Here is a 57671-nt window from a genome sequence, read left to right as displayed (position 1 = left end):
GTTTAGAAAACTGATAAGTGATTTAGCAGAAACTAGCGCAGTTATTTTAAGCTCCCATCTGGTTGAAGATGTGCGATTTCTCGCCCAGAAAATAACAATTCTTGAAGCCGGTCAGAACTGTTTTACAGGCACCCCAGCAGAGCTTGAAGCACAGGCGCAAACCGATCTGTTAGATGCAACATTACGCAACGCAGAAATAACTCCGCTTGAGAAGGGATATCTGAAAGTAATTTCCAAAGATAGAGGGGAGACAAATGTTATCCCTTGAACTGCGCACATCACCGTTTAAATATGGTGCCTTCGTTATTTATGCGGTTGCAGTAGTGTTTGCGGTTTCTAACTCGTATAAGTGGTTAGCGACTTGGACTAGCGTCACCACTGAAATGCTTGCGGCGCAGGCCTATATTGCTCCGCTTATTTGCTGTTTAGCCGCTTGGAGTGGTTTGCGCAGCAAAAGACAAAAAATGCATGAAACAGAAGCTGCAGCCGTGCGTTCGGTGGCGGCAGTAAGAGCGTTACAGATATTGGCTGATGCGTTCTGGCTTCTAGTAGCTTCGATGGTGGCCTTTTTAGTTTTATTACTGCGTGGTGTGTCTCTATCTTTAAGGGGTACACCAGTGTGGCCGGCGGTGTTGATGGCGCTGTTTGTCTGCCTGCTTTATTTAGCTATAGGGCATACAGTTGCTGCTCTAATTTCACACTGGGCTGCGATACCGTTGGCCGGCGCAGTTGCATTGGCTATATATGTATCTCGAAACTATTTTTGGCAAATCAGGTCTTTATTGTGGCTGAGCCCGATGAACTATCAGGATGGTTTTGCGGTAACAGTACCTAACCCGCTGTTTTATAGTGGCCAGTTGCTTATAGTGGGCGGTTACATTTTAGCCTTGCTCGTGGTTTATTACCTTGTGCGAGGGTCGCGCAAAACTCTGCGGCTCACAACCTTTGCGCTACTTGCCGTGCCGGTTTTGATTGTTGGTTTTGCAACGGTAAAAACTAACAATAGTCCGATGCTAGCCAATCAGCCGAAAATGGTAACTGTTACTGATCCGCGAACAGGGTTTAAACTAACGCTCATTGAAGAATATGAACCCTTAGGTGCTGAGATTGCTGCCGGGTGGGGAAGAATCTCAGAGTTGTTTTCGGAATCAGATTTGCGATTCGACTCACTGCGTCAGCTGACCGATGATGATTTTGATTATTCGGATTTGCCTAAAGGTACCGTTCCGCTAAGCATAGCTTCAAGACCCATGTTTGAGGACTCGGTGGACGTTATTTGGCTGAATCAAATAACTAATTGTGAGCCATTCTCTGGTGAGTTAGGGCTTGCTGGTGATGTAGTAGTTGCTGCTTGGCTTGCTGATCTTAGACAGTTGCCATCTAATGTTGGAGGTGCGAGTAAGGCCGAGATCGATCGTTTAAACTGGCTGCATTCATTGCCGATTAAGGACGCTAAAAAATGGGTTGCTGAGCATACATATAATATGCAAAACTGCGCCTGGAATAAATCAGATTTTGGATCGCTATGAAGCTGTTTTTGCGCAGCAGGAGCTTTTGGCTGATAGCGGTAACTGTTTTTCTGTTAGAGTTTTCACTGATTTACTGGGGCAGACCAGCGTTTGTTATGCATCGCGACCATTCAGCTATCGCTCTGCCTTTAAGCGTTTTTGCACAGTCGCTTGTGGGTTTCGCTAGCGCTATCACTCTGACTTCGCAAAATGCTTGGCTTGAGATCTTCACTGCGAGAAGACTGGGGTTTAACCGCGTAATTCAGTTCCTCATGCTGAGCGGCTGTGTTGGTGTAGCGCTTCTGTTGGTCGCTTGGCTATTGGGTGCTCAGGGGTCACTAGACGCCTTTGCGCCGTTGCGTGCAGCGCTTGGCATAATGAGTATTGCGGTGATTGCTACAGTTCTTATGGACTACTGGATTGCTGCAAGCTGTGGAATTATTTTTATTTTTATTCCTCTGATTATTAACCCTAAATCTAATCTTTTGTATGCGGTTATCGCTTTTGTGGGCGCTGATGCCCAGTATGCCTGGTGGACGGTGGGTGTTTTATTTGCTGCAGCTGTCATCGTTTTACAAACCGGCATTTGTTGCCGGGTTAAAGAGTGATGGTCAGTAAAAAATATGGTGCGACCAAATCACCCCTGGCCGCACCATATTCGTAAAGCAGTTTTTACTGTTTGTTCGCGAGTAGGTCGCGTATCTGCTTTAAGAGCTCTTCCTGTGTTGGCCCCGCCTCACCTTCGGGCTCGACAACACCCTTCTTTGCAGCTAGACGATCATTTACCTTATTCATCGGGGTGATCACGAGGAAGTAGATCACAGCGGCAACAATAAGGAAGTTTACGATGGCGGTGAGAATGGTGCCCGGCATAATCTCGGCACCGTTTATGGTGAAGGCGCCCAGCGAGTCGAAGTTCGGTGCGCCAAAAATGGCCCCGATCAGGTTTAGCAGCTGAGTCGTGAAGTTCTCAACGATCGGGCCAAACGCGCCAGCAATAATCACCGCAACAGCAAGCTCTACAACATTGCCGCGCAAAATAAAGTCTTTGAAGCCCTTAAGCATAATTATTTAATTCCTTTCACAGTTTGCTAACCTGACCATAGCCGAGTATAGCTAGCAGTATCAATGTGTGGTTAGCGTTCGCCAAGCCTGTTGAAGTCTTCCATATTGCGCACCTTGCGTTGCGACCTGCGCCACGGTTCGCGCTCTATGCGCGCACGGTGACGCACACGCCCGCTCTCTTCACTGCGCAGCGTGTGGAGTGCGGCTACCACCGCGACTTTTTCGTGCACTGAAAGATTTCGAGTAACAAACTCAAACTCTGCGGCGTGCACGGCGTCATCAACCGAGAGTTCGGAGCGCTTCGCCGCATCACGGTCGGCAGCGCTCGGCGGGAGATGCTCAAAACTAAATTCGCTCATCGTAATCTGACACCCTACAGCGGAATATTGCCGTGCTTCTTTTTCGGCATATGTGCGCGCTTACCGCGCAGGCCGCGTAAGGCTTTCAGCACCGCAAGTCTTGTGCCAGCAGGCTCGAGCACATTGTCTATCTCGCCACGCTCGGCGGCTAAGAATGGGCTGGTCACCTCAGCGGTGTATTTTGCCGTAAGTTCAGTGCGCAGCGCCTCGACATCTTCGCCAGCGTCCTGAGCCGCCTTAAGCTCTTTGCGATAGAGAATATTCACAGCGCCAGCACCACCCATTACCGCGATTTCAGCTGTCGGCCAGGCAATGTTGAAGTCTGCGCCCATCTGCTTTGAACCCATCACAATGTAGGCTCCGCCGTAAGCTTTTCGAGTAATGATGGTAACCAGAGGGACTGTCGCCTCAGCATACGCGTAAAGCAGTTTCGCGCCGCGCCGGATCACACCGTTGTATTCCTGATCGGTGCCCGGCAGGTATCCGGGCACATCAACCAGGGTCAGAATCGGAATAGAGAATGCGTCACAGAAGCGTACAAATCGTGCGGCTTTTTCAGATGCATCGATGTTCAGTGTGCCTGCCATCTGATTTGGTTGGTTTGCCACAATGCCAACAGTGCGACCTTCGATCCGCCCAAAACCGATAACCATGTTCGGTGCAAACAGCGGCTGCACTTCTAAGAAGTCGCCTCCGTCGAGCACCGACTCGATAACCACCTTCATATCGTAGGGTTGATTCGGGCTGTCGGGGATCAGATTGTTTAGTCGACGATCCGCCTCAGTGATTTGATATGCGGTGTCTGTGTCATAGATAGGAGCCTCTGCCAGATTGTTATCTGGCAGATAACTCACAAGAGTGCGTGCGTAATCGAGCGCGTCTTGTTCGTCTGCTGCCAGATAGTGTGAGACTCCGGAGGTCTGGTTGTGGGTGGCAGCCCCGCCGAGCTCTTCAAAACCGACATCCTCACCGGTTACGGTTTTAATCACGTCAGGCCCGGTGACGAACATGTGGCTGGATTTGTCGACCATAATTACAAAGTCGGTGAGAGCGGGAGAATAGACGGCGCCGCCTGCAGAAGGCCCCATCACAATCGAAATTTGCGGAATCACACCCGAACACATCGTGTTCCGTTTAAAAATTTGGGCATACTTCGATAGTGAGACAACGCCCTCTTGAATACGTGCGCCGCCAGAATCCAAGAGACCAATGATCGGCACACCGGTTTTCAGTGCGAACTCCATCGCCTTCACGATTTTCTCACCCGCAACCTCACCGAGCGAGCCACCAAAGGTTGTGAAATCTTGAGAATACACAACCACCTGACGGCCGTGAATCTCACCAGCGCCGGTGATCACAGAATCACCGAAGGGGCGATTCTTTTCCATCCCAAATGCGGTCGTGCGGTGACGCACATACTTATCAAACTCAACAAATGAGCCAGGATCGAGCAGCTCATTGATGCGCTCACGCGCCGTTAACTTGCCGCGGGCGTGCTGCTTTTCAGCGGCAGCGGCATCACGGTCGCCCACCGCCTGCTGATACTTAATGCGGTGATCCGCAATGCGGCCAGCGGTCGTAGTTAGATCTGGAGTTGCATTTGCCTCAGTCACGTTTTCGATCCTACCTGCATAATCCTCTTACGACTTAAACTATTTGTTGTGGAATTACTACAAACATCGCAGTTAATTGATACCCACTTTCTTCCAGCGGCCGCTTCAACCAACGATGTTGCAAAAGAAATCAGCGCGACGCAAGCAGCTCCGTCACCGTTTCTGGTGGTCACTACTAATCAAACAGCGGGCAGGGGCAGGCGGGATCGAGTGTGGCAGACTCCGCCAGGTGTTGCGTTAGCCACTTCTGTCTACACGCCTAATTGGCAGGCTGTCGCGACTCCGGTTAGTTGGGCTCCGCTGCTTGCCGGATACGCAATCTCGCAGGCGCTCGCAAAATGGTTGCAGGTTTTTGTTAAATGGCCAAACGATGTGCTTGTGTCTCTGCCTGCAGAGCAGACAGATGAGTTAGCGGAACGTCGTGGGGGTGCCAAACTGTGTGGCGTGCTTTGCGAAACAACCGGCAACGGAGGAATAATTTTTGGCGCCGGTGTTAACGTTTTTACCGCACCAGCGCAGACTGCTGAAGGCGGTGTCAGTATAAAAACTGCGCTTGAGGCGCTCGGCAAAAATCCACTCTCTGCGACGAGTTTTGAGACTCCAGAGGGCCATGCACTGGCTGATGAGCTGCTGCAGCGTTATGTTGCAGAGCTGCTCTCAGGCATCGAATTGGCCGGTGCCGATCCGCAAACATTTCAACGGCGGATCGCTCAAAACCTCGCCTCAGTAAAACGCCGGGTGCGAGCACTGCTGCCGGGCGGTAAAACCCTGAGTGGGTATGCAGTCGGTCTCGGAGCAGCTGGAGAGCTGCTAGTGCGTGATGAGCGCGGCCGCACAGTAGCTGTCGCATCTGCGGATGTTGAGCATTTGCGTTTAGACTAGGAGGGCTATGGCTTATGAATCAACAGAGTATATTGACGAGCCGGAGCGCATTATCGTGCGTTTTCGCCGTCACGGTGCGGTGCTAGCCGGCCCGCTCTTAGTGCTGTTGATTTGTGCGGTGCTGGCCGGGGCTTTTATCGGAAAATTTGCTGCTGCCTGGGCTAATTTGTTGGTTGCCAGCGGAATAGCACTGCTTTTAATCGTTGGGTTTGTCGTGCCATTTTTTAAGTGGTTTGCGGGGCGCACAACCATCACCACCAGACGCGTTATTGTGCGCGGCGGTGTCTTTACGCGCACACGTGAAGAAATCAGTATTGTGCAGGTGCGCACTGTGGCATCACGGCGGCGCCCGCTGCAGCGCCTCGTTGGCGCCGGTGATATCGACCTAACAGTAACCGATTCGGATGCAATGCGTCTTATTAATGTGCCCGGTATCGCAGCCATCTCTGAGGTTTTACAAGAACAGATCGAGAAGCACTATAACGCGCAGGCTCGCACCAAGACGGGGTATTATGCCGGCGGTGTGCCGCAGCCGAGTGTGCCGCAGGCGGGTGCTGGCAGCAGTTTTGTTGCCAGGCGTCGCAGCTAGCCTGCGTGCGGTGACTTAGCCGGAGTGCGCGTAGCTGTGGCTATCGTGCTGTCACAGCTCTATCTGCGCTGTTCGTCAGCGAGTTCGTGGAGACGCTCGATCAACTCATCCGCCAGCTGCACAAGATCTTTGATGGCGCGCTCATTGCGCTCAACCCACATCCATTGCGGATGATCTGAGACCGGAATGAAGTTACTGTGCTGCTCCCACACAAAGAGCGTGCGTTCGGCTTCGAGCACGTGCTGCTGCCAGTAAATCTGCCGCAGATAGTTGCGGGGCACGCCTTTAAACGGCTTATTTGTTGTTTTAATCTCTGACAGCTCGATAATGCCGTTATGCTCACGAATCCCGTCGGGTGTCGCCAGGTGACGACGATTGTTGGGAGCATGATACAACGCCTGGCTCGGATGAATACCGAAATTGGTTTCAACCCAGGCGGCGATGACTGGTTCGCGCTCTATGCCGTGTTGGGTGTAGGCGTTCCCAAACCCACCACCGGAGACACCTTTAAGAAGTTTATTGCGAGCGGTAGATTCGATAGAGGTGCGGCTAGCGAGCTTTGCAACATCACTTGCGGTGATACCGGCATACCGCGCCTGTAGCCACTCGGCATGATTGCTGCCGTCAGTAACTAAACGCTCTAGAAAACTCACTCAAATATTCTGCCAGTGGCTGTGCCTTTGCACTCTGGGCGTGGCGGAGTTTCGTATTTTGGGGGATGCGCAGGCTGACCGCAGGTCGGTCATAGATAATTCATAGGAATATTGTAAATAATGGAGTCTATGGCCCCACAACTTACTCGCTCAGGCGGTGCCGCACTGCGCGCACTCGTGGTAGACGATGAAGAATCAATTCGCTCACTGGTGGCGATGGCCCTCCGCTACGGCGGATGGGAGGTTGAGCTCGCCGAGAATGGCGCTGTCGCGATAGAAAAGGTGCGCACCTTTGACCCTGATGTGCTGGTGCTGGATATTATGATGCCAGAAATAGACGGTTTGGGCGTGCTCTCAAAAATCCGCAGCGAAGGATACTTGGTGCCCGTGCTCTTTCTCACCGCGAAAGACTCTGTTGAGGATCGGGTGCAGGGGCTGACGGCCGGTGGTGATGATTACGTTGTGAAGCCGTTCAGCCTAGAAGAACTGATAGCGCGGCTGCGCGGCCTTGTGCGACGCTCACAGCTTGCAGCCCCACAAGAACCGGACGCTATTTTACGTGTCGGGAATCTCAGCCTCAACGAAGACAGCTATGAAGTTTCGCGCGGCGGGACGAATATCGAGCTCACATCAACAGAGTTTGACCTTTTGCGCTACCTGATGAGCAACCCGGGGCGGGTGCTCTCAAAGGCGCAAATTCTTGACCGCGTGTGGTCCTATGACTATCAGGGCAAAGACACTGTGGTTGAGCTTTATATCTCCTATCTGCGGAAGAAGATAGATGTGCTCGGCGATAAAATGATCCATACTGTGCGCGGTGCGGGCTACATGATCAAACCTTAAGCCCCGCGGGTGATGGATTTCGGGATCGCCTGCTTGCGCGGATCCGCACACATCAGGTATATTAGATATCTGGCCAAAGACCGCCGGTAAGAGAATATTCTCTCGTAACGGGCCTCGAAAGAGAGCCGACCTGCGCAGGTACGAGTTTTTACTCCTTGAGAGTCTGCTCTGTGCGTGCGCACGGAGCTTTTTTAGTTTTACTGGGAAAGCAAGGTGTGCGGCCCCCGACAGCAACCGCTGCCGGGTCTAGAAAAGTTAGGGAGCGCCATGGCGACGAAGGATGCTGCGGTTGTTGATCTTCAGAAGAAGTTTGAAGAGTCAAACGCCGTCTTGCTGACCGAGTACCGCGGTCTGACTGTTGGTGAGATGCGCGAGTTGCGCAACTCATTTCGTGCAGACGCGTCGTACGCCGTGGCGAAGAACACACTGGTCAAGATTGCCGCAAACAATGCGGGCATCACCGAACTCGACGATCTGCTGAGCGGCCCAACCGCTGTTGCTTTCGTTACCGGTGACACCGTAAATGTGGCAAAAGGCCTGCGTGACTTCGCTAAGGCACACCCTCAGCTCGTAATTAAGGGCGGCATCTTTGATGGCAACGCTCTTGACGCTGCTGAGGTGAACAAGCTCGCTGATCTCGAGAGCCGCGAGGTGCTGCTTGCAAAGGCAGCCGGCGCAATGAAGGCATCTCTGTCCAGCGCAGCTGTTCTGTTCAACGCCCCAATGGCCGGGTTTGCCCGTGCCGCAGGTGCGTTGCGCGACAAGCAAGAGGCATAACAAACCGAGATCGGTTTACCAAAAAACTAAATTGCTCGTAACGCACGGGCGACAATGTTCACAGTAGTGAGCGATAAATTCAAGGAGAAATAAAATGGCTAAGCTTTCAACCGAAGAGCTTATTGAGCAGTTCAAGGAGCTCACCCTCATCGAGCTCTCAGAGTTCGTAAAAGCATTCGAAGAGACCTTCGAGGTTTCAGCTGCAGCTCCAGTAGCAGTTGCTGCTGCACCTGCTGCAGGTGGCGACGCTCCTGCAGCTGAAGAGAAGACCGAGTTTGACGTTGTACTCGAGTCAGACGGCGGCTCAAAGGTTCCAGTTATTAAGGTTGTGCGTGAGCTCACCAGCCTCGGCCTCGGTGAGGCAAAGGCACTCGTAGAGTCAGCTCCAGCAACTGTTCTCGAAGGTGTTAAGAAGGAAGCAGCTGAGGAAGCAAAGACCAAGCTCGAAGAAGCTGGTGCTACCGTTAAGCTTGCTTAAGTTCTGTGTTAGTCACGCGCTCGTCGCGTAACTAACGACGCCCCGGGTTTCCTGTGTGTTGCCCGGGGCGTTTTGTATTGTTTCGGGTAGACTAAATACCGGCTCCTCGTGCGACGTTATCTTGGTTAACTCCCCCAGGGCAGAAATGCAGCAAGGGTACCTGAGCTCTGACGGGTGTGCGAGGGCCGTTTTGTTTCTGTGGAGCTCTTTCTAGAGCACCGCCGTTTATAGGTTTTCGAGACTCACAGATGAACCTGCCAGGGTGAATGCCTGCCTAGCGATTGCGAGCTCTTCATCGGTGGGGATTACTAAAATTTCAACCTGAGAATCAGCAGCGCTGATACGCCGCGCGCCAGTATTAGGAGCAGCGTTTAATTCAGGATCCAGCTTTAACCCAAAGTTTTCTAACCCGGCGCAAATCAGCTCGCGTGGCAGGCTTGCATTTTCTCCAACGCCAGCGGTGAATACGAGCGTATCCAAGCGACCAAGATCAAGCATATAGGCGCCTATATATTTGCGGACCCGGCGGGCATAGACATTAAGCGCCAAATTTGCTGCTTCATCTCCGGCAGCTGCGCGCCTAGTGACATCACGCATGTCAGCATCACCTGTCATGCCCAACAGACCACTGCGTTTATTAAGAATATTGTCAATTTCATCGACGCTGAACCCAGCTACTCGATTGAGATAAAAAATTATTGAGGGATCGAGGTCACCGGAGCGTGACCCCATAACAAGCCCTTCAAGCGGCGTCATTCCCATCGAGGTGTTGACAGATTTGCCGCCTTTTACTGCGCAGACACTAGCGCCGTTGCCGAGGTGCAGCACAATTTGGTTTAGGTCAGCAAGCGGCCGTTTCAGAAAATCAGCTGCCGCCTGCGACACAAACTGGTGACTTGTGCCATGAAAACCGTATCGGCGCACACTGTATTTTTCACTAATTTCCGCATCAATCGCGTAGCTGTATGCATCTTGAGGCATACTCTGATGAAATGCGGTATCAAACACCGCAACGTGCGGAGTGTTCGGAAACAGTGCGCGTGCCGCCTGTATGCCCGCGTGCTGGCCGGGATTGTGCAGTGGTGCAAGTGGTGCGAGCGCTAAAATACGTGCAGCAACCCGATCATCGATTAGCGTTGGCGCGATAAACTCTGCGCCACCCTGCACTACACGGTGCCCCACGACCGTTAGCTCGAGATCACCCAGCGGGGCGCCGGTCGCATCGAATGCCTCGCTCATCGCGGCGAATGCCTGTTCGTGATCCGCAATGGGGAGAGTGCTGTTGTAGGTTTGCGCCCCAGCCCTGTGATTGAGAGAGGCTGTAGGCTCACCGATCCGCTCTATTAGACCGCTTGCGATGCGTGTTTCAGTGGTGGCATCGATTAGCTGATACTTGAGTGAGGAAGAGCCGCTATTGACGACAAGAACCGTGCTCATTCCGTCTCCCCATTACCGGTTGTAGCTAATCCCGCCTGCACCGCGGTAATCGCGATAGTGTTCACAATATCGACAGTGGTTGCACCACGAGACAGATCATTAACCGGCTTGTTTAACCCTTGCAAAACCGGGCCGACTGCGATTGCAGCAGCCGAGCGTTGCACCGCTTTATAGGTGTTGTTACCGGTGTTGAGATCAGGAAAAATAAACACAGTTGCTCGCCCCGCAACCTCAGACCCTGGCAGTTTTGCTGCGCCGGTTGCGGGATCGCTAGCCGCATCGTATTGGATCGGTCCTTCGATAAGCAGGTCTGGGCGGCGTTCCTTAGCTAGCTTGGTGGCCGCCCGCACTTTATCAACATCAGCTCCATAACCCGACTCGCCGGTTGAGTAGGAGAGCATCGCGATACGCGGCTCAACTCCAAACTGTGCGGCTGTGTCTGCAGACGAGATTGCAATATCAGCAAGTTGTGCAGCAGTCGGATCGGGGTTAACCGCACAGTCCCCGTAAACCAACACCCGATCTGCAAGGGCCATGAAGAAAACGCTCGAAACAACAGAGGTGCCCGGTTTTGTTTTAATAATTTCGAAGCTTGGTTTAATTGTGTGGGCGGTTGTGTGCGCAGCGCCAGAGACCATTCCGTCTGCCAAACCCATATGCACCATCATCGTGCCGAAGTAGCTGACATCGGTGACGCGCTCGCGGGCGGTTTCTAGCGTGACGCCTTTGTGCGCACGCAGACGAGCGTATTCAGCAGCAAACTCTTCAACTAGGTCACTATTTTCGGGGTTGATGATCGCCACCTTAGACAGGTCTAGACCGAGCTCTCCAGCACGCCGACGCACCTCGGTTTCATCACCAAGAATTGTGAGCTGCGCAATGCCGCGAGACAGCGCAGTGCTCGCTGCGCGCAGCACCCGGTCATCGTTGCCCTCAGGAAGCACTATGTGGCTGCTCGTCGCAGACGCCCGCTCAAATAGGTCGTAGGCAAACATCAGCGGGGTGCGGACGTTTGAAGTATCCACCGCCAGCAAACGCTGCAGCTCGTCAACGTCAACGTGTGAGGTGAACAGCTCATAAACCGTGTCGAATTTACGCTGTGCGGTCTCTGAGAGAAGACCTCGAGCGCGGACGATAGCCTGCACTGTATCGAAGGTGCCGCTGTTTACACGGATAATCGGCAGGCTTGATTTGATGCCGTCGAGGAGCCGTTCAACATCGGGCACAAGCGGAAAATCACCGTTCATAACCACAGCAGCGATCGTGGGGAAAGTGGTTGCTTCGTGCGCCATAACTACCGCTAAGAGGGTTTCACTGCGATCTGCCGGCACAACGATGACGGCGCCCTCTGTGAGACGCCCGAGCACGTGCTCCATGTGCATACCGGCGATAACAATGCCGCGAATTTCTCGGTCAAGCAGCTCTGCGTCGCCGCGCACCAGAGTGCCACCAATCGAATTGAGCACTGTTGCAACACTTGGAGCAACAAGCAGTTCGTTTTCGGGGATTGCCCACACAGGAGAATTCGGCACCTCTTTTTGAACCGTGCTGATGATCTCGTCTAAGGTATTAGCGTCTGCCCGGTTAATAACTGTCGCAATATGGCGGGCGTGCGCCTCTTTTAGTTGCGTTAACGCGGAATCCACGGTTGAAGCCAGCTCGCGTGGGGTGCGCGCCGGTAGCTGCCCAAGGGTTTCTAGACCGCTTGCATCGCGCCCTCCGATAACCAGCAGCACCGGAGCGTCCAGATTTGCAGCAATTTTTGCGTTGAAAGCAAACTCCGTCGGAGCGGGAATATCTGTATAGTCGGATCCAACAATTACGACCGCGTCACACTTCGACTCAAGTTTCTTATAGCGTGAGACGATTTCCGACAGCGCTTGCTCAGGGTCATTGTGTGCTGCTTCGTAGGTGACGCCGATGCTCTCCTCATAGCTCAAATCGCTGTGCGCGGCAGCGATGAGCAGCTGTAACACCCGATCCTTAGTTTCGCCAGAGCGGATCAGCGGACGGAAAATACCCACCCGCGGTGTTTGTTTCAGCAGAGAATAGACAACTCCGAGTGCAACAGCGCTTTTTCCTGATCTGCCATCAACAGCGGTGAGATAAATTCGTGCGGTCACGCTTTAAGGGTAGCCGAGGTGTCATTAAAAATCATCGTAAATTTGCCTGTTAACAGCTTCCTTCCGGCCTTAGAAAGTCACAGTTGCGGCCGGTACGATAGATGACATGGCTACCGCACTATACCGACGCTACCGTCCCGAAAATTTCGCTGAGATGATCGGGCAACAGCATGTTACGGAGCCGCTGATGGCGGCTTTACGTAACGGTAAAGTGGGTCACGCCTACCTCTTTAGCGGGCCGCGCGGGTGCGGTAAAACAACTTCAGCCAGAGTGTTAGCGCGCTGCTTGAACTGCGCTGAGGGGCCGACAGATATGCCGTGCGGTAAGTGTCAGAGCTGTGTTGAGCTCAGCCGCACCGGGGGCGGCTCGATTGACGTAGTTGAGATAGACGCTGCAAGCCACGGTGGTGTTGATGACGCCCGCGATTTGCGTGAGCGTGCAACCTATGCGCCAGCACGCGACCGCTACAAAATATTCATCATCGATGAAGCTCACATGGTGACATCAGCGGGCTTTAACGCACTGCTAAAAATCGTGGAAGAGCCACCAGAGTATTTAAAGTTTATTTTTGCAACCACCGAACCTGAAAAGGTTTTGGGGACGATCCGCTCACGCACGCACCACTATCCGTTTCGGCTTATCGCGCCGGGCACACTCGGTGATTATGTGGAACAAATATGCCAGGCTGAGGGCGTAAATTTAGAGCCCGGAGTGCTTTCGCTATTAGTTCGTGCAGGCGGCGGATCTGCGCGCGATACCCTCTCAATTCTCGATCAGTTAATCGCCGGTAGTGACGGTGATACGGTTTCTGTGCAGCGTGCAACAGCGCTGCTCGGCTACACGAGCGCAGAGTTGATTAATGAAACAGTTTCAGCGCTCGCAGCGCGCGATGCGGCAGCCGCATTCAAGGTGATCGAGCGGGTTATTCAAACCGGGCAAGATCCGCGCCGCTTCACCGAAGATCTGCTCAACCGGATGCGCGACCTTATTGTCATCGCCGCAACGAGTGTGGAGGGCGCAGACAGTGTGTTTCGAGGCGAGTCGCAAGACACACTCACCGCCATGTTCACGCAGGCGCAGGCTTTTGCGCCAGCGGAGCTCTCTAACATTGCTGATACGGTGAGTGCGGGCCTTGACAGTATGGGTGGCGCAACCGCGCCGCGACTGCAGCTTGAGCTGTTAATTGCGCGCGCGCTCGCGGTGCCATCCGGCGGGGCAACCGGGGCTCTTCCCGCCGGTAGCGCTAGCATTCCCGCAGGCACTGCTGCGCGACAAGATACGCAGGCAGCAGCAGCGACTGCGCCCCTCCAAACCGGCACACCTTTTCCTGCTGCACAGCCTCCGCAGCAGGAAAAGCAGGCGACGCCACACTCTGGTGCGTCATCCGCAGGAGAGAGCCTTAATGCGCTCGCCGCTACCCGCGCTTTCTTGGCAGAGAGCGAGCCGGGCCGCACTGCAGAGCTTGCTCCCGAAGCCCAAACAGCAGCGGTATCGTCAGAGAATGCCGCAGATGTGCGCGCAAATCTCAAAGCTCAGATGCAGCGAATTGAACAGGCCCCACCCTCAACTGAGTTTTTGCGTGATACCGCAACAGCACAACCCGAGACAGCCGGCGCAGACCTTGAAGGCGACGCACTCTATGCGGTCTGGGGCGAAGTGCTTGAAGAACTAGCAGTGGGGGATGAAACCGTTTTTCGTGCCGCAAATCTTGCGGTGCCACTGCGCCTCAAAGAGGAGAAATTTACCGTCGGTTTTCGTAGCCCCCACGATCTGCAAACCTTTAGGAGCACGGCTGCAACAGCGGTGCGAGACATTCTTGAGGGTGCTCTGGGGTTTACGGTTGGTTTTGTTCCGCAGCCGATTGCTGCAGATCATCCAGCGCCACCGATTCCGGGTATTCGTGACAGCTCCGAGCCTGAGGAGCCTTCTCCCGCGGGTAATTTGGTTACCGCAGAAGCATTGGTTAAAGCAGCGCTTAACGCGCCCTCAGCTAATGCTGGCAAGATACAGGCAGAGCCCGCTGAGTCTGCTGATCCCGCTGAGCAGATAGCTGCACCTCAACCACCCGCCACTGACCGCTCACCCGCGATACAGCCCCAACCAGCACAGCAAGAGCAGGCGCAGCACGAGCAGACCCAGCAGCGAGTAGTGACTGAGAACGAATCTGACGACACGACAGAGAAGGCCAACGCTCTCCCAGATATCGAGCGGTACGGTGAAGCTGTTGTGCGTCAGATCCTGAACCCGACAGTGCTCGACTAACCCCCGCGTGAAGGTGAAACCAATTTATGTATGACGGCATTATTCAAGAACTTATTGATGAATTCGGTAAGTTGCCCGGTATCGGGCCAAAATCTGCGCAGCGCATAACCTTCCACGTTGTGCAAACAGAAAGCTACAATCCCAAACGGCTTGGTGAGTTGCTTGCGCAAGTGCGGGATAAGGTCAAGTTTTGCCGTGTTTGCAAAAACGTCACCGAGGCGGAAGTGTGCAGTATTTGTCTCGATGAACGCCGCGATCCAACCCTAATCTGCGTTGTGGAAGAGCCGAAAGACGTTGTGGCGATTGAGCGCACGCGGCAGTTCCGCGGTCGCTATCACGTGTTGGGTGGTGCTATCAGCCCGATCGACGGTATCGGCCCGGACGATTTGAGCATCGCAGAACTGATGCAGCGACTCGCAAGCGGAGAAGTGCAGGAAGTTATTATTGCCACCGACCCGAACCTTGAGGGGGAAGCTACTGCCGCCTATCTCTCGCGGATGCTGAACTCAATGCAGATACCTGTGTCACGTCTCGCATCCGGTCTGCCAGTCGGCGGAGACCTTGAGTTTGCCGATGAAGTAACGCTCGGGCGCGCATTTGAGGGGCGCACAAAACTGTCCTAACAATACACAGTAAATACAGATAAACTGAGTAAGTTAGTCCTCATACTCGCTAGCAAGGAGTTGCAGTGGCACTTGTTGTGCAGAAGTTCGGTGGTTCGTCAGTTGCTGACGCCGAGAGCATTAAGCGTGTCGCTAAACGCATTGTAGACACTCGACGCGCTGGCAATGATGTGGTTGTCGCGGTGAGTGCGATGGGGGACACAACCGACGAGCTACTCGATTTAGCCAATGAGGTGACGCCGATACAAGATCCGCGCGAGCTCGATATGCTGCTCACCGCCGGAGAACGCATCTCCATGGCGCTGTTGGCGATGGCGATTAAGGCGCAGGGCTTAAACGCAGTATCATTTACCGGCAGCCAGGCTGGCATGCTGACCGACGGAAAATACGGGGCGGCAAAGATCGTTAGCGTCACCCCAGGCAGAGTGCAGAAGGCGCTCGAGCAGGGTGCGATTGCGATTGTTGCGGGCTTCCAAGGGTTTAATCAGGGCACCGGCGATGTCACCACCCTCGGGCGGGGCGGATCAGACACAACCGCGGTTGCTTTGGCTGCTGCTCTAAAAGCAGACGTTTGTGAAATTTACACCGATGTTGACGGTGTGTTTACAGCGGATCCACGCGTTGTGCCACTGGCGCGCAAACTTGATGCAATAACCAGCGAAGAAATGCTTGAGCTTGCCGCAGCGGGTGCGAAGGTGCTCCACTTGCGTGCTGTGGAGTTCGCGCGCCGGCACGGTGTGACCTTGCACGTCCGATCATCATTCGCAGGCCACCAAGGCACTTTTGTTTACGACCCAGAGCAGGGTATCCCGGAAGGAATCACCATGGAAGAGCCAATTATCGCCGGTGTCGCAGCTGAAAAAAATGACGCAAAAATTACCGTCGTCGGTGTTCCCGATGCACCGGGACTGGCCGCACAGATCTTTACAATCGTCGCTAAGACTAACGCCAACGTTGATATGATCGTGCAAAATGTTTCACACGCCGCTGAGGTGCCGCGCACGGATATCAGCTTTACTGTGCCAGTAGAGCAGGGGCGCACAGTTGTTAACGCACTGCAGGCAGAGCAGGAAACGCTCGGTTTTGAAGCACTGCAGTATGACGATCAGATCGCGAAGATCGCACTCGTGGGCGCTGGTATGCGCACAAATTCGGGTGTTTCTGCAAAACTGTTCAAGGCACTCTACGAAGCGGGTATTAACATCGAGATGATTTCCACCTCAGAAATCCGTATTTCGGTTGTAACGCGTGCCGACATGCTCGAGGAAGCGCAGCGTGTTTTGCACACAGCGTTCGGTCTAGATGCCGAAGAAGAAGCTACCGTTTACGCAGGCACCGGCCGCTAAAAGTTTTTGAAGGGTAAGAAAATGTCAGCAAATCTCTCAGTCGCTGTTGTTGGCGCAACCGGTCAGGTTGGCGGCGTGATGCGAGATCTGTTAGCCAAGAGCGATATCCCGCTGGGATCTGTGCGGTTGTTTTCAAGCGCCCGCTCGGCTGGCTCAGAGATCGAATTTAAGGGCTCACCAATTGTCGTAGAAGATATCGCAACAGCCGACTTTTCGGGCATAGATATCGCACTGTTTTCAGCTGGCGGCGCAGCTTCAAAAGAGTACGCTCCGAAGTTTGCAGCAGCTGGCGCCACAGTGATTGACAACTCAAGTGCCTGGCGCCTTGATCCCGAAGTGCCGTTGGTTGTCAGCGAGGTGAACCCTCACGCAATCGCAGAGGCCAAGAAGGGCATTATCGCAAACCCAAACTGCACCACAATGGCTGCGATGCCTGTGCTGCGCCCGCTGCATAAAAAAGCTGGGCTTGAACGACTGCGGGTTGCAACATATCAGGCAGTGAGCGGATCAGGGCTTGCCGGTGTGCAGGAATTATACGGGCAGACCGCAGCACTGATTGAATCAGGGATCGCGACCGACCTTGTTTACGATGGACACACTGACGCTACTCCAACGCCAGCGGTTTACGTTGCTCCAATCGCCGCGAATGCTGTGCCGATTGCGGGCAACCTTGTCGATGACGGCACGGGTGAAACTGATGAAGAGCAGAAGCTTCGCAACGAGAGTCGAAAAATTCTAGAAATTCCAGATTTGCTGGTAGCCGGCACATGCGTGCGCGTACCGGTATTTTCCGGGCATTCCCTGGTGATTCACGCAGAGTTTACAAACGATATAACCTGTGAAGAGGCGAGTGAACTTCTCGCTGCTGCGCCAGGAGTTGAGCTGCGCGACGTGCCAACCCCACGCGCTGCGGCGGGTATTAACCCGAGCCTGGTTGGGCGTATTCGCAAGGATCAGAGCGTAGACGGCGACCGCGGTCTGGTGCTCTTTATTGCGAATGACAACCTGCGCAAGGGAGCTGCCTTAAATGCGGTGCAGATCGCTGAGCTTGTTGCACAGCAGAAGCTGACTGCAGCTTAAACGAGTGTAAGCAGTGAGATCTCGGGCCGGCAAGCAAATCTTGCCGGGGCCGTGATCGCTGTTCCCAGCCCCGCAGAAACGTTAAGAAATGCCGCGTTTTGCGCGGTATACCAGACGCTCAACCCGCGTGCTTGCGCGTTCGGCAGATCGCTGTTTGAGGTCAGCGCTCCAAACCCTGGAATGCGCAGCTGACCGCCGTGGGTGTGTCCTGCAAAAATTAGCTGTGCGCCACGATCTGTAAGCTCATTCAGTGAGTTCGCGTATGGGGCGTGCACAACACCGAAACGCAGCGCAGAACCACGCTGGTGCGATATCTCGTTTTCTTTCAGATTCGCCTCTAGAGCTGCAGTATCGTCAAGTTTTATATGCGGATCACCAAGACCCAGCCACTCGATTTCGTGCTCTCCCACATGTGAGCGTGCGGATCGGTTGTTTAGGTTCAGCGCACCGAGATCTTCAAGCATCGCAGTCAGACGGTCGTTGTCAATGTCTGGCTGTTTTTTGGTTTTTTTAGCTGTGTGGGGTTTCAGATACTTCAGCGGGTTCTTAAAAACTGGGCCGTAGTAGTCATTTGAGCCGTGCACAAAAACTGTGGTTTCTGCGGCTTCAATAAGGGGTTTTAGAGCGTAGCGGACGGCCTCAATTGATTCTTTGTGGCCGGTTAGATCTCCGGTTAGCACAACAATATCCGGCTGCAAGCTAGCCTGCTGGCGCAGCCAGTCGATTTTGCGATCCTGCCACGGCGCAAGGTGCAGATCAGAGATATGCGCTACCCGCAGTGGTGCTGCACCGGATGGCAATACAGCTACCTCTTTTTGCCGCACAGCAAAAAGGTTGCGTTCAATTACGGTTGCCCAGGTTGCGGCAGCCGCGCCGGTTATACCGGCTGCAAGCACTGTTTTTGTAAAACTGTTTAGCGATTTATTCATATGTTTGGTGCTAGCAGTCGAGGGTTAGAACTACCCTGCTACGGGTGGTTGCTTCAGAGCCTTCTGCAGGTGACACAGATACAACCGTTTTTTCGGGATTCGGAGAAGCATCTGTCTTGCACTGCATAAAGACATCGTTGTATCCGGCAGCGTCTAGGACGTTAGCCGCGTTTTGTGCGGTGCCGTCGATCAAGCCACCAGGAATGGTTGGCAGCTTCACTTTACCGCTGGAAGGGTAGAGAGTGATCAGCGATCCGGAAGGAGCCTGCGTGCCGCCAGCTGGTGCGGTGCGCACGATGTTTCCCTCCGGAACTTCTGAATCCTCTTCAGGAGCTACAGAGACCTGGAAGCCCGCAGCGGTGAGCACCCTGCGTGCCTCGTCTACACTTCGTCCGTCTACGTTCGGCACTTCTTCAGTTATTTGGCGCACGCTTGCATCACTTGGGCCGGGGAAGCGATCGCCACCCCATATTGCGTCAGCACTGTTTGTAATACCCGCAAAGATATTTGTTGTGATGCGGTAGAGGCCGGCCTCAAAGAGGCTGACGTCTCCGCGTACGTTACCGCTCCAAACAGCTGTGGTTACATTGCTGTTGCCGCCTACCCACCAGTCGTCTTTGTAGTTATCGGTGGTGCCTGTTTTACCGAAGCGTGGTATTCCGGTCGGTGAGAGGGCAGGGCGACCCAGGCCGTTAGTCATATAGTGCTCTAGGCCGTAGAGGGTGGTGTTTGCAACATCAGGTGAGATGGACTGACGGCAAGAGCTTTGCGTGAAGTCAACAGCCGCATCTTCAGAGTCTGTGATTGCCTCAATTGGCACTGGCGTGCAGACAACACCACCGTTTGCAAAGCCAGCGTAAGCGGCAGCAACGGTGATAGGCGCTACTTCGTCATTGCCGTTGTAAACACCCGATGGCACACGAGCAAGATTGCGAGTGCCATAGTTTGGCTGCTCTGGGTTTGGGTTCTCAATCGCGCGGTGCATACCCATGCTCTCTGCGAGATCGTAGATGCCGCACAGGTCCATCTGTTTGGTCATCGACACAAAACCACCGTTAAGTGACTGATCAAGCGCAATTAGAGGCGTGCCGTATGAGTTACCGCGGTTGTTGTCGTTCTGGAATTTGAAGGTGCCGTATCCATAAACTCCGCCATCTACACAGCTTGCGCGGAAGTCCTGCTCGCGTTCGGTGCGACCACCAGCCATGTTCACGCGCTCATGCATTGAATGGCCGTTGCGGATCCATTCGGCGAAGGTAAACGCCTTTACGACCGAACCGTACTGGAAGCCGGAGGATCCTCCATATTCGTAATCAGTGTTGAAGTTGATACTCGTGTAATCAGGGTTTTCTTCGAGTTCAGGATCCTGGGTAAACGTCTTGTTCTGCACCATCGCCAGAACCTTACCCGTGTCGTTGTCAAGAGTTACAGCTGCGCTACCGTAGTCGATGCCCGGAGCGCTTGCTGGCGCATTATTGCGCATTGCCTCTAATGCTGCTTGCTGCAGGTCGAGATTGATTGTGGTGAAGATGTTGAATCCACCGTTTTGGAAACGGAACCAGCGCTCTTCAACGTTTTCGCCAAACTTTTTGTCATTCTGAATGTAGCGGGTGACGTAGTCACAGAAAGTGCCGAGACCCCGGCTTTCTGCCATCACACAGCCACTTTCAGGAACAGAGAGATTCACTTCGATTGGAGTCTCGATGTATTGCGCGTGCTCTTCTTTCGTGATCATCCCTTCACGCAGCATTGAGTTAATGATTTTATTGCGACGTTCTTTGTTGCGCTCGTGATTATCGGGGTTCGCTAGACTCAGCGCTGACGGAGAGTTTACAATCGCGATCAGGCTTGCTGCCTCTGGAACAGTTAGATCCGCAGCTGATTTCGAGTAGTAGGCGCGGGCAGCTGCTTCGATACCGTAGGTTTGACCACCGTAGTTGGCAATGTTTAGGTAACCGAGCAGAATATCCTGCTTAGAATATTTTTTCTCGAGTGAGATAGCCAGCCGCATCTCTTTCAATTTGCGGTCTAGATCCTGGCGGGTTGCGTTGTAGTATGCCTTTTCGCGTTCTTCCTTGTTCGGGAGCATCTCAGCTTCCTGAATCAGGATATTGCGGACGTACTGCATCGAAATTGTTGAAGCACCAGAATCATTGGAGCTTGTGACATTTTGTACGACAGCACGCGCAGCCGCGATAATATCAACCCCGCCGTGGTGATAAAAACGCGGGTCCTCTTCTGCAACAGCGGCGTTTTTAACGTTGTCACTAATTTGATCCCAGCCGACCATCTGGCGATTTTGGGCATAAAAACGTGCGAGCAGCACGTTGTTGCCGTCTTTGTCTTTTGCGTAGATGTGTGATGGTTGTGAGAGTCTACCCGGATCGATGTGCGATGGCAGATTCTCAAAAAAACTAATAACGGAGCTTGTTGTGGCGCCGGTTAATGCGAGCGCGGGAGTCACAGCAACGGTGATTAGAAGACCCGCAATAACGCTCAGCGCGCCTGCGCCGAGCAGCCCGCCCAACATGCCACCGGGTGTCCGCCGGGCGAATTTACGGGTCTTTAAACGCTGAGAATTTGAAGACTGGTCGGTCATAGAATATAACTCTAGTCCGCGTAACTGAAAACCGGTGCGCGCGATGCAGACAGAACGGAGAACTATTTCGTGAGCGAAGCAGAAAATACGTCAGAAGTGGCGCCAAAATGGGAGTATTTTGTCACTCCGTTGCTATTACATAACGAAGCACAAATTTTGAATAACTGGGGAGCCCAGGGATGGGAACTGGTGCAAATTATTACCGGTCCTGCTGGCGGAAATGTAGCGTACTTGAAGAGAAAGGCCAACTAATATGGCGACGATTGAAACTCGAATTAAGGAACTCGGTTATGAAGTGCCTGAGGTGCCGGCACCGGTTGCTGCTTATGTGCCAGCGACCCGTGTCGGAAATTTTGTTTACACCAGCGGGCAACTGCCGAGCATAGCGGGTCAATTGCCGGAAACCGGAAAGGTTGGCGAGGGCGCAGGTTTCGTCTCTCCTGAGCGCGCCGCTGAACTTGCTGAAATTTGCGCCCTTAACGGTATCGCTGCTGCGCGCGGGGTGCTTGGTGACCTAGATAAGATTGTTCGCGTCGTAAAGGTGACCTGCTTTGTCGCATCTGATCCGAACTTTACCGGCCAGGCCGGAGTGGCCAACGGCGCTTCGCTCCTGCTGGGCAAGATTTTCGGTGATGCCGGAATCCATGTGCGCTCTGCAGTCGGTCTGACGGTGCTGCCGCTCGATGCGCCTGTTGAAATTGAGTTTGTCTTTGAGGTAGAGGATTAAACTCCCGCGCACCGTAACTTCCGCCCCCGTTGCAGTCGCCGTTGTAATTTCAGCTGCTGTTGCGGGGGCTTAGTTTGTAACAGCTTGTGGGTAACAGATATTTATACGGTTTATCCACAAATATTTTTTTGTTTGCGGGTCTGACAAATATGCGCGCTTCACTTGAAGCATGTCGTTTGATTCGATCCTTCAGGAGCAGCCACGCACCAGCACGCTTTCTGTTGCAACGCAGCGTGCGCTTGGCTGGCTACTGCCGCTCACAGAGGAGCCCGGCGTGCGCGATATCCTCGTGCGGGCTGAGAGCGCTGATAGCTGCAGCGTTTGGGTTGATGCGGGGAGCGGGCTTAGGCGCATTCAAGCACCTAAAATTGGGGCTGCGCAGTTGCGGGCGCAGGCTGTGGCGTTACTTGCGGCTGGTGGTCGGCAGCTTGATGAGTTGCGACCGTTACAGGATGCACATTTGGGCAATGGTATCCGCGTGCACGCAGCGCTCAGCCCTGTTGCAGCTTCTGGCCACTGCTTATCCATTCGAGTGCCTAGCAAAACCACACTCACCTTGGAAAACCTTGTTGCCGCTGGTTCCCTGACTGCTGCCGGGCATGCCCGCCTTGCAGAGGCTATTAGATGCCGTGAAAATGTTTTGATCGTTGGCGGCACCGGCAGCGGAAAAACTACTCTACTCGCTGCGCTGCTGCAGCAGGTGCCAGAATCAGAGCGCATTATTACGATTGAGGACGTTGCCGAGCTTCGCCCCGGTCACGCACACCATATCAGTCTTGAAACACGGGTTGCCAACAGCGAGATGGTTGGTGAAATAACGCTAGAAGTGCTGCTGCAGAATGCTCTGCGGATGCGGCCTGATCGTCTCGTGCTAGGCGAGTGCAGAGGGCCTGAGATAGCGACTCTGCTCTCAGCGTTGAACACCGGGCATGACGGCGGGGCGGGCACCCTGCACGCCTCAACTGTGGATGATGTGCCCGCTCGCGTTGAGGCATTAGGGGCATTAGCTGGCTTGGCTCCAACAGCGATTGCCAGACAGTTTGTGTCAGCGATTGATCTAATTGTGCATTTGGAGCGTGTGCAGAGTAAACACCGAGTTTCTAAATTCGGCGTGCCCTATCTAACAGATGCTGGCCTGTTGGGAGTGCGTGTATGCGTGCTGTAATACGAGAATTTGAGAGCGTAAAGCGTGAAGTCAGCACAGTGTTTGCGAGCGTCTGGCAGCGGCAAGCTGACAGAGCGCGATTGCTGATCACCGGTGATGAGACAGTGCTACGTCACGCGCTGCGAAAACTGCAACAGCAGAATCTAATGTTGCGCGCTGGGGTGCTCTCTGCCAGAGTCTCTGAAGCCCAGCCCTTTCAGCTGCCCACTCGGCGGGTGATAGCCCGTGAAATTGAGGCTCTGTACGCATGTTTAGACAGCGTCGCAACTGAGTCTGGCGCCCCGAGATCATTAGCGCTTGAATCCCTAAGCACAAACATTGCAGCACTGCTTGAATTGCGAAAACGGCGCAGACTGTTAGCGGCCGGCCCACAAGCTTCAATGTTTTTGATTGCACTACTGCCGGTGCTTGCGATTGCGGTTGGAGAGCTTTTAGGGTTTGCGCCACTTTCTGTGATGTTCACTCCAATCGGTGCTGTGCTTGCAGTGGCGGGATTTTCATTGCTTTTAGTTGGGGTGAGATGGTTGCGCAGAATGATTACCGCAACTCTGTCGAAGGAAAACCTTGTTGGTTTTGAATGTGAGCTTATGGTGCTAGCGCTTGCGGGAGGCATGCCGCTGCAAGCAGCGCAAAAATGCGTTGCTAATGCGATCCTCGAGAGCGGATCCACCTGGCTTAGTGTTGACCAGTTTGCGCCGCACGGCGCGGTTGCTGGGGCGCTGGTCACTGCTGAGCTGACATGCACCGGGGCAAACAGCATCTTACTTGCAAACGCTGCCGATTTGCGAAGAAAGTCGCTGGAGCAGCTGGAGATTGCAGCAGAGCAGCTCGGTGCAAAACTGCTTTTACCGATGGGACTCTGCGTGCTCCCGGCCTTTGTGCTCTTGGGGGTTGTCCCCGTGATTATTTCGATGCTGGGCCAGTGGAGTATTGGCTGATAAATCGTGCCTAATTCAACTCTCTATAGAAAGGAATTTCATGCAACGCCTAATTGAAAAAATTCGTAGTTTCCGCACTGCCGCACGTGTGCAAGGTCGCAAACTGAAACACATTATTAAACGTGGGAGTGATTTCACTGAGCGTGCTCGCATGCTACGTGACGCCCAGAGAACGGGTATTGCTTCTGACCGTGGTGCGGTCACGGCAGAATATGCGATTGTGATTATGGCTGCGGTGGCCTTCGCTGGGCTGTTAGTGGTGATTATGCGCAGCGGCACGGTGCAAGAGATGCTCACCAACCTGGTGCAGCAGGCGCTCGCCTCAGCGGGTTAACGCCGTAACCGATGCGAAGGAAACACCTATGAGTGAGCGAGTGGTCAAGAGAGCTGTTAGTCGGTGTAAGAGTTTTATTGCCGCAGACAGCGGCAGTGTTAGCGTTGAATTTGCCTTAATTTTGCCGGCTGTGGTGGCTCTTTTGGCCCTCGCAATCTCGGGAATACTAATTGTGTCGCAACAAACTACAGCGATATTTGTTGCCTCACAGGTAGCACGCGCTGAGGCCAGAGGAGATACTGCTTCGATAGGGGCGGGAATAGGCGATAACTTTACCGTGGTATCTCGCAGCGATGAAGGAATCTTTCACTGTGTAGAGGTGCAGGGTAGGGGAGTGGCGGGGCCGCTCAGTCATATTTTGACAACGGGCAAAAGCTGTGCGGTAAGGAGTGCAGAATGAGCGCCCCAACAACCGTCGCATTTGTCGCTGTGACCGCAGTAGTCGGGTTGGCGCTCACAGCAGCCGCGGGAGCGCAGGCAAATACGGTAGTTGCTGAGAGTGCTGCTGATAGCGCGGCGCTTGCTGCGGCTGACGCTGTTAACGGATTCACCGCATTAGATCCCTGCGACAGTGCCACTCAAACAGTGAACCGTATTGCGCGGGGAAGAAGAATTGCAAAACTGCAGTTAGTGGGGTGCGAAATAGAACCCGATCTGGGTGAGGCGACGGTGACAGTCTCATACACAGTGCTCGGGTTATCCCGTGAACTTAAGGCTCGGGCAGGCACACCTGAGAATTATTAGTTGGCGATCACAAATGTATTTATAGTAGTGTCTTGACTGAAAACCCCCAGACGCATCAACTACGGGTGTATTAAAAATAAGGAGCCAAGTGGCAGCCTCGAAAAAATTAGTTATCGTAGAGTCACCGACGAAAGCCCGCACTATCAGCGGTTTTCTTGGCAATGATTACGAAGTTATTGCATCGGTGGGGCACATTCGTGACCTCGCTGAGCCAGCGAGCCTGCCCGCAGAACTGAAACAGGGTGCGTTCGGAAAGTTTGCCGTTGATGTTGAGAACGGTTTTGAACCCTACTATTTGGTTGCCGACAATAAGAAAAAAACAGTTGCAGAGCTAAAACGTGCGATCAAGGGGGCAGACGAGCTGTGGCTCGCAACCGATGAAGACCGCGAGGGTGAAGCCATAGCGTGGCATCTCTTAGAGGTGCTGCAGCCTAAGATTCCGGTGCGCCGTATGGTATTTCACGAGATTACTAAAGAAGCCATCGATGCCGCTATTGAGAACACACGTGACATCGACACAAACCTTGTCGACGCACAAGAAACACGTCGAATACTCGACCGCCTCTACGGTTATGACATTTCACCTGTGCTGTGGCGCAAGGTTGCGCCACGCCTGTCAGCAGGTCGAGTGCAATCGGCTGCAACCCGTTTGGTGGTTGATCGGGAGCGCGAACGTATGGCTTTTGTTAGCGCTGATTATTGGTCAATCAATGCTGACTTTAGTGCGACTGCGGGGGGTGAAGCCTTTAACGCACGTTTATCAAAGTTAGACGGTGCACGGCTTGCTACCGGCCAGGATTTTAACGACAGCGGCAAACTGAAGCAGAAGAGCGCCAACGCACACTTGCTGTCTAAAGATGAAGCGCAACAGCTTGCAAGCACCCTAGCTGCGCAAGCGACCGTGTCTGCCCGCGAAACTAAACCCTATCGGAGACGACCTGCTGCCCCTTTCACAACCTCAACTCTGCAGCAGGAGGCTTCGCGCAAGCTCCGCCTCAGCTCACGACAGACTATGTCTTTAGCGCAGGCACTTTACGAAAATGGTTACATCACCTATATGCGTACAGATTCAACCAACCTCTCGGAGCAGGCGACAACCGCCGCCCGGAAGGTTGCAGTGAGCCTTTATGGTGCTGAGTCTGTGCCAGCTGCGCCAAGAGTCTACGCAAAGAAGTCTAAAGGCGCGCAGGAAGCTCACGAGGCTATCAGGCCGGCCGGTGCTGATTTTAAGCATCCGTCAGAGTTGGGTAACCTCACGCGCAGTGAGCAAGCTTTATACGACCTCATCTGGAAGCGCACAGTTGCCAGCCAGATGGCCGATGCAGCTGGTTCAACCGACACACTAACGCTTGGCACCTCAGCACAGATAAATAATAAGACTGTCGCGCTGGAGTTTTCAGCTAGCGGCACCGTGATTACCTTCCCCGGTTTCTTAGCGGCATATGAAGAGGGTAGCGACGATAAAGGGGCCGGTGAACAGCTAGAAACCCGGTTGCCGAAACTTGAGGTCTCCTCTCCTCTAGAGACACACAACCCAGAGGCGAAGCAGCACACTACAACCCCACCAGCCCGTTACACTGAGGCGAGCCTGACGAAACGTTTGGAAGAGTTGGGTATCGGTCGCCCTTCAACCTACGCAACGATCCTCTCAACGATTATGGATCGCGGATACGTCAATAAGAACGGCCAAGCCCTCGTGCCAAGCTGGATTGCATTTAGCGTTGTGCGTCTGCTTGAAGAGCACTTTGGTGAGCTTGTTGACTACGACTTCACCGCCACAATGGAGGAAGATCTTGACCGCATCGCAGCCGGTGAAGCTGACCGTGCTGCTTGGCTTGGAGACTTCTATTTCGGCACAGATTCACACCCCGGTTTGCGCGGTGTTGTAGATAATCTCGGTGAAATTGATGCGCGGGCTATCAACACCCTGCAGCTGACAGACACGATCGCACTGCGCAACGGCAGGTATGGTCCTTATCTAGAAGTGCTCGATGATAAGAGCAAGGTTGATGAGTCAGGCGAGATTAAGCCGCGCATAGTGAGCCTGCCAGAGGGAATAGCCCCTGACGAGCTTACGCCAGACAAAGCGAATGAGCTTGCAAACGCTGAACCCGTAGAGGATCGAGTGCTCGGCGTGCATCCGACAACCGGACGCAACATTGTTGCAAAGAGTGGCCGTTTTGGCCCTTATGTCACCGAACAGTTGCGTGACGGTGAGCAGCTGCCAAAGGGTGAGAAAGTCTTAACAGCTTCACTGTTTAAGACAATGACCCCAGAAACCGTTGATTTTGACACTGCGGTTGCGCTGCTGAGCCTGCCACGCACCGTTGGGCAGGCAGCAGACGGAGAAGACATTCTCGCGCAGAACGGTCGGTACGGCCCCTATTTGAAGAAAGGCTCTGAAACCCGCTCTCTGCCGAGTGAAGACGCTATTTTTGAAATAACACTCGCCGAGGCGGAGGAGCTGCTTGCACAGCCAAAGTATGGTGCGCGTAAGGCTAGCACCGCACTGCGTGAGTTTGCGGAAGATCCCACTAGCGGTAAGCCCATTAAGGTTAAAGACGGTCGTTTTGGCCCCTACATTACCGATGGCGTCACTAACGTGACGGTGCCGCGTGGTGAGAGCATCGATGAGTTAACCTTCGAGCGTGTGGTTGAACTCCTTGCTGTTAAACGCGCGAAAGGGCCGGCTAAACGCGGCGCAGCCAAAAAAGCACCCGCTAAGAAGGCTGCTGCGAAAAAAACCGCAACTAAAAAAGTGGTAGATCCGGCGCGTTCTGCCGCGGCGAAGAAAGCAGCAGCAACCCGTAAAGCCAACGCGGCCGCTAAGGCTGCAGCTGCAGCTGCAGCGGCGACTGAGTAAGCACTTAGGCAGTTAGCGTGTCTGTTATGGAATCCGGTATTTGGATAGTGCTTGAGGGCGGCGACGGTGCGGGGAAAAGCACCCAAGCGCGACACCTCGCTGAGCGCCTGCAAGGTTTAGGGTGGGATGCGATCCTCACACGCGAGCCGGGCGGCACCGACCTGGGTGCTAGGATCCGCGAACTTCTTTTACACGGTGAGCACGTAGATCCGCGTGCTGAAGCGCTGCTCTACGCAGCCGACCGCGCCCATCACATCGCTAATGTTGTGCAACCCGCGCTTGCCGCTGGGAAAGCGGTAATCCAAGACCGTTTTATCGACTCTTCTGTGGCCTATCAGGGGGCTGGAAGAGGTTTTTCACCGACAGAGATTCTTAGTCTAAATGGCTGGGCGGTTGCTGGTGCTCGGCCAGACCTTACTGTGTTACTCGATATCGATGCTGATGCATCACTGAGCAGAGCTGCTGCGCGTGGTGGCGAGTTGGATCGGCTGGAAGCGGCAGGATCTGAGTTTCATCGACAGGTGCGTGCTGGTTTTCTAGCGCAGGCGAAGGCGCAGACAGCAGCGGGCGCAAACTATTTGGTGTTAGATGCAACGAGCTCGCCTGAGAAACTCTCTGAGCAAATCTGGGCAGCTGTGTCTCAGCTGCTGAACTCTTAAATCTGTTTGAGCGCAGCGCACGGGTCTGTAGTTCTGCTGCGTTCGCCCATGGGGCACAGCAGAACTACAGGGATTACAGGCAGCAACCCCGTGCTATTAGAACGAGCGGTTAGCCACCAACTACCGGGCCGAAAACTGCAGGCAGAGTGCCACGGTGAGCGGTGCGTAGTTCCTCAAGATCGATTGAGAACTGATCCTGCACCTCAAGCGTCGCAGCATCACCCTTACGGTCGGTAACGCCGATGCGGAGCACAGGGTAGTTGCGACCCTCACACAGACCTTGGAACTTCACATCTTCCTCGCGCGGCACAGATACGAGCACACGCCCCTGACTCTCACTGAAAAGAGCAGTGGTGGCGTCAACCCCGTCACGACTGATAATTTCATCAAGCCAGACGCGAGCACCCACCCCAAACCGGAGTGTTCCATCGACAAGCGCTTGTGCTAGTCCGCCCTCAGACAGATCAACTGCGGCAGACATAATGCCCCCTTGGGTAGCGCTCTGCAGCAGCTCGGCAAGATTGCGCTCAGCGGCAAGATCAACAACCGGTGGTTTACCACCAAGGTGTGCATGCACGGCTTCGGCCCATGCTGAGCCGTCGAGCTCTTCACGTGTCACCCCGAGAAGGTAGAGATTTTCACCCTCATCCTGCCAGCCTGATGGAACGCGGCGCGCAACGTCGTCGATAATGCCGAGCACACCAACAACAGGGGTTGGGTGAATTGGTTTGTCGCCGGTCTGGTTGTAGAGCGAAACATTTCCGCCGGTGACCGGCACCTCCAGCGCAAGGCAGGCATCTGACAGGCCCTCAATAGCCTGCACCAGTTGCCACATCACTTCAGGGTTTTCGGGGCTTCCGAAATTTAGACAGTCGGTTACAGCGGTTGGCACTGCGCCGGTTGTAGCAACATTGCGGTATGCTTCCGCAAGCGCGAGCTGCGCGCCAGCGTAGGGATCAAGCTGACAGTAGCGTCCGTTTGCGTCGGTTGAGATAGCGACGCCGAGACCGCTCTCTTCATCAACACGAATCATGCCCGCGCCATCAGGGAACGACAGCGCAGTGTTACCGAGAACATAGGAGTCATACTGGTTTGTGATCCACTCCGGTGACGCCTGATTGGGGTGTGCGGTAACAGCTAACAGCTGTGCCCGCAGTTCGTTGCCGGATGCGGCTCGCTGCAGTGCTGATGCAGAATCTGCTTGGAGCGAATCAATCCAGTTTGGGTATGCAACCGGGCGATCGTAAACTGGGCCGTCAACAGCAACAGTGCGCGGGTCGACATTCACAATCTCTTCACCGCGCCAGTTGATTATCAGGCGGCCAGTGTCAGTGACCTCTCCGAGCACACTCGTCTCAACATCCCATTTCTTGGTCACTGCCAGGAAAGCGTCAAGCTTGGCAGGAGAAACAACCGCCATCATGCGCTCCTGAGATTCTGACATCAGAATCTCTTCGGCGGTGAGGTTCGGGTCGCGCAGCAGCACACTGTCGAGCTCAATGAACATGCCGCCGTCACCGTTGGCGGCGAGCTCTGAAGTTGCACAAGAAATGCCGGCAGCACCAAGATCTTGGATACCCTCAACAAGATCCTCTTTGAAAAGCTCCAGGCAGCACTCGATGAGCACCTTCTCGGCAAACGGGTCTCCCACCTGCACAGCAGGACGCTTGGTTGGGCCGCCCTCACTGAAGGTGTCAGATGCCAGAATTGACGCACCACCAATGCCATCACCGCCGGTGCGTGCACCAAAAAGCACCACTTTATTGCCAACACCTGACGCGTTTGCGAGGTGCAGATCCTCGTGGCGCAGCACGCCGACAGCGAGCGCATTTACAAGCGGGTTTGCCTGGTAGACACTGTCAAACACAGTTTCACCGCCGAGATTTGGCAGACCAAGACAGTTTGCGTATGAGCTGATTCCAGACACTACACCGTGCACAACTCGCGGAGTGTCTGCATGATTGATATCACCAAAACGCAGCTGATCCATAACCGCAACCGGGCGTGCACCCATAGAAATAATGTCACGGACGATGCCACCAACGCCTGTTGCAGCGCCCTGGAAAGGTTCGATATAAGACGGGTGGTTGTGGCTTTCCACCTTAAAGGTGACAGCCCAGCCCTCACCAACATCGATCACGCCGGCATTTTCACCCATGCCAACCAGCAGGCGCTCCCGCATCTTGTCGGTGACTTTTTTACCGAACATGCGAAGATACTTTTTTGACGACTTATACGAGCAGTGCTCAGACCACATTACTGAGTACATTGCTAGTTCGCCGCTGGTTGGGCGCCGACCGAGAATTGTACGGATTTTTTCGTACTCGTCACCGGTCAATCCGAGCTGATCGTAAGGCTGCACCTTTTCAGGGGTTGCAGCAGCGTTAGCGACGGTATCAGGGGCTGGAATGTGGTCGTTCACGTTTCTCCCAAAAGTTGGCTGATGCTCCAAATATTCTATCTGTTTTTGGGGTTATAAGCACTATCGAAGCTCACCGTTGTAAGGTGTAGCCATGAACGAAAATATTGAGGCACACGAGTTGGCAGCGTCGCAGGCAGCTCAGCCTGAAACAGGGCCGCAGTCCGCTCCAAACTCTGGCGGTCAGTTGGCGCAGCTGCCGCTAGCTGCAAAGATCAGTATTGTTCTGCTCATGCTTGCAGGTTTTATCGCCGTTGTGCCTTTGCTGCTGCAGTCACTCGATGTTGGATTTGGGCGAATTGTTTTCACACTCGGTGTAATTTCAATCTTTGTGACAGCTGTCACCACTGCTATCCTGCAGTCGCGCCAGGGCTCATGGTTACAGCTGCTAACACTGGTTAGCTCTGCGCTCGGCTTAGTCTTCGGTCTGCTCGTGCTCTGGGTGCCTAGTTACGGTTATTACGATTATGATTCTTACAGCCGCGTGGTTCCGCTCATAGCTGTTGGGCTAATGTTCCTTGTGGTGTGGGGGATCGCAATCGGCGTATTGCGTCTGGTGCGCGCTAAGAACGGCGAGGATACAACGCTGCAGCTGCGTAGTGCATTGGTTACAATTGCGCTGTTTTTTATCGCTGCGATCCTGACAGGTGTTGAGATTGTCGCTGATGTAGCTGGTTTCTACATGATATCTGGCTATCACAGCTGGACACTCGCTGCGCTGATTTTTGGAGCGGTGGGCGTGGGCATTACTGCTGTTTTGGTTACGGCGCTGCGGCCAGCGAAGCAGGCAGAAAAATCAGATTTAGGCACCTCGCAACCGATCTCGCATGAAACAGTAGCCACAGAATCAGAGCCGTCTATCACCGAGACCGCTGCGTCTGAAGGGGAGCTACCTGTGCCAGATGAGAACGGCTTGCTGCCCTGGCCGACCTTCGCAGACGGCACTCCGTTGCCGGCAGACGCTAACGGGCAGCCAGATTTCTCTGTCCCGGGGGCGCCGTATCCGCCGCATCTCCTCTTACAACAGCAGAATGAACAGTGATCTAAGCTGACTATGCGCTCCGGTGTGCATTGAACTTATCGTGTTGCAGCGACTGCGCCCGTTAAATGCCCCTGACTGAGGGGGTTCTACCCGGTGCTAAGATAGCCAAGTGTCTTTACTCTGGTTGATTCGGAGCCATATCGGCCCGCAGAAGTGGTGGCTTCTGGCCGCGGTCTTGCTGCAACTAGTGGGCACTGTTGCTGGGTTGCAAGTGCCTGCGCTCAGCGGTCGTGTAATTGACGAAGCCGTCGCGCAGGGGGATACTGACGCACTGCTCCATTTAAGCGGTTTGATGGGGGCAGCATCCCTAACTCAGATCGTGCTTACGATAGCCTCCATGTATTGCGGTATACGTGTTGTGGAGGGCATCGCGCTGAACGCACGTGCCGGGCTTTTTCAAAAAATTTTGCAGCTGGATACTGCGCTGGTGACAGAGATTGGTGCAAGCACACTTCTCACTCGCGCAACAACCGACTCCAAAGCTGCGCTGCGCTTAGTGCTTTTTGGTATACGTGTCCTTATTTCAACACCAATCATGGTGGTTGGTGCATCAATTCTTGCGGCGCGTGAAGACCCCGGCATGATGTGGATCGTATTGACTATGACAGTCATCCTCACACTGTTTATCTGGGGTGCAGTGCGTTATGTGATTCCGCTGATGGTCGAGCGACGCAAACTGACAGACAAAATTGCGCGCATTGTGCGTGAGCAGATTATCGGTGTGCGTGTTTTGCGGGCGTTCACTCGGGAAAAATTTGAGGAAGCCCGATACGCCGAAACCAACGATGTGCTGACTGGCCGTATTTATAAGGTCGATATATTTTTCGGATTCTTTTTCCCGTTACTCAATCTGTTCACCTGGATCGCAAGCATTGCTGTCATGTATCTTGGGGCGATACGAGTTGACGCAGGGGCAATCGAAGTTGGATCGTTAACCGCTATAGTGCAGTACATTTCGCAAATTATGGTGGCAATTATGATTGCTTCTTTTGCGATTATGGAGATACCTGAGGCGGAGGTTTCGGCAGGCCGTATACGCGAGATCTTTAATTTTAAAGCGCGTGTTAGTTTTCCGGCAGTTGGATCGCAGCAGCTTTCCGCTGCCGATGAGAGCGGGGTTGACAGCGGTGCGCAGCTTGAGTTTGACGGTGTCACTTACCGTTTTGAGGATGCGGAAATTCCTGTTTTAGAGGATATTAGTTTCACCGTCCCGGCTGGTACCACGACTGCGATTGTGGGATCAACGGGCGCCGGAAAATCGACGCTCTTAAATCTTGTATTACGCAGTTTTGATCCGGTTTCAGGAGAAGTTCGGATCGACGGGCGCGATTTGGCAGACTATTCACGGCATGAACTCAGCGCTATGACTGCTGTTGTGCCGCAGAAACCGTACTTGTTCAACGGAACAATCGCTTCAAACCTGCGGTTCGGTGCGCCACACGCCAGCGATGAAGAGCTGTGGGCTGCGCTTGAGGTGGCGCAGGCAGCGGATTTTGTGCGCGCTAAAAACAAACAGCTTGATGCGCCGATCTCACAGGGCGGAACAAATGTTTCTGGTGGCCAGCGTCAACGGCTAGCAATTGCGCGTGCACTTTTGGCACGTCCGCGCATCTACTTATTTGATGATTCGTTCTCTGCACTTGATGTTGCAACCGATGCGCGCTTGCGTGCGGCTCTGCCCGGTTGGACTGCGGGTGCGACGGTGCTTATTGTCGCCCAGCGCATTGCGACCGTGCTTGAAGCCGACCAGATCCTGGTGCTCGATGAAGGTCGCTTAGTGGGAGCCGGCACACATTCCGAGCTGCTTACAAGCAACACCGTGTATCAGGAAATAGTTCGTTCGCAGGGAGGAGTCAGCGCTAATGGCTGAGGTGTTTAACCAGCGTGAGACCCGCGCATTTTGGCCCTCTCTCTGGAACATGTTTAAGCTGCTCAAGATTGAACGAAAATGGCTCGTCAGCTACCTTCTAATGCAGCTGTTGTGGGCGGTGCTGGCTGTTTTGGCTCCGATTCTGCTCGGTGTTATGACAGATGCGATAGTTGATGGTGCGGGCAGCTCGGACGGTATCGACTTTGTAATAATGGGGCGCCTTGCTGCGTTACTTGCAGCAACCTGGATTTTGTGTTTTGCGATCGAAGCAGGTGCTTCTTGTATATTTGCGAGAATACTCTACCGGGTGATGCATCGCTTGCGTCGTGAGACTGAAGAGAAACTGCATCGTCTGCCGTTGAACTTTTTTGACTCACGCAAACGAGGCGACATGCTAGCCCGGCTTACCAATGACCTCGACAATATACACGACGGTATGTTTGCTGCTGCCTTTGACTGTTTTCACGGGCTGGCGCTTCTAACTGTGCTGACAGTCGTCATGTTCGTGCTGTCATGGCCACTGGCAATCGTGACATTTATTGCGCTGCCGTTGCATGTGCTGCTTGTGAGCACAGTAGGCCGTTTGTCGCAGCGTAAATACGGTGAGATGATGCGGGTTACCGGTGAGTTGAACGGGCAGCTCGAAGAGATGATTTCAGGACATGAACTGGTGCGTGCTTTCGGTCGCGAACAAGAAATGACGACACAGTTCACTTCTGTTAACCACCAACTGTACGCGACATCAGTCGGCGCGCAGACGCTGTCAGCAATGATGATGCCGCTATCTCGCGGCATCGGATTCTTAATTTTTGCGCTCACCGCTTTCCTCGGTGGTTATCTGGTCATTTCAGACGTGATCACAGTTGGGCTCGTGGTGATGTTCATGAACTTCTCGCTACGTTTCTCTGAACCGCTTCTTGAAATAGTGGGCATGATTCCGAGGTTGCAGTCTGCGGTCGCGTCTAGTGAGCGTATTTTTGAGCTGCTTGATAGTGACGAAATACAGCCAGAGACGGCAGCCCAGACACTGCCTGACAACGCTACAGGGCACATTCGTTTTGAATCGGTTAGTTTCTCCTATGATCCTGAAACACCACTAATCACCGATCTTAATCTTGAGGTGCGGCCGGGTGAAACTGTTGCTATCGTGGGGCCAACCGGGGCTGGTAAAACAACGCTTGTAAACCTCATTATGCGTTTTTACGAGCTTGATGGCGGCCGGATCACGATTAACGGCGTAGACATCACACAACTATCACGCACATATCTGCGTGAACGGGTCGGTATGGTGCTGCAGGATGCCTATCTTTTTACCGGCACTGTGCGGGACAACATTCGGTACGGGCGTCTCAACGCAACTGACGCAGAGGTAGAGGCTGCCGCGAAAGCAACAATGGCGGATCACTTTATCCGCTTGCTCCCCAACGGCTACGATACGATGCTCGAAGAAAACGGTGCGCAGCTGTCAGTCGGGGAGCGGCAGCTGCTGACAATCGCGCGTGCCTTTATTGCGGATCCGGCGATCTTGATCTTGGACGAGGCAACTAGCTCGGTTGATACTCGTACTGAGCTGTTGGTGCAGGAAGCAATGAATCGTTTGCGTCAGGGGCGCACATCATTCGTCATTGCGCACCGTCTGTCAACCATCCGTGATGCTGAAATGATTGTCATGATGGAGCACGGCCGAGTGGTTGAGCAGGGGACGCACGCCGAACTCATAGAGCTTAAGGGTGCATATTCTCGACTGCTTGCAGCGCAGTATGCGGCAGCGTTAAGCGAAGAAGAAACCGAAGTCTAAGCTGCAACGAATGAGCGCACAACGCTCTCAAACATGCGCAGTCCGTCGAGACCTGAGCGCATTGCTTCCGGGGTGTCAGGGCCAAAGCCAGGCTCTACCGCGTGTTCAGGGTGCGGCATTAAGCCCACGACATTACCCTGTTCGTTTGTCAGACCTGCGATATCGTTTAGCGAACCGTTCGGATTAACACCCGCGTAGCGGAAGGCAACCAGGCCTTCACCCTCTATATGTTTTAAAGTTTCAGCGTCAGCGATGTAGCCACCGTCACCATTTTTAAGCGGGATGGTGATCTCTTCACCTTTTTTGAATAGTGTCGTCCAAACGGTTTCATTGTTTTCAACAATTAGCTGCTGATCCCGTCGAATAAACTGCTGGTGTGCATTGCGGATCAGACCACCAGGTAGCAGATGCGCTTCAACAAGAATCTGGAACCCGTTACAGATGCCCAACACCGGCATTCCTGAGTTGGCAGCAGAGATAACTTCAGTCATAACTGGCGCAATCGCCGCAATAGCACCCGGACGCAGATAGTCACCATAGCTAAACCCGCCTGGCAGCACAATCGCGTCAACACCCTGTAGATCGTGGTCGCCGTGCCACAGCGGCACTGCTTCAGCGCCGGCGCGACGAACAGCGCGCTGTGCATCACGATCGTCGAGCGAACCGGGGAATGTGACAACTCCAACACGCATTATTCTGCGACCTCAGCTACCGCAACAACGTCTTCAATAACCCCGTTTGACAGCACATCTGCAGCGATCTGCTTTGCTTTTTCAAGAATTTCTGGGGTGACATCACCGTCGACCGTGAGCTCAAAGCGCTTTCCTGCGCGCACGTTAACAAACTCAGTTGCGCCACCGCGCGCAAGTGCGCCCGCAATCGCCTTACCCTGTGGATCAAGCAGCTCCGGCTTTGGCATTACTTCAACAATGATCTTTGCCACGCAATATCTCCTTATAACGCGGTGAGTGATGACACGGTTAATTCTATCGCTTATGAAACAGGAGTTTCGCCCGTCAACCGCTCAAATAGTTCACGATAGCGGGAGACTGTGCGGGTGACAATATCGGCCGGCAAAACCGGCGGTGTGCTCTCTTGCGCGCGATCCCAATTTGCAAGCAGCCAGTTGCGCACAATCTGTTTATCAAAGCTCTCAAGGCGTGCTGCGCCCTCGTTTGCTGCATACACTGCCGCATCCCAGTAGCGGCTGGAGTCGCTTGTGAGCACCTCGTCTGCGATAACAAGCTCACCATTTTGCGGATCGATACCGAACTCAAACTTAGTGTCGGCGAGTATGACCCCCGCCGCCTGAGCTTTCTCACGGGCTATATTAAAAATGCGCAGCGAAGCATCTTGCAACTGTTTTGCGCGATCCGCCCCGATGAGTTCAACAGTTTGTTCGAAGGTGATATTTTCATCGTGTTCACCCTGCGGTGCTTTATAAGCTGGGGTGTAGATTGGCTCGCTGAGCAGGTCGCCGTCCGCTAGCCCACCAGGTAGCTTGATTCCGCAGACTGATCCTGTTGCCTGGTATTCCTGGTACCCGGAGCCGGTGATTGCACCACGCACAACACATTCAATGGGGAGCATTTCGAGTTTTTTTACAACCATTGAACGGTCGCGAACCGCAGCGGGAGCCAGTTCCTGGGCGTCTGGAACCAGATGGTTGGGCATATCAATCTGTTTGAACCACCAGTGTGAGAGCCCGGTTAAAAGTGCACCCTTGCCGGGAATTTCTGGCTCGAGTAAGAAATCAAAGGCGCTAATCCGGTTGCTTGCAACCAGAAGTAGGCGATTGTCAGAGCCATCTGCGGGCACGTAGAGATCCCGCACCTTACCCGAAGCCAAGTGCCGCCAATTTTCAAAGCTTGCATTTAAAGTCACCTTTTAAGTCTGGCACGGGTGGCTAAGGTAATCTAGTTAGCATGAACACAATCGCTCCTGTAGTTGTTCGTGAGACCGTAGCAGCTCCGCGCGCTGAGGTGTGGTGCTTGCTGTCTGATCCCGAAAAGGCAGAGCTGTGGTGCCCTGAGTTGACGTTCACCCCAGGTCGCGAGAATAGGGTCGCGACTGACGAACTGTACGGAACCTTTGACGTTTGGGTTGATGGGCATGTTTTTGGCTGGCGTTGGGCTGACAAAGAGGGGCAGCAGACGGCCGTGCTCTTGACTGTCAGGGCAATGCTTGATGACACCACTGTGACAATCACTGAAAGTGCTTTTGCCGAGGGATCAGAGGGGGAGAAGCGCGCCGCTGCTGCAACTGAGCGTTGGGAGCAGGCGCTGCAAGCTCTCGCTGCGTTAGATATCGCTGACGCGCTCGCTGCACAAAAATCTGACGAGGGCGCTGTGGTTGCTGACGTGGAAAATTCTGATCATGATGAAATTGCTGTGCTTGCAGACGTTGAAAACGAGTCTGCCCCGGAGAATGTCTTAATAGATGAAGGCGGGCCGATTGGCATTCCTGAGGGCGAGCTGGTGACTGCTGATGCTGCAGGTGCAAGCATGGAAGCAGGCCCGGAGGGTGATGTTGAGCTTGCGGCTGAAGTCGCATTTGAAGATGAGGGTGGTGCGCTGGCTGCATCGGATGAAGAAGAACCGGTATCAACTGACGAAGATACTGTTTCTGCAGCAGAAGCTGATGAACCTGTTATGACAGCGGATGCTGACGGCTTTGAAGCTGAGCTTAAAGATGCTGTTGATACTGCAGATCTTGATGAATCTGATGAGATTATTGAAACTGACGCCGTTTCCTTCTTTGAAGAGTTGAGCATGGAAGACGCTGTAACCGATATTCCACAGCCTGATCACGCAGAGACTGAGGTTGACAGCGCTGATGCGCCTGAGGAAGATGACAGGCCAAAAAAACGCCGCTGGTGGCAGTTTTAGATTCAGGCGCCATTCTGTAGATAATTTCAATTTTTACAGAATGGCGCCTGAGTTGTTTAGCGAGGCCTTAATTATTTAAAAGGGGAGGCAATCAGGTATCCACTTGGCTGCCTTTGCTTGGAATTCATCTGTGCCGATCACTTCTATGTCTGGGAATGGGCGGCCCTGGTCGTAGTCGTTGTATATTGTTCCAAATTTAGTGATACCGTTTTCATCTTCTGCACACTGCATAACTATAACCTCAGCACCCTTGGGTAGGAAACTGACATCTCTGGCTACGGGTTCTGCTCCCTCGAAGTAAAACTCGTCGACATCGTAGAATTTTACTTTGTCTTTTCCTAAGTCTTCTATCGGGCTCCAAACACTATTTGTCAGATATCGTGCGACGTAATGATGATTAGCGCAGCCCGTCAGGAAGAGTAATGCGATCGCTGAAATACACGTGAGCCGCTGAAGTTTCATCATTCCACCCTGCACGAAATCCCAGTTGGCTCAAAAGCGCGTACAGATTTAATATGTAGTTTCATAACCTTCCCCTTTGAAAATTATGCCCAATTTGGGTGTATTTAAAATACATCCTTCTCGAGAAAATGTCAAATCGATTGGACGTGTAATTTTCGAGATATCGCGGAAGTGTTATGAGCTATTAAGAAATTTAAGCTTTTGCGGCGATATCGCTGCGGAATTGCCCGCCCGCAAGCCCGAGCTTTGCGATCCCGCTGTAAGCCGCAGAGCGCGCTGCAGAGACATCTGAGCCGCGCCCGACCACTCCGAGCACGCGCCCGCCGGTAGCAGTCCAAACGCCGTCTGCGTCCAGAGCAGTTGCGGCGTGCACGGCGTGTACGTTCGGCACCTGCGCCAGTTTAGCAAGCCCGGTTATCTCACGCCCTGTGGTTACCTCACCCGGGTAGCCTTCGCTTGCAAGCACCACTATGACAGCCGCGTCAGAATTAAACTGCGGTGCAGGCAGATCGGCCAGGCGGCCCTCAGCAGAGGCTAAAAGATACTCGCTGAGCGGGCTTGCCAGGCGGGTGAGGACCACTTGAGTTTCAGGATCACCGAAACGTGCGTTGAATTCAATAACCCGAATTCCCTTTGCGGTCACAATAAGACCGCAGTAGAGCAGCCCCACAAATGGTGTGCCCTGTTTTGCAAGTTGATCGATGGTTGGTTGCGCAACTGTGCGCTGCACATCAGCGACAAAACCCTCAGGCAACCAGTTGAGTGGGGAGTATGCGCCCATCCCTCCGGTATTAGGCCCCTCATCGTTATCGAAGATGCGCTTGAAGTCTTGTGCGGGAGTCAGCGGCTGCACAGTCTTGCCATCAGCGAAGAAAAATAGCGATACTTCTCGGCCGTCGAGAAACTCCTCAACCAAAACCTCACCGTGCGGCGCCCAAGTTTCAACGTGGTCGATCGCCGCCTTAAGATCTTCGGTTACCAACACGCCCTTACCGGCTGCCAGCCCGTCGGCCTTAATGACGTAGGGGGCGCCAGCAAAATCAGCGAGCACCTGTCGCGCATTTGCTGGAGTGATTGGCACCGCACGCCCCGTTGGCACACCCGCCTGCTCCATAACATCTTTTGCAAACGCTTTCGACCCTTCAAGCTGTGCTGCTGCTTGGTCTGGCCCAAACACGGGCACGCCCGCTGCGCGTAATGGGTCTGCTACACCCGCGACCAGCGGCGCCTCAGGGCCAATCACCACAAGGTCAAAGCCTTCTGCTGCAACGAAGTCGCGCACCGCTTCGGGGTCTGTGATATTAAGCTCTGCGCAGCTCGCGCCGGAGGTGGCGATACCTGCGTTGCCGGGTGCACACACAACCTCGTGCGCTCCTTCATTGAGCAAAGAAATAACGATCGCATGTTCACGGGCGCCTGAGCCAAGCACAAGAATTTTCACGCTATCAAGCCTACTATTAAGACGTGGCAAAGAAACGGAAAATTGACCCAGTTGAGGGTCGTAAGGTGCTTGATTCTTATCGCGATCGGATCGCATCTGGTGAGCTTGTGGATCGTTCAACCGTCGCAACCGCAACCCGTTATCTGCTGGAAGAGTTGGCGTTAATTGCGCCCGGAAATAGTGTCGAGGTGCGCGTGCCGCCCTATGGGGCAGTGCAGTGTGTTCCTGGGCCAAAGCATCATCGTGGCACGCCCCCTAACGTAATTGAGCTGTCGCCACACAGCTGGTTTTTGCTCGCCACAGGGCAAAAAACTTGGGCTGAATTGCTTGCTGCAGGTGAGATAAACGCGTCCGGCACTCGCGCAGACCTCTCTAAACTGCTGCCAATTATGACACTGAAATAAGCACACAGCATGGAGTGGAATAATTGGTAACTGTGACTGAAGCACTTGGTGAGACTCAAGAAACACGGCAGCAAACAACGGTGAGGGTTGAGCGTTCGGTGCGCTACAACCGACTGTTACTGCTGGGAACTCTCGCCGGAGCTGTGCTTGGCGCGCTCATCTCTACGCTGTTTCCGGTTGCTGCAGAGGGTAATTACACCGCAGGTCAGATAGCAGGGTTTTCTGCTGTGCTTGGCGGCGCTGTGGGTCTTTTGGTGATGGCGATAGTCGCGTTAATCTTGGGGGCAGCAGCTAAAAATAAGCGAGGCACCGCTGCGGCTGTGCACACAAAAACTGTCATTCCAGGTGCTGACTCGGGGGCAGAAGCTGTTGCTGAGGGCTCTATCTACAATGAGGGTGTTGCGCCAAAACACGGCACCGGCACAGCCAACTAACCGCCCTCCCAGGTGCGTGTGGGATAATTTTTTACAGTCGATTTGATGATGGGGGCTTCTAAATGTTGGTAAGCGGTTTTGTGGGTAACGCACTGAGTGGGTGGCACCTGATTATCATTCTGCTTGTTATTCTGCTGCTTTTTGGTGCACCGAAGCTGCCACAGCTTGCAAAGAGCATCGGACAGTCAGCAAAAATTCTGAAAAAAGAAGTCAGCGACCTGCACGACGATAAGCCTGCCGCGACTAAAGAGAACGAGCGGGTAGATAATGTCAGCGACAGCTCTGTTACTGGCAGCAACACCACCGATTCTGCAGATCAGAAGTAGCGCCTTAGGTCGAAACACCGCAGCGTTTACGGCCTTAAATTTTACTAGTCTCTAACTCGCCCGAGAGTTACTAGCTCGTCTGGTTAGCTTCGAGCCAGTCAAGATACTCTGCTGTTACGCCACCGGTGATGTAGTTGCCGGTGAAGCACGCCTGCTCAAGAGTCGTGAAGCGGTCTTGGCCTTCGAGAATTGCCTCGTTCATGCCCTCAACGGTTTGATAGACCAGTAAATCTGCTCCGATAAACTCGGCAATTTCTTCGTAGGTGCGCCCGTGCGCGATGAGCTCATCACGCGTGGAGATGTTAATACCGTAAACATGTGGCCACACGACAGGTGGCGCTGCTGAGGCGAAAATCACACGTGCTGCACCCGCAGCGCGAGCCATATCTACGATCTCCTTAGAGGTTGTGCCACGCACGATTGAGTCGTCTACGATGCAGACGGTCTTACCCTCAAACTCAACCTCCATCGCGTGCAATTTTTGGCGCACGCTCTTTTTTCGTAGTGCCTGACCCGGCATAATAAAGGTGCGGCCGACGTAGCGGTTCTTAAAAAACCCTTCACGGTATTCGACGCCGAGTTTGCGGGCAACCTGCATTGCCGATGGGCGGGCAGAGTCCGGAATCGGCATAACCACATCGATTTCACTTGGATCGATGTGGCGTGCGATCTCTTCGGCAAGCTTGTCTCCAAGCCGCAGCCGCGCATCATAAACAGAAATTCCGTTCACAACAGAGTCGGGGCGTGACAGATAAACGTACTCGAACGCGCATGGGGCATATTCGGCGGTGCCGTCTGCGCACTGGCGACTCTGTAGCTTGCCCTGCTGATCGATAAAGATCGCCTCGCCAGGTTCAACGTCGCGCACAATCTCAAAACCGCCAGACTCCAGCACGAGCGATTCAGAGGCCACAACCCACTCATCCTGACCGTTTTCGGCGGTGCGACGCCCTAAGATGAGCGGACGAATTCCGTGCGGATCGCGGAATGCTAGGAGGCCGTATCCTGCGATCAGCGCAATTGTTGCATACGAGCCCTCGACTCGTTTGTGCACAATTGAAACAGCGTCGAATACTGCGTCAGCTGTCAATTCTTCTTCAGATGCTGTTTTTTGCAGCTCGTTAGCCAGCACGTTTAGCAGTAGTTCAGTATCGCTGTCAGTGTTCAGGTGGCGACGATCAACACCGCGCAGCGCGGCAGTGAGTTCACGAGTGTTTACAAGATTCCCGTTGTGCACCAGAATGATGCCGTACGGCGCGTTAACGTAAAAAGGCTGCGCCTCTTGCTCGGTTGCGGCAGATCCGCGAGTTGCGTAGCGAACATGGCCGAGCCCGATATTGCCCAGCAGCGACCGCATATCGCGAGTGCGATAAGACTCACGCACCTGCCCCTTGGTTTTAACAATATGCAGGCTGCTGCCATCGACCGTTGCGATGCCTGTCGAGTCTTGGCCGCGGTGCTGCAAAAGTAGCAGACTGTCGTAGATTTGTTGATTTACGGGTTCGCTGGCAACAATGCCGACAATGCCACACATGGGTTGGTGCCGCTCCTAAGCGTGAAGTAACAGTCGCGCAACCGACGCTCGGTTGCGGGTTTCTACAGGTCAAGTTTCGCACATTTTCACTTGTAAACCAAAGGCGTTAGTGCGCCGGCCGATCCGCAAGAATAGAGGGCTGTAGAATCGAGCTGTGAAAGAAAAATCGCTGTACGCTGAGTCTGGTGTAGATACTGCCGCGGGTGATCTCGCGGTTGAACTTATGAAAGAGGCGGTGGCGCGCACGCACGGCCCTGAGGTGCTCGGCGGAGTCGGCGGTTTTGCGGGTCTTTTTGATGCTTCCGCGCTGCTCGGTTACAAGCGGCCGCTGCTGGCCAGCGCAACCGACGGCGTTGGCACTAAGGTTGCGATCGCGCAGGCCATTGATAAACACGACACTATCGGGCAGGATCTGGTCGCGATGATTGTAGATGACATTGTGGTCGTTGGCGCGAAGCCCTTGGCGATGACCGACTACATTTGTGTTGGTAAAACGGTGCCTGAGCGAGTTGCAGACATTGTGCGCGGCATTGCAGAGGCGTGTGCGGCAACAGGTACCGCACTCGTTGGCGGAGAGACCGCTGAACACCCAGGGTTGCTAGGCGAAAATGAATACGATGTTGCGGGCGCTGCTTTCGGCGTTGTTGAGGCTGACGCTGTGCTCGGGCCGGAGCGTGTGCAAGCGGGCGACGTGATTCTCGCCATGGGGGCTTCAGGTTTACACTCAAACGGTTATTCTTTGGTGCGCAAAATTATTGCGGATCGCGGCTTAACCTATGCAGACACCGCTGCTGATCTGGGCACAAGCTATGGTGAAGCGCTGCTTGAGCCGACAAAACTTTACACCGCACAGCTGTTAGCGGCGATTAACGCACACCCGGGTGCAATCCATGCGTTAAGCCACATTACCGGAGGCGGTATTGCAGCAAATATCGCGCGTGTGCTGCCTGTTGGCACTTGGGCTGAAATCGACCGAAGCGCTTGGTCACCGCTGCCGGTGTTCAGGCATCTTGTCGACCTGGCTGATGCAACCCTCGGCGAGGTTGAAGGAGCTTGGAATCTGGGCCTCGGCATGGCGGCTGTGGTTGCCGCTGACCAGGCAGATGCGGTCGCAAACACTTTGCGCGCTGCCGGGCTTGACGTGTGGCGTGTTGCTGAAGTGCAGGCCGGCACACGTGATTTCACCGGCTTTGAAATCGGCGCTAAGGGCGTTAATGGAGGCGCTGTGCGTCTCGTCGGGGAGTACGCCGACTAACCAGCTCTGCCGGATCCACAGCACTATATAGCCTGCCTCTTATCTGCACTAGATGAGAGGCAGGCTAACGCTAGCAGCTTATGATAGTTGCACTGGTGTGCGAGTGCGATCGAGCTTAGTGTTCGTCTTCGTCGCCGTAGTCAGAGTCAACGTTGTATTTTTCAGCGTACTCCGCCCACGGATCTTCCTGCTCAGCGCCGCTTGCGCTGTGCAGCTCCCGCTCGAGCTCTGAGAGATCGGTGCTCGGGCTGTAGTACTTCAGCTGACGAGCTACCTTGGTGTGCTTAGCTTTCTGACGGCCGCGCCCCATGCGAGACCCCCTTACACATCGTGGCCGCGTTTAGACGCAGCAAAACCTAGAAATTAAACGTATGAAAGGCATACTAGCATTATTTCGAGAGGTCGTCTTCCAGATTCAGCGAATTCGCGGTTTTCTGCGTGACGGGTAGACTCTCCTTTATGAGAAAGCGTGCGCTAGTTTGGGTCTTCGGCCTCTCCCTGCTGATCCTGATTATCGCCCTTTCTTTCGTAGTTGTGCCGATTTTAACTCACCAAAACCAGGGGGTTGCCGGGCAAGTCCGCGCGCACCTCGGTGACACTGCGGTTACAGCAAAAGGCGATGATGGGCGCGAACGTACGCTGGCTCTTGCGGGAGTCGACGATGATAGTTTCGACCCCGCAAATCTTGTGCCAGGTCAGACGGTAACTGTGCGCGGTGCGGGGTATGATTCTGCCCGCGGTATTTACGTCAGTTTCTGTAAAGCTCCCGCTTCGCCTGAGCAGAAACCAAGCCCCTGCCTCGGTGAGGTGCCGGCTAGCGCAGATGCGGCCGCTGCTGTGCAGGGTGAGATGCTGTCGTCTGCCTGGGTTTCGGATGATTTTGTCTGGCGCAATTTTGCAACCCACCAATATTCGGATGCGGAAGCTGGAACGTTCACAGTCAAATTGGTTGTTCCTGAAGCTGCCATCGAGGGGCTTGACTGTCGTGTTGAAGCCTGTGTTCTCGCAACCCGCAATGATCACACGGCGGGTGGTGACCGGGTGCAGGATCTGGTAATCCCGGTAGTTATTCACTGATTTTGCGAGAGGTGTGCTACCGTTAGAAGGTTGGCTGCAGCGGCAAGGCACTGTGAAACGCAAGCGGTCAAGAGCTTTCATCGCTGATCGGAAGCACCCCAGACCGGTTTATTTGTTTATTGCGGTTCGGTTCCATTTACCAAATACCTGCAGAGTAGCTAAAGTCGCGCGTGCACTGCGCTTACTTTTGCCATGCTGTGCTATAGAAAGAGCACCAATGTCTCGTAAAGCTAAGCGCGGTTTTAAAGCGCCCAAAAATTATGATCCCAACCGCGGTAAAAAGAAACCGCACCGAAAAGGTTTGTCTGCCAGAGCGGCGACAGAGCGCGGGGAAGGGGCGGATCGCGGCTACTCTCGTGATAAGCGGCGCCCAGAGCGCAATTTAGGTGAACGGCACGATAAAAAACGTGGCTACAGCCAAGATCGGCACTTCGCCGGCGACCGCCGTGACGATCGGGGTGAGGGTCGCCCGCTAGGCCGGCGTGGGGATCGTCGCGACCGCGATTTTGTTCGTGGGGCGCGTGATAATGCTCGCCGTGACGAGGGTCGCGCGTTTGACCGGCGTGAACGTGATTATGATCGCCGGGATGACCGCCGCGACTTTGGTCGTAGGGAAAACCGCAGCGGTGACCGCCGCGACTTCCGCGCAGAGCGCCGTTTTAACGATCGCGCAGAGCGCGGATCCAAAAAATTTGGACGCGATAACGCACGCCAAGGCTTCCAGCCACCGGAAGATATCGTGCTCGAAAAACTTGCGGCGATTGAAACCTCTGCCGCTGATGTTGAGGGTGTGGCCTTTGCCGATCTGGGCTTGGGTGACCGCTTAGTATCCGCGCTAGCCGATATGGGTGCTGTCTCTCCATTCGCAATTCAGGTAGCGACAATCCCGGACGTCATTGCGGGACGTGATGTGCTTGGACGCGGCCGCACAGGGTCTGGTAAAACTATTGCCTTCGGCGCAGGTCTGGTTGAGCGACTGTTACAGCTGAAGAGTGAGGGTCTTTTCGATAATGATCCACGGCCGCCAAAACGTGAGAGAGGAAAGCGCACCCCGATGCAGCAGGGGCGCTTCCCGAAGGCGCTGATCCTCGCGCCAACTAGAGAACTGGCGCTGCAAATTGACCGCACTGTGCAGCCACTCGCGCGTGCCGCCGGTCTCTTCACCACGCAACTTGTTGGCGGGGCGCCGATTGAAAGGCAGCAGCATGCGCTGTTGCGGGGTATCGATATTGCGATCGGCACCCCCGGTCGTGTCGAGGATCTTATCGAGCGTGGCAACCTCAATATCGGTCAGGTTGCAATCGCGGTACTGGATGAGGCCGACCATATGGCAGAGTTGGGCTTTATTGAGCCGGTGCAGCGGATCCTCCGCCAAACTGCGCCGGGTTCACAGAAGCTACTGTTCTCTGCCACCCTAGATGCGCAGGTAACCAAACTCGTGAAAGAGTTTTTGGTGGAGCCGAGCGTGCATGAAGTTGCCGACGAGAAGCAGGGCAGTCTCGATCACCACGTGCTCGTTGTGCTTCGTGAAGATAAGAATGACGTGCTAACCGAGATCATCGAGCAGGGCGGTGATCGCACGATTGTGTTTACGCGCACGCGCGCCTACGCCGAGACCCTGCGAGAGCTTTTTGAAGACTCCGGAATTAGCGCGGTTGATTTGCACGGCAATCTCAGCCAGAGCAGACGAGAGCGCAACCTCAAGCGATTTACAGACGGCAAAGTTGGTGTTTTGGTGGCAACAGATGTCGCTGCTCGTGGCATTCACGTGGATGATGTGAAGCTGGTTGTGCAGGCGGATCCGCCAGACGACTACAAAGCTTACCTGCACCGTTCGGGGCGCACCGGGCGTGCCGGCCGCAACGGCATCGTTGTGACGGTGATCCCGCGCAACCGCCAGAAGCGCACCAGACAACTGTTTGAAAACGCGCAGCTGCGGCCGGAATACTTCGGTGACTTTGCCCCCGGTCAGGCGCAAGACTGGCTGGTTTAAGCCGAGTTTAATTCACGTCACAGAACTATTTAGAAGTGACTGCAGCGTTGGCAGCTGCAGAAGCAAAACGCTAATAGGCTGCCTCAGTTTCGGAAGTTTCCAAAACTGAGGCGGTCTTTTTGTGCGACTCCTACAATGTGGCACCGCAGCATTTCAACTGTGATTGTGAGTGCCGGCAATAGACGGGCGCTAATTGTGCAGAGCCATTAGCCTGACAGTGGATATTTCAGATCTTTAAGGAGCTGTCATGGTCAAAGATGCCGCACAACAGGAAACCCCAAAGATTGACATTGCTATCGTTAGCGATGCGCTGCTCGGCACTTGGAAAAAGGAACGAATTGCCTCCCGCAGCCTGGCAAGCCAAGAGCGTTTTCAAAATACACCGGGCCAGTCGATGCAGGAGCATCGGGAAGACACTCTGAAGCGCCTAGCAATGCTTGTTGAGGAGGGTGCGATTCAGCGTGCTTTTCCAAAGGAGTACGGTGGTGAAGATAACCATGGCGGAAACCTAGCGGCCTTTGCAGAGCTTGTCTTCGCCGATCCTTCCCTCCAAATTAAAAGCGGTGTGCAGTGGGGTCTGTTTGGGTCTGCAATTTTGCACTTAGGCACCAAGCACCATCATGACCTGTGGCTGCGGGATGTGCTCGAATTGAAGATTCCGGGCGCCTTCGCCATGACTGAAATCGGGCACGGTTCAGACGTCGCATCGGTGGCAACAACAGCCACCTATATTCCGGAAACCGAAGAGTTTGAGATTCACACGCCATTCGCCGGTGCCTGGAAAGAATTTCTTGGCAATGCGGCGCTGCACGGCCAGGCTGCGGTTGTTTTTGCCCAACTGATTACCAAGGGCGTGAATCACGGAGTGCATGCCTTCTACGTGCCTATCCGAGATGAGAATCTGCAGCTGTTGCCGGGTGTTGATTCGTTTGATGACGGTTTCAAGGGCGGGTTGAACGGTATTGATAACGGCCGGCTAGCTTTTGATCATGTGCGTATCCCGCGCACTAATCTGCTTAACCGATATGGCGATGTAGACGCTGCTGGTAATTACAGCTCACCTATTGCAAGCCCTGGTCGCCGTTTCTTCACGATGCTTGGCACTCTCGTGCAGGGGCGCGTATCGCTCGACGGCGCTGCAGTTAACGCTATGAAGTTGGGGCTTGCAACCGCTATCACCTACGCCAACGAGCGCCGGCAGTTCCCAGGCGCCGACGGCAAAGAATCGCTGCTGCTCGACTACGGTTTGCATCAGCGACGCCTGTTACCCCGGCTTGCACAGACATTTGCAATGCAGTTTGCGCACGAACGCCTGCTGCACGTTTTCGATGAAGTTTTCTCCGGCAAGAATGACAGCGACGAAAACCGTGAATCTTTAGAAACACTGGCGGCAGCCCTAAAGCCGCTTTCAACATGGGCGGCGCTCGACACCCTGCAGGAAACCCGCGAAGCTTGTGGTGGCGCCGGGTTCATTGCAAAAAACCGCATGGTGACACTGCGCCAGGATCTTGATATTTACGCTACTTTCGAGGGCGATAATCATGTTCTGCTGCAGCTGGTGGGTAAGCGATTGCTCGCCGATTATGCGAAGAGTTTTGCAGACGGCGGGCGTGACGCCATAGTGAATGCGGCAAAAACACAGATTGTCGACAGGCTCAGCCGTTTCGGGCTGCGGCAAGCGGTGCAAGATGTTACCTCACTTGGCCAGACCGCGCGCGCTGTTAATGAACTGCAGGATCCTAATTTCCAGCAGTACCTGCTGACAGATCGGATCGAGACCATGATCTCTGAGATCGCGCAGGCACTGCGGGAGGGGAAGAAAGCTGGGGGAGCTGCCGGTCAGGCCCAAGCCTTCAACGATAACCAAGCGAAGCTTATTGCAGCGGCGCGCGCACACGGCGAGCTACTGCAGTGGGAGTCATTCACCGATGCACTTGCGCAGTTTGAGGGAGACACTCTAACTGTGATGACTTGGTTGCGTGACCTGTTTGCATTTAGCATCGTTGAGCGCGATGCTGCATGGTTCCTGCGTCGTGGGCGGATCTCAGGTGCGCGATATGACGCTATGGAGGCATACGTTACCCGTCTGCTCGGTCGCTTGCGTCTGCAGGCTGACGATCTGGTGAAGACTTTCGGCCTTACTAAGGAGCTCGTGCGTGCTGAGATTTTTACCGGCATCGAAGCTGAACGGCAGGCCGAGGCAATGGCTTATGTTGCCGAAAAGAAGGCTGCCGGTGAGTGGCCGGTTTCAGAGAAGACGCTGAAGAAGTAGACTCGCTGTATGACTGAGAGACGCGCACTGTATCCAGAAATTGAGCCGTACGACCAAGGCATGCTTGAGGTCGGCGACGGTCACCAGATCTACTATGAGCAGGTCGGTAACCCAGACGGCAAACCTGTTGTTGTGTTGCACGGTGGGCCGGGCGGCGGCTGCGTCCCGACAATGCGTCGTTTCTTTAATCCTGAGAAATACCGCATCGTGCTGTTTGATCAGCGCGGCGCGGGCCGCTCACTGCCGCACGCTAGTGAACCGGAAGCTGATCTCAGCACCAACACCACCTGGCATTTGGTGGCTGACATAGAGCGGCTGCGGGAGCACCTCAGCATCGACAAATGGCAGGTTTTCGGCGGATCTTGGGGATCCACGCTCTCTTTGGCTTACGCCGAGACACATCCAACACGTGTCACTGAGCTTGTGTTGCGCGGGATCTTTACACTGCGCCGCAGTGAGCTCGAATGGTTTTACCAGGAGGGTGCATCCCATCTGTTCCCGGATGTTTGGGAGGAGTATCTCGCACAGATTCCGGAGGCAGAAAGAGGCGATTTGATCGCCGCCTACAATAGGCGGTTGTTTGATCCGAACCCTGAGGTGCACGTACCGGCTGGTGTTGCCTGGAGTGTGTGGGAAACCTCGACCGTGAAATTGTTTATGGATGAGGCAGATATCGCCGCTACCCGGAAAGATGAGAAGTGGTCTGTGGCGTTTGCGCGCATCGAGAATCACTACTTCATCAATGGCGGTTGGTTTGAAGACGGTCAGCTTATTAGAGACGCGCACAAACTTGCGAATATTCCAACCGCGATAGTGCAGGGGCGATACGATGTCTGCACCCCACCACGCACCGCTTGGGATTTATACGCGCAGCTTCCGCACGCTGATTTCACAATGGTTCCCGACGCTGGACATGCGTCAACCGAACCGGGAATTATCGACGCTCTGGTGCGCGCAACCGATAAGTTTGCACAGCAATAATTTTTTAAAGCGCTGCAGTTAATGTGCGCTAGCAGGGTGATTTAGCGTCGTTTTTTCCGTCTGGCCGATCTTGGTGAGTGATTACTGCGGTGACCCCGATTTTTGCTGCTAGCAAGCTGTGCGCCACGCGAGTTTGGCGGCGGTTGCTGCTTCCTGCGACGCTGCCCGCCTGTTTTGCGCTGTGCTTCGTGTGCGTCCGCTGCGATCTGCGCGGGTGATTCTTGCGAGTTAGTGCTGGGGCGGGAGGTGTCTCTGGCGCTAGCAGTACCGCGTCCGCGCAGCACTCCGATGAGATCCTGCACCGTCGCACGATTGTGCTTGCTGAGCCAAACTGCGAATATTGCGTAGCTGCTTATTTTGATAGCGGAATTAATCGGCACAACCTTATGCTGTTTTTTGTTTGCGACGTTGCGTGCAAGTGGGAGGGGGAGCACAGCCTCACCAACACCGGTTGCGACAAGCTCAGCTAAAGCGGCAGCGTCAACCGGAAGCCAGCTAGCGTCGTGCCACGGTTCTGCGATGGGCCAGTCGTTTCTGTGCAGTTTGTGGTCGAGAAGTCTTGCATCTTGCAACTCGGCAATAGTTGTGACGCCCGAGAGAATCGCGAAGAGGGAGTCTGTGGCGGTTAAAACAGCGTTTGCCTCGGTGTACAGCCGCACAGCTTGCAGCTCACCCAGCGTATGTTCACTGGGGGGCAGCGTCTCGGGTGCCCGGACAAGAGCCACACCGCCACGGTTTAACACTTCTGTGAGGGTGAGGGTCTGCTCGTCGCTAAAAACGGCATCTGGGCTGTAGACATCAAGATCAAGGGGGTGCGGCTCAAGCGGAATTGGATATTCTGCTTGCTGCCAGCGGCGTACCCATTTTGCGGGTGCAGTGCCGCGACAGAAACCCAGTATTAGCGATCGTGAGTGACTCGCTCCTGCCTCGAGCACGGCATCTTTCTGCATACGGTCAAGACTAGCGCGGAACAGCTGTTTTAGCCGGCTGTGCTGACATCGAAAATCATTCCGATCGCGTATGTCACCCCTACCGCGATTCCACCTAGCAGAAGCTGGCGGAGCGCCCCTCTGAAAAGATTTCTCTTCGCAAAATGCGCAGAAAATGCGCCTGTAACGCACAGTCCAATAGCGCCGAGAATCAGACCCCAGACCAGCGTGCCAAAGCCGAAAATATAAGGCAGTATCGGAATGATCGCACCCGCACTGAATGAAAAGAAGGAAGAGAATGCAGCAACCCACGGGGAGTTGCGATCTTCAACAGTAAGACCGAGTTCGTGCGCGAGATGCACTTGCAGCGCCTTATCCTGGTTTCGGTGCACCTCTTTAGCCGCGATCTGCGCGGTTTGGGCGCTCATTCCGAGACCGACAAACTCCTGTGCCAGTTCCATCTCTTCGCCGGTCGGGTTTCGTTTGAGGGCTGCCGCTTCAACCGCAACCTCCTTGTCGAGCTGCTCGTTAGCGGCCCGCACAGATGTGTACTCTCCGAGCGCCATGGAAACCGACCCGGCTAGGAGGCCGGCGGTGCCTGTTACCAGCACAACGTGTGGCGCGGCGCCGGCTGCGGCGATACCGGCGATTAGACCGATGTTAGAGACCAAACCGTCCATTGCACCAAACACGGCAGCGCGCAACCAGCCATTTTGGATGTTTGCGTGCTTGTGATCGTATTCGTGGGGGTTTGCGAGGTTTACTTCTGTTGTAGCCACCTGTAAAGCCTATGTCTCGCTTGCTTGCCAAGCAAATATTTGGGCTGCAATTAGGCATTGCTTGCCTTAGTTGTGTATCAGCAGCTCAGGTGCTGCTCTCGTAGTGCCTGAACTGTAGGATCCGAAAAAATTTCATACTCACTATAAGTAATTGATACACCAACTTTATTCACTGAGCTGCAATTTAGTGGAACGGTCTAGAGTAGAAGTATGAATGTGATTATCGACGCTGAATTCAATCCCGTTCCATCGCTACAACAAATTGCAAAGGTGCAGCTTGCAAAAACTGCGCCAAAAGCAGCAGCCGTAGCTGTATTCGTGAAGTCTGAAGGTGATCTGCCAGACGCACTAGACCTAACACGTGAACAGCTCGAGCTTGCTGGGTTCGCAGGCAAGAAGAGCGATGCTTTGCTGCTGCCGGGTGAAACTGCCAAGGTGTTAGTTGGCATTAGCAAGGGGTTTAAAACAGCTGCTGAGATCCGCAATGCTGTTGCGTGCTTTACCCGCAACGCAGCTAAATTTTCTGAGCTTGCCGTTGAGCTTGATGCCCTAACCCTGGATGGTGTGCCTGCTCGCGAGGCAGCGCAAGCAGCCGCAGAGGGCGCCCTGCTCGCACGCTATGCCTATGAGCCGCTGAAGAATAAACAAAATCTTGTAGCGCTAGAGACGCTGACACTCATCGGTGAAAACTCTGAGGCTGCAGCAGGAGCCGAGCGTGGAACTATTTTGGCCACCGCCGACCGCTTAGCGCGAGATCTCGGAAACACCCCGCCGCGTCACCTAAACGCTTATAAATTCGCCGAAGTTGCCGAGCGTGTAGGCCCAGAATACGGGCTTGAAGTAGAAGTTTTCGGGCGCGAAGAAATCATTGAAATGGGCCTCGGTGGCCTGCTCGGTGTAAACGCTGGATCGGTGCAGGATCCGCGCCTCATCAAAGTCAGCTATCAGCCAGAGGGAGCAACTGAGCACATCGGCCTGGTGGGTAAGGGCATTATGTATGATTCAGGCGGCATCAGCCTGAAGCCATCAAACGCTTCACACTGCTCCATGAAGATGGACATGATGGGTGCGGCAGCTGTGTTCTCTGCAATGACAGCCCTGAAAGAGCTTGGGGTTAAGACACGAGTCACCGGGTTCCTGATGTGCACCGATAATATGCCCTCCGGCAGCGCCACCAAACTCGGTGACGTGCTGACGATGCGCAACGGTAAGACCGTTGAGGTGCGCAACACCGACGCGGAAGGTCGCCTGGTGCTCGGTGACGGCATCGCGCTCGCAGCAGAGCTAGAGGTCGACGCAATCGTTGACGTCGCGACACTAACGGGTGCTGCGATGATGGCACTCGGCACCCAAACTGCAGCCGTTTTCGCAAATAACGACACCGTTGCCCAGCAGTTACAGGATGCGGGTAAGAAGAGCGATGAGACCCTTTGGAGATTGCCGCTCGACTTGCGTCTAAAGAAGGCAATGAAGTCAAACGTTGCAGACTTTGCAAACATCGGGGCGAACGAAGGCGGCGCGATTACCGCGGCGCTCTTCCTGAATGAATTTGTTGCCGGCACGCCGTGGGGGCACATCGATATAGCAGGGCCGATGGAGTCAAACTCAGACGATCTGTGGCGCTCAGCCGGATCAACCGGTTACGCAACACGACTGCTCGCTGAGTTTGCAGCCGACTTTAAAAAGCCGAGCGGTGACACCGTTGGAACGGAACTCGAGTAAATAAAATACCGCCTGTCTGGGCTCTTGCCTCACCTCCCTGCAAGAGTCCAGGGGTTTATTTAGGAGATTTAAGAGACATGAGCAACGCTGCCCAGATCGATCTTGAAAGCATTTCAACTCGCGACGAATACATAACGGCATTCGCCGACTTTATTGAGGCAAGCCCCACATCTTTTCACGCCGCCGACACTGTCGCGCGCATGCTGAACCGTGCCGGGTTTGAGTGGCTCGATGAGTGCGACTCCTGGGCGCCGTTGGAGGCGGGAGCTGCCGGTTTCACAGTGCGTGACGGCTCGCTAATTGCGTGGCAGGCCGGAAGTTCAGTGACGAAGAATTCCCCATTACGTATTTTTGGGGCGCACACCGACTCACCGGGGTTCGTGGTAAAACCAACACCGGGCAGCTCTGCTGCCGGTTGGCAGCAGCTTAATGTTGAGGTTTACGGCGGCCCGCTCTTAAACTCTTGGCTTGACCGTGATCTAGCGGTTGCCGGGCGAGTGTTTACCAGAGACGGGGAGAAACGGCTGATCCGCACCCCAGCGATTGCCAGAATTCCGCAGCTCGCTGTCCATTTGGATCGGGAGGCTAACAACGGTCTAAAACTGGATCGGCAGGAGCACACTCAGCCGGTGATCGGGGTGGGAGAGGTTGACGCTTTAACCGCGATTGCGACTGCGGCCGGCGTGGCACCCGACGAGCTAGTGAGCTGGGATTTGCAACTCGCCGACACCCAGAAACCGCGCCGGATCGGTGCTAGCAATGAGCTGTTTGCCGCTGGTCGCATGGATAATCTGTCGTCAACCTTTGCGGGTGCCTACGCGCTCGCATCCCTAGCTCAAGCTGAGCACAATGCGATAAACCTGCTTGTGCTGTTTGATCATGAAGAGGTTGGATCGCAGAGCCACTCCGGTGCAAAGGGAACGTTTTTAGAGGATATTATCGTGCGCCTGTACACCGGATTGGGTGCTACCGCTGAGGATCTTCTACGGGTTAAAGCAAACTCGTGGCACGTCTCAGCGGATGCGGGGCATGCAGTGCACCCGAACTATAGCTCAAAGCACGACCCGCACACCAGGCCGTTCGCCGGGAAGGGTGCAATGCTAAAGATTAACGCTAATAGGCGTTACGCAACCGACGGAGCTGGCGCGGCGATGTGGGTGCGAGTGTGTGACGGTGCGGGCGTGCCGCTGCAGCAGTTTGTGGCAAATAATTCTGTGCCGTGCGGCTCCACGATCGGATCGATTGCGGCGGCAAATAACGGTATCCGCACAGTTGATGTTGGCGCGCCGCTGCTGTCAATGCATTCTGCACGTGAGTTGGCGCACGTTGATGATTTGTGGGGGTTAGCGCTTGCTACTGCACAGTTTTATCGTGTGCCGCGCCTGTAGATGAAAGGTTTGCGACCGGCTTTGACCGTCCCGCGACACGCCATGCAGTTTGGCGTGTTTACGGGAAATTGCCCGCTTTTTAGCAGAGTGATTTGCGGGGAGCGCAGAAAGTGTCGTAAGCTTTAACTCGGCGAAGATGACGGTTCAACGCTTTCGGCCCCATCGTCTAGAGGCCTAGGACGTCGCCCTTTCACGGCGGTAACACGGGTTCGAATCCCGTTGGGGTCACCATCTTCTCCTCATAATTTAATACGGCCCTGTGGCGCAGTTGGTTAGCGCGCCGCCCTGTCACGGCGGAGGTCGCGGGTTCAAGTCCCGTCAGGGTCGCAAAGATAGAGAGCCCTTTTCAGATGAGAAGGGTTTCTTTATCTAGAGTGACAAGCTCCGGTGAGTCGCTCAGGCTCTGTAGCTCAGTTGGTAGAGCGTTCGACTGAAAATCGAAAGGTCACCGGATCGATGCCGGTCGGAGCCACAAACACTCCCGTGCAACATCTGTCACGGGAGTTTTTGCTTTTCTGGGCTTACCAGCCACTACCACTGTTGGTGGGACTGAGTAACATAGTGAGCATGACGATAAACACCTCAGCTATCTTGGCAGCGCAATCTAACGACCCATCTTTCGAGTCGATTTATGATGAGCTCGAATGGCGCGGCCTGCTGAGCGTCTCCACAGACCCTGAGGCCTTGCGCAAAGCTCTCACAGAAGAGCAGCTCACCTACTACTGTGGGTTTGATCCGACAGCCGCCAGCCTGCACCTTGGGCACCTTGTGCAGTTGCTGTTTATGCGCCGCCTGCAGTTAGCGGGGCATAAGCCCCTGGGGCTCGTCGGCGGATCCACCGGTCTGATCGGTGATCCGCGCCCAACAGCGGAGCGCACCCTCAACTCGCGGGAGACAGTTGCGGAGTGGGTCGATGCGCTGCGCAGTCAGATTGAACGTTTTTTGAGCTTTGAGGGTGATAACGCTGCCCGCATGGTGAACAATCTTGACTGGATGGCGGATGTTTCTGCGCTCGACTTTTTGCGTGAGATTGGGAAATACTTCCGTGTTGGGGCGATGATCAAGAAAGATGCTGTTGCTGCGCGTCTAGCTAGTGATGAGGGCATCAGCTACACCGAATTCAGTTACCAGATCTTGCAGGCGATTGATTATCTTGAGCTGCACCTGCAGTATGGGTGCACACTGCAGTCGGGTGGGCAGGATCAGTGGGGCAACCTTGTTGGTGGTGTCGATCTTGTGCGACGTGTCACCGGCAACAGCGTGCATGCTGTGGGAACGCCGCTTATCACCAATAGCGACGGCACAAAGTTTGGGAAGAGCGAGGGCAATGCGATCTGGATCGATGCGGCGCTGTGCTCACCGTACGCTTTCTACCAGTTCTGGCTGAATCAGGCTGATGCTGATGTTGTGGATCGCTTAAAGGTTTTCACCTTCCTGACACGCGCGGAAATTGAAGACTATGCGCGACAGGTTGCAGAGGAGCCGTTTAAGCGAGCTGCGCAAAAAAGGCTCGCGTTTGAGGTCACAGCCTTGGTGCACGGCGAGGCAGCGGCGCAGCATGCGGTGGACGCATCTGCGGCACTCTTTGGGTCGGGCAATTACGACGCAGTGCCAGAAGATGTTCTGGCAGAAGCGCTGTCGGGGCTGCCGGAGGTGCGAGGTGACGGAGAGCTCACTGTTGAAGATGCGCTTGTGCAATCCGGTTTGGTGAAATCTCTTTCTGAGGCGCGTCGTGCGATTGCGCAGGGCGGGGCGTCGGTTAACGGTGTGAAGATCACTGCAGAGGGTGAGACTGTTGCCGCCTACGCTGGGGATCGGAAGCTGGCAGTGCTCGGTCGCGGCAAGAAACAGAAGGCGGCTGTCTACCTCGACTAGGCCCAGAAAACCGATGCGACACGCCCGGGTGTTGGTGTTGTTTGCGTGGGGCCGGTCAGGGTGCGTAGAGTAGTCATCTGTTGGCCGAACGTCAGGAAACGGAAACACGGTCAGCGTCTTGGTGGGAAACACTGTTTACACATTTTCTGGCTTTTGTTTGTTGGCTTTTTGTGTTATGGTTGTTT

54 protein-coding genes, 3 tRNA genes and 1 other RNA gene (1 of these 58 running past the window's edge) are annotated in these 57671 nt (G+C 54.3%); 40 read left to right on the top strand and 18 right to left on the bottom strand.

Translation table 11 applies throughout. The annotated features are described in order from the left end of the window. The 3 genes in view from HCR00_RS05765 to HCR00_RS05755 are tightly spaced (at most 8 nt apart) and all read left to right on the top strand, a layout consistent with a single transcriptional unit that may run on beyond the window. On the top strand, positions 1-268 hold the 3' end of the coding sequence (locus HCR00_RS05765) for an ATP-binding cassette domain-containing protein (RefSeq protein WP_167143588.1). 545 nt of this gene lie to the left of the window's left edge; the window shows 268 of its 813 coding nt (coding positions 546-813); its start codon lies off the left edge, out of view; its stop codon occupies positions 266-268. Next, complete coding sequence (locus HCR00_RS05760) at positions 255-1529, top strand: hypothetical protein (RefSeq protein WP_167143587.1); 1275 nt, start codon at positions 255-257, stop codon at positions 1527-1529. Before HCR00_RS05765 ends, HCR00_RS05760 begins: the two co-directional genes overlap by 14 nt. Positions 1530-1537: 8 nt before the next feature. After that, positions 1538-2116 (top strand): hypothetical protein, encoded by a 579-nt coding sequence (locus tag HCR00_RS05755; RefSeq protein WP_167143586.1) that lies wholly within the window; start codon positions 1538-1540, stop codon positions 2114-2116. A gap of 64 nt (positions 2117-2180) precedes the next feature. Here the strand turns inward: HCR00_RS05755 and mscL are convergent, their stop codons facing one another. The 3 genes from mscL to HCR00_RS05740 all read right to left on the bottom strand — a co-directional run bounded on the left by mscL (position 2181) and on the right by HCR00_RS05740 (position 4545). Then, positions 2181-2573, bottom strand: a complete 393-nt coding sequence (mscL, locus tag HCR00_RS05750; RefSeq protein ID WP_166986934.1) for a large conductance mechanosensitive channel protein MscL — start codon at positions 2571-2573, stop codon at positions 2181-2183. 71 nt (positions 2574-2644) lie between these two features. After that, positions 2645-2932, bottom strand: a complete 288-nt coding sequence (locus HCR00_RS05745) for a hypothetical protein (protein WP_166986937.1) — start codon at positions 2930-2932, stop codon at positions 2645-2647. Positions 2933-2946: 14 nt separating this feature from the next. Next, positions 2947-4545, bottom strand: a complete 1599-nt coding sequence (locus tag HCR00_RS05740) for an acyl-CoA carboxylase subunit beta (RefSeq protein ID WP_424945200.1) — start codon at positions 4543-4545, stop codon at positions 2947-2949. A 48-nt stretch (positions 4546-4593) separates the two neighbouring features. On the opposite strand from HCR00_RS05740, the gene HCR00_RS05735 reads away from it, so the two are divergent. After that, the gene (locus HCR00_RS05735; protein WP_167143585.1) at positions 4594-5427 is read left to right on the top strand and encodes a biotin--[acetyl-CoA-carboxylase] ligase; all 834 of its coding nucleotides are present in this window, start codon (positions 4594-4596) and stop codon (positions 5425-5427) included. A 7-nt stretch (positions 5428-5434) separates the two neighbouring features. Then, the gene (locus tag HCR00_RS05730) at positions 5435-6016 is read left to right on the top strand and encodes a PH domain-containing protein (protein ID WP_167143584.1); all 582 of its coding nucleotides are present in this window, start codon (positions 5435-5437) and stop codon (positions 6014-6016) included. A gap of 59 nt (positions 6017-6075) precedes the next feature. On the opposite strand, the gene HCR00_RS05725 is transcribed toward HCR00_RS05730, so the two are convergent. Next, entirely contained in the window at positions 6076-6669 is a 594-nt protein-coding gene (locus tag HCR00_RS05725; RefSeq protein ID WP_166986946.1) for a YqaJ viral recombinase family protein, read from the bottom strand. Between the two features lie 120 nt (positions 6670-6789). Between HCR00_RS05725 and HCR00_RS05720 the strand changes: the two genes are divergently transcribed. The 4 genes from HCR00_RS05720 to ffs all read left to right on the top strand — a co-directional run bounded on the left by HCR00_RS05720 (position 6790) and on the right by ffs (position 8961). Beyond that, positions 6790-7512 carry a response regulator transcription factor gene (locus tag HCR00_RS05720; RefSeq protein ID WP_167143582.1) on the top strand — a complete coding sequence of 241 codons (723 nt, stop codon included), beginning with the start codon at positions 6790-6792 and terminating at the stop codon, positions 7510-7512. Positions 7513-7779: 267 nt separating this feature from the next. Continuing rightward, entirely contained in the window at positions 7780-8289 is a 510-nt protein-coding gene (gene rplJ / locus HCR00_RS05715; protein WP_166986953.1) for a 50S ribosomal protein L10, read from the top strand. Between the two features lie 94 nt (positions 8290-8383). Next, positions 8384-8767: a 50S ribosomal protein L7/L12 gene (gene rplL, locus HCR00_RS05710; RefSeq protein ID WP_166986956.1), complete on the top strand. Its 384-nt coding sequence runs from the start codon at positions 8384-8386 to the stop codon at positions 8765-8767. Positions 8768-8863: 96 nt separating this feature from the next. Next, positions 8864-8961, top strand: an RNA gene (gene ffs, locus HCR00_RS05705) — signal recognition particle sRNA small type. Between the two features lie 31 nt (positions 8962-8992). Here ffs and HCR00_RS05700 read toward each other — a convergent pair. Together HCR00_RS05700 and pta are read right to left on the bottom strand one after the other, a co-directional pair. Continuing rightward, positions 8993-10204: an acetate/propionate family kinase gene (locus HCR00_RS05700; RefSeq protein ID WP_167143581.1), complete on the bottom strand. Its 1212-nt coding sequence runs from the start codon at positions 10202-10204 to the stop codon at positions 8993-8995. Beyond that, positions 10201-12327, bottom strand: a complete 2127-nt coding sequence (pta, locus tag HCR00_RS05695) for a phosphate acetyltransferase (RefSeq protein WP_167143579.1) — start codon at positions 12325-12327, stop codon at positions 10201-10203. The genes HCR00_RS05700 and pta overlap by 4 nt, the downstream gene beginning before the upstream one ends. 106 nt (positions 12328-12433) lie before the next feature. On the opposite strand from pta, the gene HCR00_RS05690 reads away from it, so the two are divergent. The 4 genes from HCR00_RS05690 to HCR00_RS05675 all read left to right on the top strand — a co-directional run bounded on the left by HCR00_RS05690 (position 12434) and on the right by HCR00_RS05675 (position 17639). After that, positions 12434-14590 (top strand): DNA polymerase III subunit gamma and tau, encoded by a 2157-nt coding sequence (locus tag HCR00_RS05690; RefSeq protein ID WP_167143576.1) that lies wholly within the window; start codon positions 12434-12436, stop codon positions 14588-14590. A gap of 26 nt (positions 14591-14616) precedes the next feature. Then, complete coding sequence (gene recR / locus HCR00_RS05685; RefSeq protein WP_167143573.1) at positions 14617-15213, top strand: recombination mediator RecR; 597 nt, start codon at positions 14617-14619, stop codon at positions 15211-15213. 65 nt (positions 15214-15278) lie between these two features. Beyond that, positions 15279-16559 (top strand): aspartate kinase, encoded by a 1281-nt coding sequence (locus HCR00_RS05680; RefSeq protein WP_166986974.1) that lies wholly within the window; start codon positions 15279-15281, stop codon positions 16557-16559. Positions 16560-16580: 21 nt separating this feature from the next. After that, entirely contained in the window at positions 16581-17639 is a 1059-nt protein-coding gene (locus tag HCR00_RS05675) for an aspartate-semialdehyde dehydrogenase (protein ID WP_167143570.1), read from the top strand. On the opposite strand, the gene HCR00_RS05670 is transcribed toward HCR00_RS05675, so the two are convergent. After that, positions 17636-18568 carry a metallophosphoesterase gene (locus HCR00_RS05670; protein ID WP_166986980.1) on the bottom strand — a complete coding sequence of 311 codons (933 nt, stop codon included), beginning with the start codon at positions 18566-18568 and terminating at the stop codon, positions 17636-17638. The genes HCR00_RS05675 and HCR00_RS05670 overlap by 4 nt on opposite strands. A 10-nt stretch (positions 18569-18578) precedes the next feature. Then, complete coding sequence (locus HCR00_RS05665; protein WP_166986984.1) at positions 18579-21167, bottom strand: transglycosylase domain-containing protein; 2589 nt, start codon at positions 21165-21167, stop codon at positions 18579-18581. Positions 21168-21236: 69 nt separating this feature from the next. Between HCR00_RS05665 and sp36 the strand changes: the two genes are divergently transcribed. The 9 genes from sp36 to tmk all read left to right on the top strand — a co-directional run bounded on the left by sp36 (position 21237) and on the right by tmk (position 28597). Beyond that, positions 21237-21419, top strand: coding sequence for a Sp36 family protein (gene sp36, locus HCR00_RS05660; RefSeq protein WP_243854570.1), 183 nt, complete (start codon positions 21237-21239; stop codon positions 21417-21419). Between the two features lies 1 nt (position 21420). Further along, positions 21421-21894, top strand: a complete 474-nt coding sequence (locus HCR00_RS05655) for a RidA family protein (protein WP_166986987.1) — start codon at positions 21421-21423, stop codon at positions 21892-21894. Between the two features lie 169 nt (positions 21895-22063). Further along, entirely contained in the window at positions 22064-23059 is a 996-nt protein-coding gene (locus HCR00_RS05650; protein WP_166986990.1) for a TadA family conjugal transfer-associated ATPase, read from the top strand. Then, complete coding sequence (locus HCR00_RS05645) at positions 23047-23997, top strand: hypothetical protein (RefSeq protein WP_167143567.1); 951 nt, start codon at positions 23047-23049, stop codon at positions 23995-23997. The genes HCR00_RS05650 and HCR00_RS05645 overlap by 13 nt, the downstream gene beginning before the upstream one ends. A 40-nt stretch (positions 23998-24037) precedes the next feature. Next, positions 24038-24331, top strand: coding sequence for a DUF4244 domain-containing protein (locus HCR00_RS07030; protein ID WP_341747201.1), 294 nt, complete (start codon positions 24038-24040; stop codon positions 24329-24331). 28 nt (positions 24332-24359) lie between these two features. Beyond that, positions 24360-24731, top strand: coding sequence for a TadE/TadG family type IV pilus assembly protein (locus HCR00_RS05635; RefSeq protein WP_167143564.1), 372 nt, complete (start codon positions 24360-24362; stop codon positions 24729-24731). Further along, on the top strand, positions 24728-25075 hold the full coding sequence (locus tag HCR00_RS05630; protein ID WP_167143561.1) for a helicase: 348 nt from the start codon (positions 24728-24730) through the stop codon (positions 25073-25075). The genes HCR00_RS05635 and HCR00_RS05630 overlap by 4 nt, the downstream gene beginning before the upstream one ends. An 88-nt stretch (positions 25076-25163) precedes the next feature. After that, on the top strand, positions 25164-27938 hold the full coding sequence (gene topA, locus HCR00_RS05625; protein ID WP_167143558.1) for a type I DNA topoisomerase: 2775 nt from the start codon (positions 25164-25166) through the stop codon (positions 27936-27938). A 26-nt stretch (positions 27939-27964) separates the two neighbouring features. Next, entirely contained in the window at positions 27965-28597 is a 633-nt protein-coding gene (tmk, locus tag HCR00_RS05620) for a dTMP kinase (protein WP_167143556.1), read from the top strand. A gap of 109 nt (positions 28598-28706) precedes the next feature. Here the strand turns inward: tmk and purL are convergent, their stop codons facing one another. Beyond that, a complete protein-coding gene (purL, locus tag HCR00_RS05615; RefSeq protein WP_167143553.1) occupies positions 28707-31019 on the bottom strand; it encodes a phosphoribosylformylglycinamidine synthase subunit PurL in 2313 nt (770 codons plus the stop codon). A gap of 91 nt (positions 31020-31110) precedes the next feature. Here purL and HCR00_RS05610 point away from each other — a divergent pair, with 91 nt between their 5' ends. The 3 genes from HCR00_RS05610 (at position 31111) to HCR00_RS05600 (ending at position 35726) form a co-directional block, all read left to right on the top strand. Beyond that, the gene (locus tag HCR00_RS05610; RefSeq protein ID WP_167143550.1) at positions 31111-32058 is read left to right on the top strand and encodes a hypothetical protein; all 948 of its coding nucleotides are present in this window, start codon (positions 31111-31113) and stop codon (positions 32056-32058) included. 109 nt (positions 32059-32167) lie between these two features. Continuing rightward, complete coding sequence (locus HCR00_RS05605; protein ID WP_243854569.1) at positions 32168-33928, top strand: ABC transporter ATP-binding protein; 1761 nt, start codon at positions 32168-32170, stop codon at positions 33926-33928. Further along, complete coding sequence (locus HCR00_RS05600; protein ID WP_167143547.1) at positions 33921-35726, top strand: ABC transporter ATP-binding protein; 1806 nt, start codon at positions 33921-33923, stop codon at positions 35724-35726. The genes HCR00_RS05605 and HCR00_RS05600 overlap by 8 nt, the downstream gene beginning before the upstream one ends. On the opposite strand, the gene purQ is transcribed toward HCR00_RS05600, so the two are convergent. Genes purQ through HCR00_RS05585 form a run of 3 tightly spaced genes read right to left on the bottom strand, consistent with a single transcriptional unit; the run spans position 35723 to position 37610 of the window. Next, positions 35723-36418: a phosphoribosylformylglycinamidine synthase subunit PurQ gene (purQ, locus tag HCR00_RS05595; RefSeq protein ID WP_167143544.1), complete on the bottom strand. Its 696-nt coding sequence runs from the start codon at positions 36416-36418 to the stop codon at positions 35723-35725. The two genes, HCR00_RS05600 and purQ, sit on opposite strands and share 4 nt — an antisense overlap. After that, entirely contained in the window at positions 36418-36669 is a 252-nt protein-coding gene (locus HCR00_RS05590) for a phosphoribosylformylglycinamidine synthase subunit PurS (protein WP_166987021.1), read from the bottom strand. Before HCR00_RS05590 ends, purQ begins: the two co-directional genes overlap by 1 nt. Positions 36670-36719: 50 nt before the next feature. Continuing rightward, on the bottom strand, positions 36720-37610 hold the full coding sequence (locus tag HCR00_RS05585; RefSeq protein ID WP_167143541.1) for a phosphoribosylaminoimidazolesuccinocarboxamide synthase: 891 nt from the start codon (positions 37608-37610) through the stop codon (positions 36720-36722). A 41-nt stretch (positions 37611-37651) separates the two neighbouring features. On the opposite strand from HCR00_RS05585, the gene HCR00_RS05580 reads away from it, so the two are divergent. Beyond that, positions 37652-38614 carry an SRPBCC family protein gene (locus HCR00_RS05580; RefSeq protein WP_167143538.1) on the top strand — a complete coding sequence of 321 codons (963 nt, stop codon included), beginning with the start codon at positions 37652-37654 and terminating at the stop codon, positions 38612-38614. Between the two features lie 75 nt (positions 38615-38689). Here the strand turns inward: HCR00_RS05580 and HCR00_RS05575 are convergent, their stop codons facing one another. Beyond that, positions 38690-39079 carry a hypothetical protein gene (locus HCR00_RS05575; RefSeq protein ID WP_167143535.1) on the bottom strand — a complete coding sequence of 130 codons (390 nt, stop codon included), beginning with the start codon at positions 39077-39079 and terminating at the stop codon, positions 38690-38692. A 190-nt stretch (positions 39080-39269) separates the two neighbouring features. Then, entirely contained in the window at positions 39270-40517 is a 1248-nt protein-coding gene (gene purD, locus HCR00_RS05570) for a phosphoribosylamine--glycine ligase (RefSeq protein ID WP_167143532.1), read from the bottom strand. A 23-nt stretch (positions 40518-40540) separates the two neighbouring features. On the opposite strand from purD, the gene HCR00_RS05565 reads away from it, so the two are divergent. From HCR00_RS05565 to tatA, 3 genes are all read left to right on the top strand, one after another. After that, positions 40541-40921: a sterol carrier family protein gene (locus HCR00_RS05565; protein ID WP_167143529.1), complete on the top strand. Its 381-nt coding sequence runs from the start codon at positions 40541-40543 to the stop codon at positions 40919-40921. A gap of 32 nt (positions 40922-40953) precedes the next feature. Then, entirely contained in the window at positions 40954-41355 is a 402-nt protein-coding gene (locus HCR00_RS05560) for a hypothetical protein (RefSeq protein WP_167143526.1), read from the top strand. Positions 41356-41417: 62 nt separating this feature from the next. After that, entirely contained in the window at positions 41418-41681 is a 264-nt protein-coding gene (gene tatA / locus HCR00_RS05555) for a twin-arginine translocase TatA/TatE family subunit (protein ID WP_166987043.1), read from the top strand. A gap of 70 nt (positions 41682-41751) precedes the next feature. Here tatA and purF read toward each other — a convergent pair whose 3' ends face one another. Continuing rightward, the gene (purF, locus tag HCR00_RS05550; RefSeq protein WP_167143523.1) at positions 41752-43215 is read right to left on the bottom strand and encodes an amidophosphoribosyltransferase; all 1464 of its coding nucleotides are present in this window, start codon (positions 43213-43215) and stop codon (positions 41752-41754) included. Between the two features lie 154 nt (positions 43216-43369). On the opposite strand from purF, the gene purM reads away from it, so the two are divergent. Beyond that, on the top strand, positions 43370-44470 hold the full coding sequence (gene purM / locus HCR00_RS05545) for a phosphoribosylformylglycinamidine cyclo-ligase (RefSeq protein WP_167143520.1): 1101 nt from the start codon (positions 43370-43372) through the stop codon (positions 44468-44470). Between the two features lie 115 nt (positions 44471-44585). On the opposite strand, the gene HCR00_RS05540 is transcribed toward purM, so the two are convergent. Continuing rightward, the gene (locus tag HCR00_RS05540; RefSeq protein WP_166987051.1) at positions 44586-44780 is read right to left on the bottom strand and encodes a DUF3073 domain-containing protein; all 195 of its coding nucleotides are present in this window, start codon (positions 44778-44780) and stop codon (positions 44586-44588) included. A gap of 149 nt (positions 44781-44929) precedes the next feature. Between HCR00_RS05540 and HCR00_RS05535 the strand changes: the two genes are divergently transcribed. The 4 genes from HCR00_RS05535 (at position 44930) to pip (ending at position 50793) form a co-directional block, all read left to right on the top strand. Continuing rightward, on the top strand, positions 44930-45547 hold the full coding sequence (locus tag HCR00_RS05535) for a hypothetical protein (RefSeq protein ID WP_167143517.1): 618 nt from the start codon (positions 44930-44932) through the stop codon (positions 45545-45547). A 217-nt stretch (positions 45548-45764) separates the two neighbouring features. Next, a complete protein-coding gene (locus HCR00_RS05530) occupies positions 45765-47540 on the top strand; it encodes a DEAD/DEAH box helicase (protein ID WP_167143514.1) in 1776 nt (591 codons plus the stop codon). Positions 47541-47787: 247 nt separating this feature from the next. Then, a complete protein-coding gene (locus HCR00_RS05525) occupies positions 47788-49812 on the top strand; it encodes an acyl-CoA dehydrogenase family protein (protein WP_167143511.1) in 2025 nt (674 codons plus the stop codon). A 9-nt stretch (positions 49813-49821) separates the two neighbouring features. Further along, the gene (gene pip, locus HCR00_RS05520; RefSeq protein ID WP_167143508.1) at positions 49822-50793 is read left to right on the top strand and encodes a prolyl aminopeptidase; all 972 of its coding nucleotides are present in this window, start codon (positions 49822-49824) and stop codon (positions 50791-50793) included. Positions 50794-50834: 41 nt separating this feature from the next. On the opposite strand, the gene HCR00_RS05515 is transcribed toward pip, so the two are convergent. Both HCR00_RS05515 and HCR00_RS05510 read right to left on the bottom strand, forming a co-directional pair. After that, the gene (locus HCR00_RS05515) at positions 50835-51743 is read right to left on the bottom strand and encodes a hypothetical protein (RefSeq protein ID WP_167143505.1); all 909 of its coding nucleotides are present in this window, start codon (positions 51741-51743) and stop codon (positions 50835-50837) included. A 29-nt stretch (positions 51744-51772) separates the two neighbouring features. Beyond that, positions 51773-52501, bottom strand: coding sequence for a VIT1/CCC1 transporter family protein (locus HCR00_RS05510; protein WP_243854567.1), 729 nt, complete (start codon positions 52499-52501; stop codon positions 51773-51775). 210 nt (positions 52502-52711) lie between these two features. Between HCR00_RS05510 and HCR00_RS05505 the strand changes: the two genes are divergently transcribed. The 6 genes from HCR00_RS05505 to tyrS all read left to right on the top strand — a co-directional run bounded on the left by HCR00_RS05505 (position 52712) and on the right by tyrS (position 57486). Next, the gene (locus HCR00_RS05505) at positions 52712-54223 is read left to right on the top strand and encodes a leucyl aminopeptidase family protein (RefSeq protein ID WP_167143502.1); all 1512 of its coding nucleotides are present in this window, start codon (positions 52712-52714) and stop codon (positions 54221-54223) included. A 77-nt stretch (positions 54224-54300) separates the two neighbouring features. Then, positions 54301-55611, top strand: a complete 1311-nt coding sequence (locus HCR00_RS05500; RefSeq protein WP_167143499.1) for a M18 family aminopeptidase — start codon at positions 54301-54303, stop codon at positions 55609-55611. Between the two features lie 155 nt (positions 55612-55766). Continuing rightward, positions 55767-55842, top strand: a tRNA-Glu gene (locus tag HCR00_RS05495). Positions 55843-55864: 22 nt separating this feature from the next. After that, positions 55865-55938, top strand: a tRNA-Asp gene (locus HCR00_RS05490). A gap of 72 nt (positions 55939-56010) precedes the next feature. Next, positions 56011-56083 (top strand) — tRNA-Phe (locus HCR00_RS05485). A 95-nt stretch (positions 56084-56178) separates the two neighbouring features. Beyond that, complete coding sequence (gene tyrS / locus HCR00_RS05480) at positions 56179-57486, top strand: tyrosine--tRNA ligase (RefSeq protein WP_167143496.1); 1308 nt, start codon at positions 56179-56181, stop codon at positions 57484-57486. Positions 57487-57671 lie beyond the last annotated feature (185 nt).

This window comes from Canibacter zhoujuaniae (assembly GCF_011752005.1).
Classification (GTDB): Bacteria; Actinomycetota; Actinomycetes; order Actinomycetales; family Microbacteriaceae; genus Canibacter; species Canibacter zhoujuaniae.
This window is presented reverse-complemented; position numbering and strand designations above follow the sequence as displayed.

Coding starts and splice junctions, on each gene's coding strand:
- HCR00_RS05760 (WP_167143587.1), top strand. CDS start 255: ATGTTATCCCTTGAACTGCGCACATCACCGTTTAAATATGGTGCCTTC.
- mscL (WP_166986934.1), bottom strand. CDS start 2,573: ATGCTTAAGGGCTTCAAAGACTTTATTTTGCGCGGCAATGTTGTAGAG.
- HCR00_RS05745 (WP_166986937.1), bottom strand. CDS start 2,932: ATGAGCGAATTTAGTTTTGAGCATCTCCCGCCGAGCGCTGCCGACCGT.
- HCR00_RS05730 (WP_167143584.1), top strand. CDS start 5,435: ATGGCTTATGAATCAACAGAGTATATTGACGAGCCGGAGCGCATTATC.
- HCR00_RS05720 (WP_167143582.1), top strand. CDS start 6,790: ATGGAGTCTATGGCCCCACAACTTACTCGCTCAGGCGGTGCCGCACTG.
- rplJ (WP_166986953.1), top strand. CDS start 7,780: ATGGCGACGAAGGATGCTGCGGTTGTTGATCTTCAGAAGAAGTTTGAA.
- rplL (WP_166986956.1), top strand. CDS start 8,384: ATGGCTAAGCTTTCAACCGAAGAGCTTATTGAGCAGTTCAAGGAGCTC.
- HCR00_RS05700 (WP_167143581.1), bottom strand. CDS start 10,204: ATGAGCACGGTTCTTGTCGTCAATAGCGGCTCTTCCTCACTCAAGTAT.
- HCR00_RS05690 (WP_167143576.1), top strand. CDS start 12,434: ATGGCTACCGCACTATACCGACGCTACCGTCCCGAAAATTTCGCTGAG.
- recR (WP_167143573.1), top strand. CDS start 14,617: ATGTATGACGGCATTATTCAAGAACTTATTGATGAATTCGGTAAGTTG.
- HCR00_RS05675 (WP_167143570.1), top strand. CDS start 16,581: ATGTCAGCAAATCTCTCAGTCGCTGTTGTTGGCGCAACCGGTCAGGTT.
- HCR00_RS05670 (WP_166986980.1), bottom strand. CDS start 18,568: ATGAATAAATCGCTAAACAGTTTTACAAAAACAGTGCTTGCAGCCGGT.
- HCR00_RS05665 (WP_166986984.1), bottom strand. CDS start 21,167: ATGACCGACCAGTCTTCAAATTCTCAGCGTTTAAAGACCCGTAAATTC.
- HCR00_RS05655 (WP_166986987.1), top strand. CDS start 21,421: ATGGCGACGATTGAAACTCGAATTAAGGAACTCGGTTATGAAGTGCCT.
- HCR00_RS05650 (WP_166986990.1), top strand. CDS start 22,064: ATGTCGTTTGATTCGATCCTTCAGGAGCAGCCACGCACCAGCACGCTT.
- HCR00_RS05645 (WP_167143567.1), top strand. CDS start 23,047: ATGCGTGCTGTAATACGAGAATTTGAGAGCGTAAAGCGTGAAGTCAGC.
- HCR00_RS07030 (WP_341747201.1), top strand. CDS start 24,038: ATGCAACGCCTAATTGAAAAAATTCGTAGTTTCCGCACTGCCGCACGT.
- HCR00_RS05635 (WP_167143564.1), top strand. CDS start 24,360: ATGAGTGAGCGAGTGGTCAAGAGAGCTGTTAGTCGGTGTAAGAGTTTT.
- HCR00_RS05630 (WP_167143561.1), top strand. CDS start 24,728: ATGAGCGCCCCAACAACCGTCGCATTTGTCGCTGTGACCGCAGTAGTC.
- tmk (WP_167143556.1), top strand. CDS start 27,965: ATGGAATCCGGTATTTGGATAGTGCTTGAGGGCGGCGACGGTGCGGGG.
- HCR00_RS05610 (WP_167143550.1), top strand. CDS start 31,111: ATGAACGAAAATATTGAGGCACACGAGTTGGCAGCGTCGCAGGCAGCT.
- HCR00_RS05600 (WP_167143547.1), top strand. CDS start 33,921: ATGGCTGAGGTGTTTAACCAGCGTGAGACCCGCGCATTTTGGCCCTCT.
- purQ (WP_167143544.1), bottom strand. CDS start 36,418: ATGCGTGTTGGAGTTGTCACATTCCCCGGTTCGCTCGACGATCGTGAT.
- HCR00_RS05580 (WP_167143538.1), top strand. CDS start 37,652: ATGAACACAATCGCTCCTGTAGTTGTTCGTGAGACCGTAGCAGCTCCG.
- HCR00_RS05575 (WP_167143535.1), bottom strand. CDS start 39,079: ATGATGAAACTTCAGCGGCTCACGTGTATTTCAGCGATCGCATTACTC.
- tatA (WP_166987043.1), top strand. CDS start 41,418: ATGTTGGTAAGCGGTTTTGTGGGTAACGCACTGAGTGGGTGGCACCTG.
- purF (WP_167143523.1), bottom strand. CDS start 43,215: ATGTGTGGCATTGTCGGCATTGTTGCCAGCGAACCCGTAAATCAACAA.
- HCR00_RS05540 (WP_166987051.1), bottom strand. CDS start 44,780: ATGGGGCGCGGCCGTCAGAAAGCTAAGCACACCAAGGTAGCTCGTCAG.
- HCR00_RS05535 (WP_167143517.1), top strand. CDS start 44,930: ATGAGAAAGCGTGCGCTAGTTTGGGTCTTCGGCCTCTCCCTGCTGATC.
- HCR00_RS05530 (WP_167143514.1), top strand. CDS start 45,765: ATGTCTCGTAAAGCTAAGCGCGGTTTTAAAGCGCCCAAAAATTATGAT.
- HCR00_RS05525 (WP_167143511.1), top strand. CDS start 47,788: ATGGTCAAAGATGCCGCACAACAGGAAACCCCAAAGATTGACATTGCT.
- pip (WP_167143508.1), top strand. CDS start 49,822: ATGACTGAGAGACGCGCACTGTATCCAGAAATTGAGCCGTACGACCAA.
- HCR00_RS05515 (WP_167143505.1), bottom strand. CDS start 51,743: ATGCAGAAAGATGCCGTGCTCGAGGCAGGAGCGAGTCACTCACGATCG.
- HCR00_RS05505 (WP_167143502.1), top strand. CDS start 52,712: ATGAATGTGATTATCGACGCTGAATTCAATCCCGTTCCATCGCTACAA.
- HCR00_RS05500 (WP_167143499.1), top strand. CDS start 54,301: ATGAGCAACGCTGCCCAGATCGATCTTGAAAGCATTTCAACTCGCGAC.
- tyrS (WP_167143496.1), top strand. CDS start 56,179: ATGACGATAAACACCTCAGCTATCTTGGCAGCGCAATCTAACGACCCA.